General features: G+C 59.2%; 54 protein-coding genes and 3 tRNA genes (1 of these 57 only partly in view). 30 read left to right on the forward strand and 27 right to left on the reverse strand.

The window, feature by feature from the left end:
* Nucleotides 1-4 precede the first annotated feature (4 nt).
* A complete protein-coding gene (locus CU048_10470) occupies nt 5-3,079 on the forward strand; it encodes a hypothetical protein (protein QBR71631.1) in 3,075 nt (1,024 codons plus the stop codon).
* Between the two features lie 98 nt (nt 3,080-3,177).
* On the opposite strand, the gene CU048_10475 is transcribed toward CU048_10470, so the two are convergent.
* The 5 genes from CU048_10475 to CU048_10495 form a co-directional block, all read right to left on the reverse strand.
* Nucleotides 3,178-3,507, reverse strand: a complete 330-nt coding sequence (locus CU048_10475) for a hypothetical protein (protein QBR71632.1) — start codon at nt 3,505-3,507, stop codon at nt 3,178-3,180.
* Nucleotides 3,508-3,652: 145 nt separating this feature from the next.
* Nucleotides 3,653-4,432: a 3-hydroxybutyrate dehydrogenase gene (locus CU048_10480; GenBank protein QBR71633.1), complete on the reverse strand. Its 780-nt coding sequence runs from the start codon at nt 4,430-4,432 to the stop codon at nt 3,653-3,655.
* A 35-nt stretch (nt 4,433-4,467) separates the two neighbouring features.
* Nucleotides 4,468-5,220 (reverse strand): acetoacetate decarboxylase, encoded by a 753-nt coding sequence (locus CU048_10485; protein ID QBR71634.1) that lies wholly within the window; start codon nt 5,218-5,220, stop codon nt 4,468-4,470.
* Between the two features lie 43 nt (nt 5,221-5,263).
* Nucleotides 5,264-6,451 (reverse strand): hypothetical protein, encoded by a 1,188-nt coding sequence (locus CU048_10490; protein ID QBR71635.1) that lies wholly within the window; start codon nt 6,449-6,451, stop codon nt 5,264-5,266.
* A gap of 173 nt (nt 6,452-6,624) precedes the next feature.
* A complete protein-coding gene (locus CU048_10495; protein QBR72845.1) occupies nt 6,625-7,497 on the reverse strand; it encodes a polyphosphate kinase 2 in 873 nt (290 codons plus the stop codon).
* A gap of 403 nt (nt 7,498-7,900) precedes the next feature.
* Between CU048_10495 and CU048_10500 the strand changes: the two genes are divergently transcribed.
* On the forward strand, nt 7,901-8,512 hold the full coding sequence (locus CU048_10500; protein ID QBR71636.1) for a hypothetical protein: 612 nt from the start codon (nt 7,901-7,903) through the stop codon (nt 8,510-8,512).
* 34 nt (nt 8,513-8,546) lie between these two features.
* Here the strand turns inward: CU048_10500 and CU048_10505 are convergent.
* The 4 genes from CU048_10505 to CU048_10520 all read right to left on the reverse strand — a co-directional run bounded on the left by CU048_10505 (nt 8,547) and on the right by CU048_10520 (nt 10,852).
* Nucleotides 8,547-8,632 (reverse strand) — tRNA-Leu (locus CU048_10505).
* Nucleotides 8,633-8,735: 103 nt separating this feature from the next.
* Nucleotides 8,736-9,251, reverse strand: coding sequence for a xanthine phosphoribosyltransferase (locus tag CU048_10510; GenBank protein QBR71637.1), 516 nt, complete (start codon nt 9,249-9,251; stop codon nt 8,736-8,738).
* A 6-nt stretch (nt 9,252-9,257) separates the two neighbouring features.
* Complete coding sequence (locus CU048_10515; protein QBR71638.1) at nt 9,258-10,001, reverse strand: competence/damage-inducible protein A; 744 nt, start codon at nt 9,999-10,001, stop codon at nt 9,258-9,260.
* A gap of 191 nt (nt 10,002-10,192) precedes the next feature.
* Entirely contained in the window at nt 10,193-10,852 is a 660-nt protein-coding gene (locus CU048_10520; protein ID QBR71639.1) for an AsnC family transcriptional regulator, read from the reverse strand.
* 43 nt (nt 10,853-10,895) lie between these two features.
* Here CU048_10520 and rocD point away from each other — a divergent pair, with 43 nt between their 5' ends.
* The 4 genes from rocD to CU048_10540 all read left to right on the forward strand — a co-directional run bounded on the left by rocD (nt 10,896) and on the right by CU048_10540 (nt 13,396).
* Entirely contained in the window at nt 10,896-12,224 is a 1,329-nt protein-coding gene (gene rocD / locus CU048_10525; protein ID QBR71640.1) for an ornithine--oxo-acid transaminase, read from the forward strand.
* 99 nt (nt 12,225-12,323) lie between these two features.
* Nucleotides 12,324-12,413: transfer RNA gene (locus CU048_10530), tRNA-Ser, on the forward strand.
* Nucleotides 12,414-12,573: 160 nt separating this feature from the next.
* Nucleotides 12,574-12,756, forward strand: a complete 183-nt coding sequence (locus CU048_10535) for a hypothetical protein (GenBank protein ID QBR71641.1) — start codon at nt 12,574-12,576, stop codon at nt 12,754-12,756.
* Nucleotides 12,757-13,045: 289 nt separating this feature from the next.
* Entirely contained in the window at nt 13,046-13,396 is a 351-nt protein-coding gene (locus CU048_10540; GenBank protein QBR71642.1) for a hypothetical protein, read from the forward strand.
* Here the strand turns inward: CU048_10540 and CU048_10545 are convergent.
* The gene (locus CU048_10545; GenBank protein QBR71643.1) at nt 13,374-13,589 is read right to left on the reverse strand and encodes a hypothetical protein; all 216 of its coding nucleotides are present in this window, start codon (nt 13,587-13,589) and stop codon (nt 13,374-13,376) included. The two genes, CU048_10540 and CU048_10545, sit on opposite strands and share 23 nt — an antisense overlap.
* Before the next feature lie 30 nt (nt 13,590-13,619).
* On the opposite strand from CU048_10545, the gene CU048_10550 reads away from it, so the two are divergent.
* The 3 genes from CU048_10550 to CU048_10560 are packed head-to-tail and all read left to right on the forward strand — an operon-like array spanning nt 13,620 to nt 18,181.
* Complete coding sequence (locus tag CU048_10550; GenBank protein ID QBR71644.1) at nt 13,620-14,876, forward strand: efflux transporter periplasmic adaptor subunit; 1,257 nt, start codon at nt 13,620-13,622, stop codon at nt 14,874-14,876.
* Nucleotides 14,873-18,049 (forward strand): CusA/CzcA family heavy metal efflux RND transporter, encoded by a 3,177-nt coding sequence (locus CU048_10555; protein QBR71645.1) that lies wholly within the window; start codon nt 14,873-14,875, stop codon nt 18,047-18,049. Before CU048_10550 ends, CU048_10555 begins: the two co-directional genes overlap by 4 nt.
* A 12-nt stretch (nt 18,050-18,061) precedes the next feature.
* Nucleotides 18,062-18,181 carry a hypothetical protein gene (locus CU048_10560; GenBank protein ID QBR71646.1) on the forward strand — a complete coding sequence of 40 codons (120 nt, stop codon included), beginning with the start codon at nt 18,062-18,064 and terminating at the stop codon, nt 18,179-18,181.
* Nucleotides 18,182-18,780: 599 nt separating this feature from the next.
* On the opposite strand, the gene CU048_10565 is transcribed toward CU048_10560, so the two are convergent.
* The 8 genes from CU048_10565 to CU048_10600 all read right to left on the reverse strand — a co-directional run bounded on the left by CU048_10565 (nt 18,781) and on the right by CU048_10600 (nt 27,363).
* On the reverse strand, nt 18,781-19,308 hold the full coding sequence (locus tag CU048_10565; protein ID QBR71647.1) for a hydrogenase: 528 nt from the start codon (nt 19,306-19,308) through the stop codon (nt 18,781-18,783).
* A gap of 9 nt (nt 19,309-19,317) precedes the next feature.
* The gene (locus tag CU048_10570; GenBank protein ID QBR72846.1) at nt 19,318-20,841 is read right to left on the reverse strand and encodes a hydrogenase expression protein HypE; all 1,524 of its coding nucleotides are present in this window, start codon (nt 20,839-20,841) and stop codon (nt 19,318-19,320) included.
* Nucleotides 20,842-20,858: 17 nt separating this feature from the next.
* Nucleotides 20,859-22,307 (reverse strand): hydrogenase 4 subunit F, encoded by a 1,449-nt coding sequence (locus CU048_10575; GenBank protein ID QBR71648.1) that lies wholly within the window; start codon nt 22,305-22,307, stop codon nt 20,859-20,861.
* The gene (locus CU048_10580) at nt 22,304-22,966 is read right to left on the reverse strand and encodes a hydrogenase-4 component E (protein ID QBR71649.1); all 663 of its coding nucleotides are present in this window, start codon (nt 22,964-22,966) and stop codon (nt 22,304-22,306) included. The genes CU048_10575 and CU048_10580 overlap by 4 nt, the downstream gene beginning before the upstream one ends.
* A 1-nt stretch (nt 22,967) precedes the next feature.
* A complete protein-coding gene (locus CU048_10585; protein ID QBR71650.1) occupies nt 22,968-23,924 on the reverse strand; it encodes a formate hydrogenlyase in 957 nt (318 codons plus the stop codon).
* Nucleotides 23,915-25,930: a hydrogenase 4 subunit B gene (locus tag CU048_10590; protein ID QBR71651.1), complete on the reverse strand. Its 2,016-nt coding sequence runs from the start codon at nt 25,928-25,930 to the stop codon at nt 23,915-23,917. Before CU048_10590 ends, CU048_10585 begins: the two co-directional genes overlap by 10 nt.
* The gene (locus tag CU048_10595; GenBank protein ID QBR71652.1) at nt 25,930-26,271 is read right to left on the reverse strand and encodes an XRE family transcriptional regulator; all 342 of its coding nucleotides are present in this window, start codon (nt 26,269-26,271) and stop codon (nt 25,930-25,932) included. The genes CU048_10590 and CU048_10595 overlap by 1 nt, the downstream gene beginning before the upstream one ends.
* A 573-nt stretch (nt 26,272-26,844) precedes the next feature.
* The gene (locus tag CU048_10600; GenBank protein ID QBR72847.1) at nt 26,845-27,363 is read right to left on the reverse strand and encodes a hypothetical protein; all 519 of its coding nucleotides are present in this window, start codon (nt 27,361-27,363) and stop codon (nt 26,845-26,847) included.
* A 375-nt stretch (nt 27,364-27,738) separates the two neighbouring features.
* Between CU048_10600 and CU048_10605 the strand changes: the two genes are divergently transcribed.
* From CU048_10605 to CU048_10635, 7 genes are all read left to right on the forward strand, one after another.
* Complete coding sequence (locus CU048_10605; protein QBR71653.1) at nt 27,739-28,692, forward strand: patatin; 954 nt, start codon at nt 27,739-27,741, stop codon at nt 28,690-28,692.
* Nucleotides 28,693-29,159: 467 nt separating this feature from the next.
* Entirely contained in the window at nt 29,160-30,188 is a 1,029-nt protein-coding gene (locus CU048_10610) for an efflux transporter periplasmic adaptor subunit (GenBank protein ID QBR71654.1), read from the forward strand.
* On the forward strand, nt 30,185-32,917 hold the full coding sequence (locus CU048_10615; protein ID QBR71655.1) for a multidrug ABC transporter ATP-binding protein: 2,733 nt from the start codon (nt 30,185-30,187) through the stop codon (nt 32,915-32,917). Before CU048_10610 ends, CU048_10615 begins: the two co-directional genes overlap by 4 nt.
* 1 nt (nt 32,918) lies before the next feature.
* Entirely contained in the window at nt 32,919-34,103 is a 1,185-nt protein-coding gene (locus CU048_10620; protein ID QBR71656.1) for a hypothetical protein, read from the forward strand.
* A 523-nt stretch (nt 34,104-34,626) separates the two neighbouring features.
* Nucleotides 34,627-35,376 (forward strand): hypothetical protein, encoded by a 750-nt coding sequence (locus tag CU048_10625; protein QBR71657.1) that lies wholly within the window; start codon nt 34,627-34,629, stop codon nt 35,374-35,376.
* A gap of 190 nt (nt 35,377-35,566) precedes the next feature.
* On the forward strand, nt 35,567-35,803 hold the full coding sequence (locus CU048_10630; protein ID QBR71658.1) for an FmdB family transcriptional regulator: 237 nt from the start codon (nt 35,567-35,569) through the stop codon (nt 35,801-35,803).
* A 46-nt stretch (nt 35,804-35,849) separates the two neighbouring features.
* On the forward strand, nt 35,850-36,677 hold the full coding sequence (locus tag CU048_10635; protein QBR71659.1) for an indole-3-glycerol phosphate synthase: 828 nt from the start codon (nt 35,850-35,852) through the stop codon (nt 36,675-36,677).
* Between the two features lie 57 nt (nt 36,678-36,734).
* Here the strand turns inward: CU048_10635 and CU048_10640 are convergent, their stop codons facing one another.
* The 4 genes from CU048_10640 to CU048_10655 form a co-directional block, all read right to left on the reverse strand.
* Complete coding sequence (locus CU048_10640; GenBank protein ID QBR71660.1) at nt 36,735-36,950, reverse strand: DUF3309 domain-containing protein; 216 nt, start codon at nt 36,948-36,950, stop codon at nt 36,735-36,737.
* 290 nt (nt 36,951-37,240) lie between these two features.
* Nucleotides 37,241-37,717 (reverse strand): hypothetical protein, encoded by a 477-nt coding sequence (locus CU048_10645; protein QBR71661.1) that lies wholly within the window; start codon nt 37,715-37,717, stop codon nt 37,241-37,243.
* A 247-nt stretch (nt 37,718-37,964) separates the two neighbouring features.
* Complete coding sequence (locus CU048_10650; GenBank protein QBR71662.1) at nt 37,965-38,147, reverse strand: hypothetical protein; 183 nt, start codon at nt 38,145-38,147, stop codon at nt 37,965-37,967.
* A gap of 89 nt (nt 38,148-38,236) precedes the next feature.
* Nucleotides 38,237-38,506, reverse strand: coding sequence for a hypothetical protein (locus tag CU048_10655; protein QBR71663.1), 270 nt, complete (start codon nt 38,504-38,506; stop codon nt 38,237-38,239).
* 285 nt (nt 38,507-38,791) lie between these two features.
* Between CU048_10655 and CU048_10660 the strand changes: the two genes are divergently transcribed.
* From CU048_10660 to CU048_10680, 5 genes are all read left to right on the forward strand, one after another.
* The gene (locus CU048_10660) at nt 38,792-39,199 is read left to right on the forward strand and encodes a hypothetical protein (GenBank protein QBR71664.1); all 408 of its coding nucleotides are present in this window, start codon (nt 38,792-38,794) and stop codon (nt 39,197-39,199) included.
* Nucleotides 39,200-39,375: 176 nt separating this feature from the next.
* Entirely contained in the window at nt 39,376-39,840 is a 465-nt protein-coding gene (purE, locus tag CU048_10665) for a 5-(carboxyamino)imidazole ribonucleotide mutase (GenBank protein ID QBR72848.1), read from the forward strand.
* Between the two features lie 3 nt (nt 39,841-39,843).
* Nucleotides 39,844-40,962 (forward strand): 5-(carboxyamino)imidazole ribonucleotide synthase, encoded by a 1,119-nt coding sequence (locus tag CU048_10670; GenBank protein ID QBR71665.1) that lies wholly within the window; start codon nt 39,844-39,846, stop codon nt 40,960-40,962.
* Nucleotides 40,963-41,206: 244 nt separating this feature from the next.
* Complete coding sequence (gene rpsU, locus CU048_10675) at nt 41,207-41,452, forward strand: 30S ribosomal protein S21 (GenBank protein ID QBR71666.1); 246 nt, start codon at nt 41,207-41,209, stop codon at nt 41,450-41,452.
* A gap of 184 nt (nt 41,453-41,636) precedes the next feature.
* On the forward strand, nt 41,637-42,512 hold the full coding sequence (locus CU048_10680) for a hypothetical protein (GenBank protein QBR71667.1): 876 nt from the start codon (nt 41,637-41,639) through the stop codon (nt 42,510-42,512).
* A 141-nt stretch (nt 42,513-42,653) separates the two neighbouring features.
* On the opposite strand, the gene CU048_10685 is transcribed toward CU048_10680, so the two are convergent.
* Both CU048_10685 and CU048_10690 read right to left on the reverse strand, forming a co-directional pair.
* Nucleotides 42,654-43,010: a hypothetical protein gene (locus CU048_10685; protein QBR71668.1), complete on the reverse strand. Its 357-nt coding sequence runs from the start codon at nt 43,008-43,010 to the stop codon at nt 42,654-42,656.
* 99 nt (nt 43,011-43,109) lie between these two features.
* A complete protein-coding gene (locus CU048_10690; GenBank protein ID QBR71669.1) occupies nt 43,110-43,946 on the reverse strand; it encodes a hypothetical protein in 837 nt (278 codons plus the stop codon).
* Nucleotides 43,947-44,176: 230 nt separating this feature from the next.
* Here CU048_10690 and CU048_10695 point away from each other — a divergent pair, with 230 nt between their 5' ends.
* A complete protein-coding gene (locus tag CU048_10695) occupies nt 44,177-45,211 on the forward strand; it encodes an aspartate-semialdehyde dehydrogenase (protein ID QBR71670.1) in 1,035 nt (344 codons plus the stop codon).
* 88 nt (nt 45,212-45,299) lie between these two features.
* On the opposite strand, the gene CU048_10700 is transcribed toward CU048_10695, so the two are convergent.
* Both CU048_10700 and CU048_10705 read right to left on the reverse strand, forming a co-directional pair.
* Nucleotides 45,300-46,220, reverse strand: coding sequence for a hypothetical protein (locus CU048_10700; protein QBR71671.1), 921 nt, complete (start codon nt 46,218-46,220; stop codon nt 45,300-45,302).
* Nucleotides 46,221-46,368: 148 nt separating this feature from the next.
* Complete coding sequence (locus CU048_10705; GenBank protein QBR71672.1) at nt 46,369-47,148, reverse strand: short chain dehydrogenase; 780 nt, start codon at nt 47,146-47,148, stop codon at nt 46,369-46,371.
* Nucleotides 47,149-47,428: 280 nt separating this feature from the next.
* Between CU048_10705 and CU048_10710 the strand changes: the two genes are divergently transcribed.
* The 4 genes from CU048_10710 (at nt 47,429) to CU048_10725 (ending at nt 49,557) form a co-directional block, all read left to right on the forward strand.
* Complete coding sequence (locus CU048_10710) at nt 47,429-47,797, forward strand: hypothetical protein (protein ID QBR71673.1); 369 nt, start codon at nt 47,429-47,431, stop codon at nt 47,795-47,797.
* A 365-nt stretch (nt 47,798-48,162) separates the two neighbouring features.
* Nucleotides 48,163-48,239, forward strand: a tRNA-Pro gene (locus tag CU048_10715).
* Between the two features lie 51 nt (nt 48,240-48,290).
* On the forward strand, nt 48,291-48,659 hold the full coding sequence (locus CU048_10720; protein QBR71674.1) for a hypothetical protein: 369 nt from the start codon (nt 48,291-48,293) through the stop codon (nt 48,657-48,659).
* 385 nt (nt 48,660-49,044) lie between these two features.
* Nucleotides 49,045-49,557: an RNA polymerase subunit sigma-24 gene (locus CU048_10725; GenBank protein QBR71675.1), complete on the forward strand. Its 513-nt coding sequence runs from the start codon at nt 49,045-49,047 to the stop codon at nt 49,555-49,557.
* Between the two features lie 101 nt (nt 49,558-49,658).
* Here the strand turns inward: CU048_10725 and CU048_10730 are convergent, their stop codons facing one another.
* Nucleotides 49,659-51,809 (reverse strand): beta-glucosidase, encoded by a 2,151-nt coding sequence (locus tag CU048_10730; GenBank protein QBR71676.1) that lies wholly within the window; start codon nt 51,807-51,809, stop codon nt 49,659-49,661.
* Nucleotides 51,810-51,916: 107 nt separating this feature from the next.
* On the opposite strand from CU048_10730, the gene CU048_10735 reads away from it, so the two are divergent.
* The 4 genes in view from CU048_10735 to CU048_10750 are tightly spaced (at most 28 nt apart) and all read left to right on the forward strand, a layout consistent with a single transcriptional unit that may run on beyond the window.
* Nucleotides 51,917-53,722 (forward strand): glycosyl transferase family 1, encoded by a 1,806-nt coding sequence (locus CU048_10735; protein QBR71677.1) that lies wholly within the window; start codon nt 51,917-51,919, stop codon nt 53,720-53,722.
* Between the two features lie 28 nt (nt 53,723-53,750).
* On the forward strand, nt 53,751-55,025 hold the full coding sequence (locus CU048_10740) for a beta-glucosidase (GenBank protein QBR71678.1): 1,275 nt from the start codon (nt 53,751-53,753) through the stop codon (nt 55,023-55,025).
* 9 nt (nt 55,026-55,034) lie between these two features.
* Complete coding sequence (locus CU048_10745) at nt 55,035-56,543, forward strand: glucan 1,4-alpha-glucosidase (GenBank protein QBR71679.1); 1,509 nt, start codon at nt 55,035-55,037, stop codon at nt 56,541-56,543.
* On the forward strand, nt 56,540-56,900 hold the start of the coding sequence (locus CU048_10750) for a LysR family transcriptional regulator (protein ID QBR71680.1). 539 nt of this gene lie beyond the right edge of the window; the window shows 361 of its 900 coding nt (coding positions 1-361); its start codon is at nt 56,540-56,542; its stop codon lies beyond the right edge, outside the window. The genes CU048_10745 and CU048_10750 overlap by 4 nt, the downstream gene beginning before the upstream one ends.

The raw sequence follows: 56,900 nt of genomic DNA on the forward strand, positions 1-56,900 counted from the left end.
TTTTATGACTGTTTTGACGAGTGGGAACAGGCTCGAAGCTACGGATCCCGCGGCCGAGCAGGCCGCACTCCAATGGGCGGACGCGGATCTGCTCGCAAACGCGCTCGAATATTTCCGCGCCGGCCGCTATGCCGAGGCGGAGGCGAGCTATACGACCATCCTCAGCCATGAGCCCGATCATTTTATTTGCTTGCATCATTTGGGCCTGATTGCCCACCGGCAAGGCGACCATGCGGCCGCGGTAAAGCTTATAGAACAGGCAATCGTGATCAAACCGGATTATATTGAAGCTCTATCCAATCTTGGGGCGGTCCATCGCGCTCTCGGCAATACCGAGGCAGCCCTCGCCGTGACGCAGCAAGCGATCGCTTTGGCGCCGGAATTTGCGCAGGCCCATTCCAATCTCGGCAACGCCCTTGAAGACCAGGGCCTTCTCGATGCCGCGCTCGCGGCCTACCAAAAAGCCGCCAGCCTCAACCATGGTTTCGTCGAGGCCCACACCAATTGCGCCAATGTGCTGCGCAAACTCGGCAAGTGTGAGGAAGCGCTTGCGGTCTGCGAGGATATTATCGCCCATCGGCCCGATTCTGCCGAACCCTATTTCAGTCTCGGCAATATTTTGAGGGAGCTGAGCCAACCCGGAGAGGCCGTGCGCGCCTATCGACGGGCGCTCGAGCTTCGGCCGAATTTCGCCGAGGTCTATACCAATCTGGGGAATATTTTGCAGGGCCAGGAAGCGTTCGAGGAGGCGGTCGCCGCCTATCGCGAAGCCGTCGCGCTGCGTCCAGATCTTGCCGACGCGCATGCCAATATGGGCGCGGCGCTCGAAAGCCTCGGCCGTCTTCCAGAGGCCATCGACTCCTATCGCACCGCGATCGCACTCAATCCGAAATTTTTGGCGACTCGCGGTTGGCTGCATCACAAGCGGCGTCTGATCTGCGACTGGGATCAAATCGAGGCCGAAGAAACCGAGCTTCGCACCCTCATGGCCTCGGCGCCGCAACGGCAGCCCGTGCATCCGTTCCCGGTCCTCAGCATGGCGGTGAGCGGGGCCGAACAATTGCATGTCTCGGAAGCCTTTGCGGCACATTTCACGGCGGGTGTCGAGGTATTCGAGCATCGGCGGGAAGATTTCGCGGCTGGCCGGAAGCTCAAAATCGGCTATCTGTCGGCCGATTTTTGCCGTCACGCGACGGCGCATCTGATGGCGGAACTGTTCGAGCGTCACGACAAGTCGAATTTCGAAATTCTTGCCTATTCGCATGGGCCGGACGATCGGAGTGAACTCGGCGCGCGTTTGCACGATGCATTCGACGCTTTCATCGATCTTCGCGGGATGACCGACGACGAAGCCGCCCGCCGCATCCATTCCGACAGGATCGATGTTCTGATCGAGCTGAAAGGCTACACCAAAGGCGCGCGCACTGGGATTTCCGCCAGACGACCGGCTCCGGTTCAGGCAAGCTTCGTCGGTTTTCCCGGAACCTTGGGCGCCGACTTTATAGATTATGTCATCGCCGATCCCTTTGTGCTGCCGATGGATCAGCAGCACTTATATCGCGAGAAAATCGTCCATCTGCCGCATTGCTATCAGCCGAACGACAGCCGCCGGCTGATCGGAGAGATCACGCCCACCCGCGCCGAATGCGGTCTGCCCGAACAGGGATTTGTTTTCTGTTCGTTCAACAATAGCTATAAAATTACGCCCGCGTTTTTCGATATTTGGATGCGTCTTTTGACGGCGATACCGGGCAGCGTGCTTTGGCTGCTGGACGCCAACGCGCTCGTCAAGGACAATCTCCGCAAGGAGGCCGTCAAGCGCGGCGTCGCGCCGGAGCGCCTCGTTTTCGCACCAAAATGCTCGTCGCCTGAACATCTTGCCCGACATCGGCTCGCGGATCTGTTTCTCGACACCTTGCCTTACAATGCGCATACGACGGCGAGCGATGCCTTATGGGCGGGGCTACCGGTTCTGACCTGCGCCGGGGACCGATTTGCTGGCCGCGTCGCGGGCAGCCTGTTGCAGGCGATCGGTCTGCCCGAACTCGTAACTTTTTCGCCTGCCGACTATGAATCGCAGGCGTTGCGGCTTGCCCGCGAACCATCCATGCTGCAAGGCCTGCGGCACAGACTGGTCGGGAACCGGCTGAGCACGCCTTTGTTCGATATCGAGCGCTATACCCGCCATTACGAATCCGCGCTCACCCAAATGTGGGAAAATTGGGCGAATGGTCACGAGCCGCAAGGCTTTGCCATTGCATCTTCGCTCGAACGCGAGCGGCATGCCAACGCCGCGCCGACCGTCGAAAGGGTCGCCTATCGCGCTTGTCCGCTGTGCGGAAGCCATGAATTTCCGGCGGTGCTCGGGGCCGATTGCTCGAAACATCCGATCTATCACCCATCCCTTCCGCCGGTCATGAACTGGCACGAATGCCGCGCCTGTGGCCATGTTTTCACCGAAGGCTATTTTGACGCGGATGCCGCGTCGATCGTGTTCGCCAAAACCCACCCCAATCAGACCGTCGGTTACGACATGGAACGCCAGCGCCCGGTCTCGGCAAAAATTGTCGAGCGGGTCGCGCGCCGGGCGCCGGAGGGGCGCTGGCTCGATGTCGGTTTCGGCAATGGGTCCCTGCTGTTTACGGCGGAGGAATGGGGATTTTTGCCAGTCGGGCTTGATCTTCGTAAGGACAATGTCCGCTCGCTCAATGTTCTCGGCTACGAGGCGCATTGCCTGTCCATCGAGGACCTCGGCGACGATGGGCGATATAGCGTCATCAGCATGGCCGATGTTCTGGAACATTTACCGTTCCCAAAGGCCGGGCTTGCTGCCGCCCATCGGCTGCTTCGTCCGGGAGGTGTGCTTTTCCTCTCGATGCCGAATATGGAGAACATGGTCTGGAAGCTGCTGCACGCCAACAAAGTCAATCCCTATTGGGGCGAGATCGAGCATTATCACAATTTTTCCCGCAAGCGTCTTTATGCACTCTTGCAAGAACATGGATTTGTGCCGGTCGAGTATAATGTCAGCGAACGCTACCGGATCTGCATGGAGGTGATTGCGGTGAAGCAGGGGTAAAGGGAAAAGGCCGCCGGGGCCAACTCAAGCTTGTCCGCGGCCCGAGCGAATTGCCGGGATGATCCGGCTCCCGGATGGAAACGCGATATGCGCCTGGCTCATTCGAAATAGATGAGCTTTGCATCGGTCAGGGCTTCGGTGCATTCGGCCCGCTTGCCTTCGGCATCGAACTTCTTGGCTCGTGCCAAGATTGCCGCAAATCCCGCGCGGGCCCGCTGTTCGGCCTGCTTTACCGATTCTGCCGTCGGCTGATGGCTGAGTTGCGCTCCGATCGATTGGGGCGCGCTCGGTCCTGCGCCCGGCCCAGCCTCCTGGATGGACTTCTCGAACTTTTCAATCTCCGCGGTGCACGGCCCGGCATGGGCAGAAGCGATGGGAAAACCGAAAATCCCGGCAAGGATCAATGCGGCGGCCAATTTGCAGGTCATGGCGAACCCTCTTCGGTGGGACTTAAAATTCGCGGGCGTGGGCGAGCGTCGATACCCAGATGCCCCGAAGATGGGCCGCCACGCCCTCTCATTCAAGATCGCGAAACGACTGTCAACGGAGCAAACAAAGGCACTGGCCCATCGCTTATTCCATGAACCAACCATGGCTGACAATCAGGGATTGGCCGGTCAGCGCATTGGATTTGAACGAAGCGAAAAACAAGGCGACCTCGGCGACATCCTCGACCGTGGTGAACTCGCCGTCCACGGTTTCCTTCAGCATCACATTCTTGATGACCTCCTGCTCCGTAATTCCGAGCTCTTTGGCCTGCTCGGGGATCTGCTTGTCCACGAGCGGCGTGCGAACGAAACCGGGGCAGATCACATTGGCGCGAACGCCATGCGCCGCGCCTTCCTTGGCCACGACTTTTGCGAGGCCGATCAGGCCGTGCTTGGCCGTGACATAAGGCGCCTTCAATACGGAGGCTTCCTTCGAGTGTACCGAGCCCATGTAGATGATGCTGCCGCTGTTCTGCTTGTACATATGCCGCAGCGCTGCGCGAGTCGTTAAAAACGCTCCGTCAAGATGAATCGCAAGCAGCTTTTTCCATTTGGCGAAGTCGAAATCGACGAGGGGCGAAACGATTTGAATCCCGGCATTGCTGATGAGGATATCGAGCGCGCCAAATCGCTCGAAGGCTTTGTCGATCCCAAGGTTCACTTGCTCTTCGTCGGCGACATCCATGGCGACGCCCATCGCCCGCGCCCCGGACGGGTCGATTTCGGCGGCGGTGGCGTCGGCGGCCTTTTGGTCAAGATCGGCGATGACGACCTTGGCGCCCTCGCGGGCGAAAATGATCGCAATCTCCTTGCCTATCCCGCTGGCGGCGCCGGTAATGACGGCGACCTTATCCTTCAATTGCATCGGACGCTCCGCTCCAAATCCAACTCGTTTCGTACTCAGGCCAAATAGTCGAACACCACCTCGCCGAGCCCCAGCGTCAGGTCGGTGACGAAATGACTGGCGGAGACCACCTCGCGCACGGGCAGCCGGGCGACATCGCACATGGCATGTTCGAAAAGTTGAATGGCGGCGGGACCCGACCAAGCACCTTTCAGCGTCACATCCTCGCAATAATAGCGCACGAGTTCGCAGATCCGCGGCGTGCAATCCACATGCGGGATGATCTTGATCATGAAGTTGGGCTTTGCGAGGCTTTTCAGCAAAGGCCCCGGGTCAAGCTCATGATGCTTGTAGCCCATGGTGGCGGAAACGCAGAGCACCGAACCATAGTGCAGGGTGCAGACCAAAGTCTCGCTCTCGTGGCGGATTTCCGGGCTGGCAAGCTTTTTGGGAAAGCCCCAGATTTCCCGCCCGCCGGCGATCGGAGAATTATCGTCGAGATACATGGCGTGCACATAGCCGCCTTCTTGCACCGAGCCGTCGGCGGCGCGAAACCGTACCGGAATAACCTGCCCCGTCTCGGTATAGTCGCCAAAGCCGGTCGAGTCCGGCATGCGGATGAATTCATAGTTGACGATATCGCCGACGACCTCCAGAGGTTCGGGCACCACGGCGCGCAAGACCTCTGGATCCGTCCGGTAGCTGATCACGACAAATTCGCGGTTGTAAAATTTATACGGACCGCGTGGGTAGGCGGGGTCGGTCAAAGGCATAGCGAAGGCTTTTTTGGCGACATCCGCGAGCTTCATTTGGGTCTCCTGATCAGCTATTCTGGTGGGTCCTGCGCGCGGACTATTCCCGTCCGTCTCGCGCGAGGTCAAAAGTGAAAACGCCTTCATTATTGTCGGGGCGCTGCAAGACCTCCGGGTGACGCAGGGTGCGCACCGCATCATTGTAGCCCGCCAGCCAATGCTCCTCCATCGTCCGCCGCGAAAACTCGTAGTCTTTGGAGGTCCCTTCGTAGTTTTGGGCGTGATAGATGAGATTGATGATGTTGTAGGCCTTCTCGTCCGCTTCGCCGGCGAGAAGATTGGCCTGCGGCAGCTGGCGCAATTCGTCGGGAAGCCGTTCAAGCAAATGATGGACCGCCCGGCGCATGAGCTGCTCTCTCTTGAACTGGTCGGTCGCCGCCCGCGTGCGGCTCGAATATCGGATTTCCTTGAGGCGCAATTCGGCCTCGATCAGATTTCGAGGCAGTTGGCCGCGCGCGCTCCAGAGATCGACTTGAAAGGCGAGCGTGTGAAGGCGCGGCCTGTCGGCAAGGACCCATTGCAGCGGCGTGTTCGAAACAAGTCCGCCGTCCCAATATTGCTCACCTTGGATTTCCGTAGCCGGCAGGCCCGGCGGCAAGGAGCCGCTCGCCATGACATGCTCGGGGCCAATCACATGCGTGTTGTTGTCGAAATAGACGAAATTTCCGGTGCGCACATTCACCGCGCCGACACTGAAGCGGGTGACTCCCTTGTTGATCAGGTCGAAGTCCACAAGGCGCTCAAGCGTCGCTTTCAAAGGCGCGGTATCATAATAGCTGAGTTCGTCGGGACCGCCGGACGTGAGGGGCAGGGGCGGCGGCATGCGCGGTTCGAAGAATCCCGGCACGCCTCCGATCATTATATTGAACGAGCGCAGCTGATTGACGATTCGGCGCGTAAACTCGTCCTTGATCTGGACGTCCGAGAAATAAGGAATGCCAAAAGGAGACGTGCTGACGGTTTCCCAGAACTCGCGCAGGCGCTCGACCCGCCTTTCGGGAGGATTGCCGGCAACCAAAGCGGAATTGACTGCGCCGATCGAAATACCGGCGACCCAGTCGGGGTGCAGATTTGCCTCCGCCAGCGCTTGATAGACGCCGGCCTGATAGGCACCGAGGGCGCCGCCGCCTTGCAGGATCAGAGCGATCCGTTCGAAGGGAGGACGCTGCGCTAGCTTGTGAGTCTTACGGTTGATTGCATGCGGGCCCTCGGTGTCCGACTTGGTCATGCAAAAGCAACCCTCTCAAAAGCTCGGCCCACAAATCTGCGTCCGGAGCACGATCCATTCGGTGATGTCGGGCGGCGCTCAAATTTTCTCTGCCGCATGGGTCTTGTACTATCCGGCTTCTTTGTTGCCCCGCGCTGATCGCTGATCCATTTCCGATGGAAGGGCCTGCCAGACTAGCCGCCTTTTTTGACAGATTTATCTTGGCGGTCCGCTCTGCCGCGTTCGGTATTATTTTCCTCGATCACCGCCGCGTGATACTTGCGGCGAATCTCGGCAAGATCAACGGAGGGTTTTGGAAAGGACATGCGAAGCTCTTCCATCGTATCGGCAACGATTTGCGACACCGCCAAATTGCGAAACCATTTATGGTTGCCGGGAATTACATACCAAGGCGCTTCCGGCGTGCTGGTTGCCGGAAGGGCATCCTCGAACGCCTTCATATACTTATCCCATAGCGCCCGCTCGGAATAGTCCGATTCGCTGATTTTCCAATTCCGCGCCGGATCGTCGAGCCGCTGCTCGAAGCGCCCGAGCTGTTCCTCTTTGCCGATATGCAAGAAAAACTTCAAGATCGTCGTTCCGCTGTCCGCGAGGCCTCGTTCGAAGGCGCGGATCTGCTCGTAGCGCTCGCTGCAGGTCTGCTTGTCCACTAATTTGTGAACCCTCGCAGCCAGGACATCCTCGTAATGAGAGCGGTTGAAAATGGAGACCCATCCTTTTTCCGGCGCATGGGGATGGACGCGCCAAAGGAAGTCATGCGCTAGTTCGATCGGGGTCGGCTGCTTGAAATTTGTGACCGATGCACCGAGCGGATTGAAGGCCGCGAACACATGATCGATCGTGCCGTCCTTGCCTCCGGCGTCCATCGCCTGGATGACAATCAAGAGCGAGTATTTCTTCCCGGCATACAAGAGGCTTTGCATATGGCCGAGCTTCTTGCAGTAGTGGTCCAAATCCTGTGCCGCCGCTTCGGACGTTTCGTGGCGACCCTTGAAGCTCGGATCTTGGTCTTCAAGACGGAGCTTTTTGCCGGGCTTGACGAGCATTGTTTTGCGGTAGTCCACGGCATTTGTCTCTTCTGGGTGGACCTCGAACCCATGCCCGGGATGAGCGCGCTTCGGTCCAGGCCTGTTTGATTGAAGTCTTTGGCAGAGATTAAAACGGCAGGCGCGAGATCGCATCAATAAGGCGCCTCGCCGCCCAGCTTTGCCGTTGGCGTAGTAAAACTCCACATCTACGGCCGAGTTCCATCGCCCCGAAGGCCCTCCCGTTGGTGAGACCTTTTTGCAGCAGTGAGGCGCAATTCGTCAGCCATCGCGCGCAACGTGCCGCCGATTCATTGGCGCGCGATCAATCGCCGCTGCGCGGCCCAACTTTGGCCTCAAAACTTAAAAGGAATAGCGCCTCGTTTTATCCAGCTTTTATCACCGAAAGGACTCAGGGACACCAATGGTCCGGATAACTGCCCTTCCCAGGCTCTTCCTCGCGCTTTTCCTCATTCAATTGAGCGGAACGTCGGCCTTCGCTTTCAAAAATCCACTGGCGGGGGTGCAACTGGCTGGCTTCAATCCCCTTGAACGCGGTCCGCTGGCTGATTTTCTCAATATATTCAGTGAGCAGGCGATCCCGCGCCGGATCGTCGCCTGGGACCGCGGCTATAAGCCGGGGACGGTCGTGATCTCGACCAGCGAGCGCCGGCTCTATTATGTCCTCGGGCATGGGGAAGCGATCCAATATGGCGTTGGCGTCGGCCGGCAAGGCTTCACCTGGTCCGGCGTGAAGACCGTGACGATGAAACGCGAATGGCCGGATTGGACCCCGCCGTCGCAAATGATCAAGCGCCGCCCCGACCTGCCGCGCCATATGCCTGGCGGCATAAACAACCCCCTTGGCGCGCGCGCTCTCTACCTCGGCTCCAGCATGTATCGCATCCATGGGTCGAATGAGCCCGATACGATCGGGGCCGCCGTGTCGTCCGGCTGCATTCGGATGACCAACCGGGACGTCGTCGATCTTTCCGATCGGGTCAAGGTCGGCACCAAGGTCGTCGTGCTTCGATAAGGGCGTCGGGGCCTGAATGGGGCGATCAGGCTGTTGGTGCGGACGACGGGAGTCGAACCCGTATGACCAAAGGTCGAGGGATTTTAAGTCCCTTGCGTCTACCTGTTTCGCCACGTCCGCACGCGACTGAAAGGATCATGCTCTAGCGTTGTGCGGCCTCTTGCACAAGCGATCGGCCTGCCTCGTCCGCCGAACCGGGGAGGCGGTCGCAAACGCGGGTGGGTCAGCCGTCTCCCGACTCGGAGATGGGCGCCTGAAAGCTCAAACCGAGGTCCCAAGGGAAGTAGATCCAGGTATCCTGGGAAACCTCGGTAATGAAAGTGTCGACAAGCGGTCGGCCGAGAGGCTTTGCGTAGACCGTGGCGACATGCGCCTTTGGCAATAGGCTGCGGATGATCTTGACCGTCGCGCCGGTGTCCGCGAGGTCATCGACAATCAGCAGACCTTCGCCGCCGTCGCGCCCGATCTCCGGCGAAACCCCCTTCAGGATCTTGACCTCGCCTTGGACTTTTTCACGGGCGTAGCTGACGACGCAGAATGTGTCGATGATCCGCATGTCGAGTTCCCGCGCGACGATTGCGGCGGGCACCAGGCCGCCGCGGGTAACGGCCACTATCCCGGAAAAACGGCCGACCGCGCTTAACCGCCAGGCGAGCGCCCGCGCATCGCGGTGGAACTGATCCCAGGAAACATGAAAGGACTTTTCGCCCAGGAGGTTTTTGACGGGAGGGATCGCCATTCAGATTCAGGCCTGCTCTTTGAGACGCGCCATCGACACCCGGATGGTGGCGGCCGCGGCGGCAACTTTTGTTTCGTCCTTACCGCGTACCACGATTTCATTGTGGAAAGCGCCGTCATGAAACGAGGGATAGGAGCCGATCGAAACATCCGGGTTCGCGGCGGCGATTTCGCTGAGCGCCCCCGCATAAGTCCCCTCCGCCAGATTGCCGACGTGAATCGTCTCGGCGATCGTTTGGGCGCCGGTCGTGAGCCGCGGGCCGATTTCATCGAGCATGGCTTGCATGACCGCCGGGATGCCCGCCATCACAATGACATTGGCAATCCAGAAGCCGGGCGCCTTCGAGACTTTGTTCTTGACCAGTTCGGCGCCATGCGGAACCCGCGCCATCCGCCGCCGGGCTTCATTCAATTTCGCCGGCGTGAAGATCTCGAGCAATGATTTGATGGCCTCGGGGTCTTCCGAGATTCCGACGCCAAAAGCCGCGGCGACCGCATCGGCGGTGATGTCATCGTGGGTCGGGCCGATTCCGCCGGTTGTGAAAACATAATTGTAGCGCGGCCGAAGCGCGTTGATGGCCGCGATAATCTCGGATGCGACATCGGGAACGACCCTGACTTCGCGCAGATCGATGCCGATCTTGGTCAGGTAATTGGCAACATAGCCGATATTCTGGTCTCTCGTGCGCCCGGAAAGAATTTCGTCGCCGATGACGAGGAGCGCCGCGGTGACCGATGCAGCTTGCGTCATGTTCCTCTCCCCGCCTGGTTGCTAGCATGATTGCCGAAAATGCACGACTTTTTTGGAGCGCCGGGGGCGCCCCCGCTTGGTGACGCCCAGGCCACACGGCCGGTTTGCCTGCTCTGCGCAAGAGCCAAGGTCCGGGCCGGAACAACAACCCTTGGCGCAAAGGGTTTGAAGGCGAGCGTTAATGTCCCGCTTCACTCGCGCCCTTGACGCTCGGCCAGCAGATCCAGCGGATAGCCGCGAAACGTCTTGTCCAGGGCCAGAACCACATGGCCGTGGAATTTCTCGATGCCCAATTCGCCGCGGCTCATAAAGTCGCTGAGTTCGTTATAATGATCGATGTCGCGGCAGACCACCCGCATCAGATAGTCGATCCGGCCTCCGATTTTGTAGCATTCCAGCACTTCATCGCGTTTGCGGATGGCACCGAGAAAACGCTCGAAATCGGCTTCCCGATGGTTTTCGAGAACGACTTCGACCAGCAGCATCACGCTGCTGCAGATCTTTGCCAGATCGAAGTCGGCGATGTAGCGCCGGATCAAGGCATCCCGTTCGAGCGCCCTCACGCGCTCAAGGCAGGCGCTTGGCGACAGATGCACCGCGTCGGCCAGATGCACATTGCTGATCCGCGCGTCGAGCTGAAGCCGGTTCATGATTTTACGGTCCATTTCATCGACGATGTGTCGGGCCACGATGCGCCTCCGGCTTCGCCCAAGTCCCTGGCTGTTGGACCCGCGCCAGCTTGAGGCCGAGCGCGAATCGAGTCTGCGCATTTTCGCGCGTGGAAACAGGGTTGTCGCGGAGATTCTGCGCTGAAAACGGCTGATTTCCGGGACAAGCGCGTTGCTCTTCATGCGATAATTCGCATCGGCGAAGTTTTTTCAAAAAGGGTGCACCATGACCGTTCACGTTCCGGTGGCGCTGCCGGGCATTGTCGCTCGGGAAGCCCGCTTCGGCGCAAAAAATTATGCCCCGATGCCGGTCGTCCTCGCCCGGGGGCAGGGCGCCTATGTGTTCGACGCGGAGGGCCGACGTTATATCGATATGATGGGCGCCTATTCGGCGGCAAGTTTCGGCCATTTGCACCCACGGCTCGTCCAGGCCCTGAAGCGTCAGCTGGGGCGCCTCGATCTTTGTTCGCGCGCCTATTATTCCGACAATCTTGGTTTTTTCTGTCAGGAGCTCGCGGAACTCGCCGGCTTGGATGCTTGCCTGCCGATGAACACAGGTGCGGAGGCCGTCGAGACCGCGATCAAAGCCGCGCGGCGGTATGGCTACGACCAGCTTTCCATTCCGGACGGCCAAGCCGAAATCATCGTTGCCGAAGGCAATTTTCACGGCCGAACGACCACCATTATCGGCTTTTCCAGCGATCCGGCGACGCGGCGCGGTTTTGGGCCCTTCGCGCCGGGCTTCGTCAAAGTGCCGTTCGGGAAGGCGGATGCGCTGGAGGCGGCGATCGGGCCGTGCACGGCTGCCGTTTTGATTGAGCCCATTCAGGGCGAAGCCGGCATCATCGTACCCCCGGAGGGGTATTTGGCGGAGCTGAGGCGGATCTGCGACCGGCGTGGAATCCTTCTGATTTTTGATGAGGTCCAATCTGGCTTCGGGCGCGCCGGTTGGAATTTCTGCTTTCAACACGAAAATGCGCGGCCCGATGGCTTGGTCGTCGGCAAAGCCCTCGGCGGCGGATTGCTGCCGGTTTCCGCCTTTGTCGCGCGGCGCGGTCTGATGGACGTTTTCGATCCAGGCAGTCATGGCTCGACTTTCGGCGGCAACCCGCTGGCCGCGGCGGTGGCCCGCGAGGCGATCCGCGTCCTTCAGGAGGAAGACCTCGCGATGCGCAGCAGGGTGCTCGGCAAGACCTTGCGCGATGCGCTTGCGAGCTTCGACCATCCGGGAATTGTCGAGGTTCGGGGCAAAGGGCTTTGGGCCGGCGTCGAACTCGATCCGAACTGCGTCAAGGCAAAGGAAGTCTGTCTTGCCATGCTCCGGCGCGGGGTGCTCACGAAGGAAACCCACGAGACGGTGATCCGCTTTGCGCCGCCCCTCATCATCGAGGAAACCGATCTATTGCACGCGGTCGAGGTGTTCCAGGACGCCCTCGAGGATGTCGTCTCGGCACGCGGGTGGCCCGGAAAATTTTTAAAATCCCGCCCGCTCTCCGATGACGCGCGACGTCACAGGCCGGGCGCTCTAAACTTTTGGAATCGATCACGTTCATGATTTGGATTGAGTCGATCCAAAATCATCGTGATCTAGCCTTCCGCTTGCCGCCAAGCCCCGCTCAGGATATGCCGTTTCGATCCGGTTTCCGTCTTGTTCGGAAGGGTGGCCGAGTGGTTTAAGGCAGCGGTCTTGAAAACCGCCGTAGGTGCAAGCCTACCGTGGGTTCGAATCCCACCCCTTCCGCCACGCCTCAACAATAAGCACGTGAAGTATCAATAATTTTTAGGGACGCTTGATGAGCTTCCCTAGCACTATCCCTGGCAGCAAGCGCTGAACAGTAGCGGACAACGAAAAACATCGACGGTCGGTTCAGGAGGATATATGGGCCTGAGGTTCTTGTTAGGACTTGATCCAGACAAGCGGAGACCTTCTACAAAACATAAACTTTGCCTTGAAGGCTTCGATTATTGCATCTTTCCTCGATATCAACGGGATCAAATACACGCTCGGTTCGGCTACATCGGCCTTGAAGCCAGAAGAACTCGCCGATCAGGCGAAGTCCATGAGCGTGTTCATATTGTGCAAATAAAATCTTTACGCTTCGTACTCGGGAGTGTTTAGGATTCGGCCCGCGCGGAGCGACGCGGGACGTGCAGTAGGACTGGAACTGCGTCGACTATCTCAATTCCCGCGAAGCTCCACAATCATCCGCGAGAAGTCATCATTTTTCTTTAGATTGATAGGGTCCCACCATGTGTGGACGCTTCACTCAAAGCTACACGCGGCGCGAACGGGTCGAGCACCCTCGAAAGAGAACGTGACCTGGGCGTAAACGGATAAACCTTCCCAGGCGGTGGAAATTGTGAAATCATGAGCGCGTGAAGATCTGGTCTCTGCTCCATCGCCTGCTCCCGATTCTTGCGATCGTGGGCCTTGCTATTGGGCCGCTTGCTGCCACGTTCACGGCTGCCGGCACGCTGACGGCTGCCTCCATGACGGTGATGGGCGACGATCCGCCATGCTGTTCACACGAAAAATCCACATTGCCGGACTGTCAGAAGACATGCCCTCTGATGGCGACATGCATGACCAGCTGCGCTTTGAGTGCCCCCATCGTCTCCGTGTCGGCGTTCACTTTGGGAACATCGGCTGACCGGATGATTCCGCGCGACGATTGGGGACGCGACGGCTTGGGCGAAGTCCCCCCTATCCGACCTCCACGAACCTAAGTTCATCGCCGGCGTCCCGCGCCGGCTGCCACGCGGCGCTCTTCAGCTGCCCTGCGGCACCCTCATGGCTTCGGCCATGAATTGGCACGCGTGAAGCGTGGCCGAACGACGGTTCCAGGATCAAATAGACGATGAACCAATTCCGCAAAATGTGCCGCGCGGCCGCGGCGCTGATCGGTCTCAGTGTCTCCACAGCCCATGCCTCAAAGATACGAGCTTGGGTATGAGCAAGATCGGCTTGGCAAGCGTCACCCTCGCCGCCGTTCTGACGGCAGGCGGAGGAGGCTATTGGGTGGGATATCATCGCGTCGGGGAGCTCGGCTTTTCCCGCCTTGGCAAAGGCTTGAGCATCGCAGACCAGCCGCCAAAGGCTCAGAAACCCGAGGCTGGCAATGGCAAAGGGCGCATCCTCTATTATCGTAATCCGATGGGCCTGCCGGATACCTCGGCGGTGCCCAAGAAAGATTCGATGGAGATGGATTATATCCCGGTCCTTGAAGACGAAGACGAAGACGGCTCCATCATTAGGGTTTCACCCGGCAAGCTGCAACGCATAGGCGTGCGCTCAGAGACGGTCGCCAAACATGTGATTGTCCGACTATTGCGTGTGCCGGGTACGGTGAAACTCGACGAGCGGCGCATTTCGCTGGTTTCAACAAGGTCTGATGCCTTCATCGACCAAGTCGAAAATGTCACCACTGGCGATCGGGTCCGCAAGGGGCAGGTGCTCATGCATCTGCATTCTCCGGAAATTCTGTCGGCATCGGCTCAGTTTGTCGCCAACAGCGGGTACGAAGGCGCCCGGCGCCGTCTTGAAAATCTGAATGTTTCGGAGGAAGCGATCGCGGACATGGAGCGGACGCATAAGGTTGCTCATTCGATCGCCTGGACCGCGCCGCGCGATGGCGTCGTACTCGAGCGCAACGCCATCGAGGGCATGAAGGCTGCTCCAGGGGACGTGCTTTTCCGCCTCGCTGATATTTCGACGGTCTGGGTCCTGGCGGATGTGCCCGAATATGATTTGGGGATGGTTCTCCCTGGCGCCTCGGTGGCTATCCGGGTGCGGAGCCTACCGGGCCGGACATTCAGCGGCCGCGTTGGCCTGGTCTATCCCCAGGTCAGCAGCGCAACGCGCACGACACGCGTGCGTGTCGAAATCGCCAACCCGGACGGCCTCTTGCTGCCGGACATGTATGCCGACGTCGAGATCGCGACCGGGGATGCCAAGCCCGTTGTGACCGTGCCCGACAGTGCCGTAATCGACACGGGTACGCGGCAGGTCGCCCTCCTCGACAAGGGCGAGGGCCGTTTCGAGCCGCGAGAGGTGAAGATCGGGCGGCGCGGCGCGGGGCTCACCGAGATCACGGACGGCCTCGCCGAGGGCGACAAGGTTGTCGTCGCAGCGAACTTCCTGATCGATGCGGAAAGCAACCTGAAGGCGGCGCTCCGCGGACTAACGACCGGGGAGGCCGGGCCATGATCGCCCGTCTCATCGCATGGTCCGCCCGCAACCTCGTCCTGATCCTTGTGGGGACCGCTTTCGCGGTCGCGGCCGGCCTCTATGCACTCCGCACGCTCCCGCTCGACGCCATTCCAGATCTCTCGGATGTTCAGGTCATCGTCTACACTGAATTTCCAGGCCAGGCCCCGCAGGTCGTCGAGGATCAGGTCACCTACCCGCTGACCACATCCATGCTGACTGTACCCCGCTCCAAGGTGGTGCGAGGCTTCTCGTTCTTCGGCGTCTCGTTCGTCTACGTGATCTTTGAAGATGGCACCGACCCCTATTGGGCGCGGAGCCGAGTGCTGGAATATCTCAATGCCGTGGCACAGCGCCTGCCGGTAGGAGTCACACCGGGCCTCGGACCCGATGCGACCGGCGTCGGCTGGGTCTATCAATATGCCGTCGTTGCCAAGGACATGACCTTGGCCGAATTGCGTTCGCTGCAAGACTGGGTGGTCCGCTATGCCGTCTCTAAAGCCGAGGGCGTGGCGGAGGTCGCAAGCGTCGGCGGCTTCGTCAAGCAATATAACGTCGTGGTCGACCCGGTCCGCCTACGTGCGCAGGGCATTCCTTTGTCGAAGATCCGGGATGCGGTGCGCACCAGCAATATGGATGTCGGCGGGCGTACCGTCGAACTGTCCGAGTTCGAGTTCATGGTCCGTGGCCGCGGCTACTTCAAGAACGCGGCCGATATCGAAGACATTGTGCTGAAGACCGATCAAGGCACCCCATTGCGTCTCAAGGATGTCGCGTGGGTCGAGATCGGCCCCGGCGAACGCCGCGGCATCACCGAGCTCAATGGCGAGGGTGAAGTCGCAAGCGGCATCGCGCTGCAACGGTTCGGCGCTAACGCGCTTACGGTTATCGAGAACGTCAAGGCGCGCCTATCGGAAATAGCCGCCAGCCTGCCGAAAGGCGTCGAGATCATCCCGGTCTATGACCGTTCGCAACTCATCCAAGCCGCGATTGAAACGCTCCGCGGCACATTGACCGAGGAGAGCATCATCGTCGCGCTGGTCTGCATCGTCTTCTTGCTCCACCTGCGCAGCGCACTGGTAGCCATCCTCATGCTCCCGGTCGGCATCCTGATGGCCTTCGCCGCCATGCGGCTGATCGGGCTTGGTGCCAACATCATGAGCCTCGGCGGCATCGCCATCGCGGTCGGTGCCATGATCGATGCCGCCATCGTCATGATCGAGAACGCCCACAAGCATCTCGAACGCGCACCGAAGGACAAGCCCCGCGTCGAGGTTCTGGTGGAAGCGGCGGCCGCAGTCGGCCCGGCCTTGTTCTTCAGCCTCCTCGTCATCACGGTGTCCTTTCTGCCGATCTTTACGCTCGAGTCACAGGAGGGACGGTTGTTCGGCCCGCTCGCCTTCACGAAGACCTTCGCGATGGCCGCGGCGGCGCTGCTCTCGGTGACGCTGGTTCCAGCTTTGATGGTCGTTTTCGTGCGCGGGAAGATCATTCCGGAGCATAAGAACCCCATCAACCGGTTTCTGATCTGGATCTATCGGCCCGTCATCCGAGGTGTTCTGAAAGCGAAGGCCGCCACAATCATCTTTGCACTCATCATCGTTGGCGTGAGCATTTGGCCGGCTCGTCAGCTCGGCTCCGAGTTCATGCCGCCCTTGAACGAGGGGACGCTCATGTATATGCCGACAACCCTGCCGGGACTGTCGGTAACTAAGGCGGCGGAACTCCTGCAGATGCAGGATCGGATCATCAAATCCTTCCCGGAAGTCGCCTCGGTCTACGGCAAGGCTGGGCGAGCGTTGACGGCGACCGATCCGGCCCCGACCGAAATGTCCGAGACGATCATCAACCTGAAGCCCAAGTCCGCGTGGCGACCTGGCGTCAGCGTCGACAGCCTTAGGGCGCAGATGGACAAAGCCTTGCAGTTCCCCGGTGTCTCGAACGCATGGACCATGCCGATCCGGGCACGTATCGACATGCTCTCGACCGGCATCCGCACGCCGGTCGGTGTCAAGGTCTATGGAACCGACCTTGCCGAGATGGAGAAAGTCGCGCGCCGCATCGAGGGGATCTTGAAGGCGGTGCCGGGCACCTCCAGCGTCTATGCCGAGCGGGTGATCGGGGGCTATTACCTCGATATCACGCCAGACCGCGAGGCGTTGGGACGCTATGGTCTCGCCGTTGGCGACGTGCAAGACGTGATCGCGACGGCGCTTGGTGGCGAGACCGTGACGACAACCGTCGAGGGACGCGAGCGCTATGCCGTCAATGTGCGCTATCCGCGCGAGTTGCGCAGCAATCCCCAGGCGATCGCCACCGAGGTCCAGGTGCCGCTCCCCGGCGGCGGAACCGTGCCGCTCGGCGAGGTGGCGAAGGTTCAACTCACGCGCGGCGCGACTTCGATCCGCACCGAGAACGGCCAGCTCGCCGTATACATCTTCGTCGATATCAATGGCCGAGATCTTGGAGGCTATGTCAACGAGGCACGGCACGCGGTCGCGAACGAAGTTAAGTTGCCGCCGGGCTATTCCGTCAGTTGGAGTGGGCAGTTCGAATATTTAGAGCGGGCGAAAGCACGTTTGAAGCTCGTCGTTCCGCTCACATTGCTCATCATTTTCCTGCTGCTCTATCTCAACTTCCGCGCTCTCACCGAAACACTGATCGTCATGCTGTCACTGCCGTTCGCGTTGGTAGGTGGGATCTGGTTGATGTGGTGGCTCGGCTTCAACGTGTCGGTCGCGGTCGCGGTCGGTTTCATCGCGCTCGCCGGCGTCGCCGCCGAGACTGGCGTGGTAATGCTGATCTACCTCGATCAGGCCATGAGGGAGCTGAAGGAAGAACGGTCAGCACAGGGTCGTCCCTTTACGCGCGCAGATCTTTACGAAGCGATCATGCGCGGCGCTGTCGAGCGGGTACGGCCGAAGATGATGACGGTCGTGGCCATCATGGCTGGCCTGGTCCCCATTCTTTGGAGCACTGGCGCGGGCTCTGAAATCATGCAGCGCATCGCCGTTCCAATGATCGGAGGAATGCTGTCGTCCACGGTGCTGACCCTTGTCGTGATCCCAGCCATCTATGGTCTTATCAAAGGATGGAATCTATCGGACAGGGGCACCATGGTAGAGATAGCACCCGAAGCGAGTTGGACCAGGCCCAAGGCTGCTGCCGAATAAAAGGAGAAAGCTATGATGCAGGATATGATGGGCGGCTGGATGGGGTGGAGCATGGGCCTTTCTGGCCTAGCCATTATTGTTGTGCTGGTGCTCGTTGTGGCCGCCCTCGTCAAATACGTATTCTTCCGGTGAGGGGATCAAGCAGTCCTTCTATCACCAGCTCCCGGTAGGTGGTGCCAATTCAATGCTATCGGCAAGCGCGGGCAATGGGCTTGCTACTTTGTGTCTCTGCGGAGAATCTGCTCGTCTGAGCTCTCTCTTGCGAAGGCCTAAGCGAACAGAATTGTGATAGTCTCCAGGCTCAAAGCTACGCACGAGGCAACTATTGCTTAACCCCCACCTATTATTATGCTTTGACTTTCCCAAACTGGTGGGCAAGCAACCTTCCAAAATCGGAATGGATTGGAGAATCTTCGTGTCTATAGCGACGCGTATATCCGGGACATTGCCGTACGTTGTGCAACGGTTATTTGACGTCGTACGCGGACCTCAAGCGCCTCGCCCTGATAGTTCTGATCCGCGCGAGATAGACAAATTTTACCGTGAGCATTATTCCCCACGGAGAAAAATTGGCGCGTCAAATTCGGCGATGCCGATACCCCGCCTACGTGATCCTGTTTGATCTTACAGTAACAAGTTGGTTGTACGGGCCGAAGGCGAAGGTGCGGGGCGGGGCATGAATCCACCGCGGCTAGTCCAGCTTGAAAAAGGCGTAATGTCGACAAATGCACTCACCGGGCACGATTGTCAGTGTTCAGATTCCGAAGCAGCGCAAGTAACCCTTGTAGAATTTCAGTCGGCGATGGCGGGCAGCCTGGGATGTGGAGATCGACTGGGACGACCTCGGAGACCCCTCCTATGACGGCATAGCTGCCGGCAAAGCAGCCACCATCAAAAGCGCAGCTGCCGAGACTGACGACCCATTTGGGATTGGGAGTCGCATCGTAGGTCCGCCGTAATGCTTCGCGCATGTTTTTTGTGACTGGACCGGTGACGAGCAAGACATCGGCATGCCGCGGCGAGGCGACAAATCGCATGCCAAAACGCTCGATGTCATAGAAGGCATTGCCGAGGGCGTGAATTTCCAGCTCACAGCCGTTGCACGAACCAGCGTCGACTTGGCGGATCGACAGACTGCGTCCGAGTTTTGCGCGGGCGGCATGGTCCAGCTTTGTCGCGAGTGCGGCAAATTCGGTGTCCGCCGGGGCCCGTTCCGTGAGGGGAGCTTTCAGCAAACCTTTGAGCAGAGTTTTTCGCATAGCACCGGCTTAAAGATCATGGCCAGAGTAGGAGCAGTTAAACGACTTGTTGCAGAGGGGGAAGTCAGCGACGATGTTCCCCTCGATCGCGGCCTCAATCAAGGGCCACTGGAACCAGGAGGGATCGCGCAAGTGGCACCGCTCGATGCGCGCATCAGAGCCAAGGCGGACCCAGGCTAAAACGTCGCCGCGAAATCCTTCGACCACGGCCAAGCCCTCACCAGAACCGCCCGTCCCGCTTACCGGGACACGGGTCGCCTCTTGCGCAGGAATGCGGGCGAGGATCAGTTCGACGAGCGCAAGGCTCTGGGCCACTTCACGGATGCGAATCCAGATTCGTGCATTGACATCGCCCTCCGTGAGCAACGGCACGTCGTAATTAAAAAGCAATGCATCATATGGCGGGTAGGCGAGCTGAAGGCGGGCATCGAACGCGCGCCCCGACGCTCGGCCGACAATGCCTCCGCTGCCATACTGCTGGGCGAGGGCTGGATGCACGATTCCGGTGCCGACGGTCCGATCCTGGAGCGAGGCGGTATTGTCGTAAAGCTCGACCAGCGGAGGGAAGGCTCTGCTGACCGTTCCAACCAATTCCCGGATCTGCTCGAAGCCCCGCGATGTGAGGTCGATGCCAACCCCACCCGGCACGATGCAGTCCATCATTAAGCGATGCCCGAAGCATGCCGCCGAAGTGCGCAGGACGCGTTCACGCAGGACCCCGCAATAGGCGTGCATCATCGCGAAAGCCGCGTCGTTGCAAATCGCGCCGATATCACCGAAGTGATTGGCGAGGCGTTCGAGTTCTGCCATCAGAGCGCGCAACCAAACGGCGCGCGGAGGAACCTCGATATCAAGCGCCGCCTCGACTGCGCGGGCGAAAGCAAAGGCGTAGGCGACTGTGCTATCGCCCGACGCACGTCCGGCAAGACGTGCGGCCCCATCAATGGACGCGCCACGCATCAGGGACTCTATGCCCTTGTGGACGTAACCGAGCCGTTCTTCGAGCCGCACCACCGTCTCGCCGCTGGCGGTGAAACGGAAATGACCAGGTTCGATGATGCCCGCATGGACTGGGCCGACTGGGATTTGGTGCAAGCCCTCGCCGTCGGACGCAAGAAATTCGTAAGGGGACGCGGATTGACGTACCTCTGCCTGCCTTCCGAGCGGATGGCGCAGGCCCCAATGGCCATGGTCGAGCCACGGACGCGGATCGGGCAGTCCCATGGGCTCAAGGCCGAAAAGGTCACGAATCGCGCGCTCCGGACGAATGGCGGGAGGATGGAGTCGCCCGACGGAGGGAAAGCTCCCCTTAGGACATTCATGGGTAACGACCGCGACCTGGGCCGCCGCATCGTCGAGAATGGCCATGTGAACCGCGCCCGTGTCTCCCCACAGGCCAAACAATGTCCATCGCCCCTCGGCAATTTGTTGCGCGAGCGATTGCCAGAGATCGCCGTCCACGACGCGACGCGGCCATGGGCGATGGTCTGGCATGGCCCGTCCGGATTCGATGGTGTCGATCAGCAGTGGCATGTCTTGCCTCTCCGCATTCATCCGAGCAGACGAGCAACATGCTGGAACCAGGCGACCAGCGGCGGCGGCAAATAAATACCCGCCATCAGCACCAGGCTCAGGTGGGCGCCGATCGGCAGAAAGGATGCTCGCACCGGTCCGGTGCCGCCTTTCGGTGCACCGAATGCAAGTTGGTGAACCCGCAGGAAAAGCGCGCCGAAGGCGATGAGCAGACCGGCGACCAACGGCAGCGCTAGCAACGGTTCCCGCGCAAAGGTCGAGCTCACGACCAGAAACTCGCTCATGAAGATGCCGAGCGGCGGCATTCCGGCGATTGCAACGACTCCCAGGACGAGCCCCCAGCCGAGAAGCGGATGAGTGACCGTCAGGCCGCGAATGTCACTAATTTTCTGGGTTCCCTTGACCTGAGCGATGTGGCCAACAGTGAAGAAGATCGCCGATTTGGTCAGGCTGTGCATGGTCATGTGCAAAAGGCCGGCGAAATTGGCAAGCGGTCCGCCCATGCCGAAGGCGAAAACGATAATACCCATGTGCTCGATCGACGAGTAACCGAACAAGCGCTTGATGTCGTCGCTGCGGTACAGCATGAAACCCGCAAAAATCAGCGAGCCTAGCCCCATTGTTGCCATCAGCGGCCCCGGCGCTATCGCAGCGGAATTGGCCGCGAGCAGCAGCTTGAAGCGCAACACGGCGTAGAGGGCGACGTTAAGCAGCAGGCCGGAAAGCACGGCCGAGATCGGCGTCGGACCCTCGGCATGTGCGTCCGGCAACCAGGCGTGGAGCGGGGCGAGGCCAACCTTGGTGCCGTAGCCAAGCAGCAGGAAGACAAAAGCGACATTGAGCAGCGCCGGATCGAAAGCCGATACCCGCTTGATCAGCACCGTCCAAAGCATGCCATCGAGCCCTTCGCCAACGACCGGAGTGGCGGCCATGTAGACGAGGATCGTCCCAAACAGGGCCAACGCGATGCCGACGCTGCCCAGGATGAAATATTTCCAGGCCGCCTCGATCGCCTCGCGCGTGCGGTAGATGCCGACCATAAGCACCGTGGTTAGAGTCGCCAGTTCGATTGCCACCCACATCAGGCCGATGTTGTTGGCGACCAGTGCGAGGTTCATCGCGAACAACAGCACCTGGTACATGGCGTGGTAGAAGCGGAGGTGAGCCGGAGTGAGGCGACCAGCCTCCAGCTCATGGGCGATGTAGCTGGCGCTGAAGACACTGGTGGTGAAGCCGACAAAATTGTTGAGAACGACGAAGACGACGTTGAGATCGTCGACCAGGAAGTAGGGGCCGGGTTCTGGCTTCCAGATGAACAGCGATAGTGAGGCAAGGAGCGTCAGAAAAGCCGAGAGCACATTGAGTTGGGCAGACAGGCGGTAGCCGGGAAGCAGCGCGAGCAGGGCGGCGGTCACTGCCGGAATCGCCAGGATTAGCGTAACCCCATTCAAGGAAAACGTGTTCATCGGCGCTCTCCCTGGAATCGGTCGAGCGCTTCGACGTCGACGGTGTCGAAGCGCTCGCGAATGCGAAACAGGAGAGTACCAATGACGATGAAGGCAATGAGGACTGAAAAGGCGACGCTGATCTCGACCACAAGCGGCATGCCCTTGGCCCCGGTGGCGGCTAATATCAGCCCGTTTTCAAGAGACATGAAGCCGACGATCTGACTCACCGCATTGCTTCGCGTCACCATCATGAGAAGGCCGAGTAAAATCACGGAGAGGGCAAAGGCTAGGTCCTCGCGCGCCAGCGGGTAAGCGTCAGCGGTCACCCTGAGCATCACCACCATGGAAAGCGCGACAAGCCCCATGCCCGCCAGCATTGTGGGACCGATGCTGACGACGTTCTCGACTTCCCGATGGATGCCGAGGCGAGCGATAATGCGATGCAGCGCCACAGGGATGATGATAGCCTTGAAGAAGAGGGCTATCGCGGCCGTGACATAGAGGTGCGGCGCGCCTTGCACATAAGCTTGCCACGCGACCGATAGCGCGAGAACCACGGCTTGCAACGCAAAGACGTTAAGGAGTGCGTAAAGGCGATCCTGATAGAGGAGCATAAAGCTCACGAGCACGAGGCAACCGGCGAAAAGATGAGCGACGTCGAATGCAAGATGGCCCATCTCAAAGACTCCGTGACACAAACAGGAGCAGCATTCCGAGCAAGCCGAGCATCAATGCAGCGCCAAGGAATTCGGAAATTCGAAAAATGCGCATTTTGGCGACCGTCACTTCGAATAACCCCAGCAGAAAACCGCCGATCGCAAGCTTGATGATATAGGTCACGAAACCTTGCAGCGCGGCGCCAGCGCGCGCGTCGGGCGGCGCCAGGCCCCATGGGAAGAACACGCAGGCAATGAGCGACATATAGAGCAAAAGCTTCAGTGCAGCCGCGAGTTCTATTAATGCGAGATGACGCCCTGAATACTCCAAAACCATGGCTTCATGCACCATGGTGAGTTCTAAGTGGGTCGCCGGATTGTCTACCGGAATACGAGCGTTTTCCGCGATGCCGACCATCACGAGTGCGACGAGCGCCAATCCTGCCGAAACTCGCAGACCGACTCCCGACGACAACATAAATCCGGCAAGGCTCGAAAGTTGGGTCGATCCCGCGAGCAGCGCGATGGTGAAAACGATCATTATCATCGCGGGTTCGGCAAGAGTCGCGATCATCGCCTCTCGACTCGAGCCGATGCCACCAAAGCTGGTCCCCACGTCCATTCCGGCAAGCACAAGAAAAAAGCGCGCGCTGCCGAGGAGCGCGATGATCGCGATGAGGTCGGCGGACCAGCTGAAAAGAAGGCCGGTCCCGAAAGTCGGAACGAGCGCCGCAGCCACCCAGGTCGTGGCGAAGATCAGATAAGGAGCCACGCGGAACAGCCAAGAGGCATTTTCGGCGAGAACGACTTCCTTGCGCAGGAGCCGCAGAAGGTCGCGATAGGGTTGCAGGAGCGGTGGCCCCCGGCGTCGTAAAAGGCGCGCCTTGACCTTACGCACCAAGCCGGTGAGCAGAGGCGCCAGCAGAAGCACCAGGAGCATCTGCGCATTTTGAATTGCGAGGTCAAATATCAGGGCCACAGGGCGAGCACTACCAATAGAAATACAAGGGCACCGAAGACAATGCTAAGATAGCGGCGAATCGTCAGGAACTGGAGGTATTCGAGCTTTCCTCCTACGAACGAGACAGCAGCCGTGACTGGTGTGTAGACGAGCTCCCAGGCGGGGTCGTGCATTTCTACGTCGATCCGCGCGGGGCGCAGCTCGCCGGGCGCCGGCATTTCAACATGCTCACGAGCGCGGAAAACGAAGGTGCCGAAGACCTGTCGAATCGGCTGCGCGAAGCTGGTCGCCGTATACTGCGTCGCCGGACTAGGATCTGGAAAACCGCAGTCCCAGGCTGGGGCACGGCGGATAGCATGTGATGCCAGACGGTGAATGACGTAGGCCGCTAAAGAAGCCGAGGCGGCGATAAACAGGAAAACGAGAAGGCCATTATACGAACTGCGACTTTCTGCAATCGGTACGATCGAAAGCCATTTTATGCTCTCTTGCGTCGGCATCCGGGCGCTGGTGACCGCTTGAACAACGGATCCGATGCCGTCGATCACGAAACCGGGTACGATACCGGCAATGACACAGAGAGCGGCGAGTCCGGCCATCGCGCCGAGCGACCAACGATCGATCTCGACAGCGCGTTCTGCGGCTAATGTGCGGGGCCGCCCGAGGAAGACGACACCGAATGCTCGAGCGAAGCACGCCGCTGCGAGCGCCGCCGATAAGGCTATCAGCGCGCCGACGGCGGGAACCAGGAGCTTCAACCCCCAGTGTGGAAGCTGGGGGCTTAATAGGATTGCCTGGAATAGCAGCCATTCGGAGACGAACCCATTCAGCGGAGGTAACGCCGAAATGGCGGCACAGGCCACCAGAAAGATAAAGCTCGTGACCGGCATGTGGTGGATGAGACCGCCGAGGCGGTCCATCTGCCGCTCACCAGTCGCCGTGAGTACGGCCCCCGCTCCGAAAAACAGGACGCTCTTAAAGAGCATGTGATTGAGGACGTGGAACAGTGCTGCCGTCAGCGCGAGGGCGCCTGCGGCACGCAAGCCGGCCGCGTCGAAGGCGAGAGCAAGACCGAGGCCGACGAAGATGAGGCCGATGTTCTCGATCGTGCTGTATGCGAGGACGCGCTTGAGATCCGTCTGCATCAGCGCGTAGAGAATGCCCATCACCGCAGTTCCACCCCCGGCGGCCAGGACAGGGACTCCCCACCACCAGGCCGGCGGACCAAGGAGGTCGAAGACGATGCGAATGAAGCCGTAGATTGCGACCTTGGTCATCACACCGCTCATCAGCGCCGAGACATGGCTCGGTGCGGCAGGATGAGCGAGCGGCAGCCAAACGTGGAGCGGCACGAGACCCGCCTTCGATCCCGTGCCAAGAAGAACGAGACCGAGCAAAACTCCCGCCCACAGCGGGGATCGACTTTGGATTCGCATCGCATCGAAGGCATAATTGCCATCGGGGCCAGCCAGAAGTCCGAACGCGAGTAGAAGTGCCAGGGTACCGAGGCTTGCCATGACGATATACACATAGCCCGCGCGGACGTTGTCCTCTTCGCGATGGTGCGCCATCACCAGCGCCCAAGAGGCGAGCGACATGAATTCCCACGACCACAGGAAGGTGAAAGCGTCATCTGCCAGAACTACCAAATTCATCCCCGCAAGGAATGCCGGGAAAAACGGCAGCACACGCTGCGGCTCGGCCTCGTGCCGACCGTAGCCAATGCCGTAGAGACTTGCTGCCGCGCCCCCCAGATTAATAACGAGGAGAAAGAACGCAGCAAGCGCATCCAATCGGAAATGGGCGCCGAGCCAAGGCAATCCGAGCGGCAGCGTCAAATTCAAAGTTACAAAAGTGCCGCCAACAAAGTGGACCAGGACAGCGGTGAAAAGCAGGGCCGAGCTTGCCGACGCCGCACTGTAAATGATGGGCGTCGCCCTGTTCGTTCGGACAATGGCGACAGCCAGCACGGCTGTTGCCAACTGTGCGGCGATCAACCACATGAGGAACGCCATGACCGACATCACGCGCGCGCCCGAATACCACGCGCGGCTTCCGCAGCCAGCTTATTTCCATGGTAAGGCTTGCGGCTATCGAACTCGCTTTTCAGCCGTACTCCCCGCCCACCAGATGGGCTGACCGTGCCCTCGTTGATGAGCTCGATGCCAGCGGCATCCAGGGCTGCAACAAGTTTCATCAGCGAGTCTACATTGCCGCGAATCACCGCTTCGCTGGCCTCCATGCGCTGGATCGTTGGCACCGACAAGCCGGACATCTCCGCGAGTGCCCGTTGGTCTATGCAAAGAAGGGCTCTCGCGGCCCGTAGCTGTGTAGCGGTGATCACCGTCTGGCCATCCACTATCATTGAAACAATATGATATTTTAGCTTCACAGAATAATAATTGAGCTGTCAATGTCAACTTGTGATGTATAAATTATCAATATTGATGGCTAGAAAAGCGCGATAAAAAAGGATAGGCGTAATTATCGTTTTCTGCTGCGGGGCGTCGGGCGTGACAAATGGCTGCCGCGGCCCAAACTTCCTCACCTTCGGCGTGCGGCGTTTTGAAGATTGAGGAAAAAGTAGCCCCTGGTTTGACGTCCAGGGAAACCAGGGGCTTCAGTTGGTTGACCGGGGAACAGGGTACGACTCGACCCGGCCGGCTTAGATATCGCTTTGGCGGCAAAAAAGTTCCCGCGCCAAGTTTTCGACGGCAGTCATGAGAAAATTCGCCAATTGGCGAAGACGGGTTAGCCGGGAAATCCTCCCGAGCGGCCGGCGGGAACTTCAGTTTTGCCGCTACTGGTTATATGGCCGTGAGGGTAAATTGGTGCGTAAATCGTGTCCCGGCTGGGGTTCTTGCGGTCGCAGGGCCGGGGTCCGGTCATCTGATGCACGAGCCGGATCAACCGAAGCGCTTTGACAGCATCTGTCGGTTTAATGATCCTTGGGCGCGCCCCCACTGCTCACGCGGTCAGCGATTGCCAGCAAGAGCGTGGCAACTGCAAAGGCGATCAGGATGCCGACTACCCAGGCGAGTTTGGCGGTGTCGGCCTGTTTGTCGATGTGCATGAACCATTCCAGCACGTTGACCGACGTTATCGCCACGATTGAGCCGAGCAGCTTCTGCTTCAAGCCGGAAAATCCTATCTTGATCAATCCATCCGGCCAGTTAGGATGGTCCGTCGCGTTGATCGGTCTCACAAAATTCTCATAACTCGAGCAGATCACAATTAAGATGAGGTTGGCGGTAAGGGAGAGATCGATGAGGCTGAGGATGCCGACGATCACCTCTGAATCGTGGGCCGCGCTCACTTGCGATACGAATTCGGCGAGCTTGACGACAAACTTATAAAGCAGCCCAGCCAATCCAACGACGAGCCCGAAAAGAAACGGCGCCACCAACCAGCGGCTGTTGAAGATGATCGCCTCGATGCCACGTTCTATTCGGTTCATGTCCGCCATTTCCTCATTTCCGCTTTCCCTTCGACTTTCTGAGCCTCACTCCGGTTTATCGTGCCTGCCATTCTCGTCGACGCGGCGCGATTTGTCCCGCGTCCAACGAACACTCACGATATTATAGGTTTCCCGAGACGCGGAAGAGCAATAATCGGAATCGGACGACGGTGCTAAAGCAGGAGCTGCTATTATCCTAGAAGGCAGACCTCTTCCTCAAGCCGGTTAGCATTTAGTGGTTACGCTTCCAATGCAGAGCGAAAATTGTTCTAAAATACCTCAACGAAGGCCCGCGCCGTCTGCGGGATGGAGCTTGCTTTTGCCTAACGCAAAGAGTTTGCCGGCGGTATCCCTCGTATTGCGCCAGCTCAGTTCATGAAAACAGAAACTGTGTCAACCAGGGCTGGTCGTCGCCCCAAGATCGGTTTAGCACTTGGCAGCGGTTCGGCGCGCGGGTGGGCTCATATTGGTATTCTTGAAGCCCTAGATGAAGAGGGCATCCGGCCGGACGTTGTTAGTGGCTGTTCGATAGGTGCCCTGGTTGGCGCGTCCTACGTTGTCGGTCGGCTGCGCGATTTGAAGCAGTGGGCGGAGGCCCTCACATGGTATGAGATCATCGGCCTGGTAGACGTCAGCTTCAATTCGGGCGGCCTTATCAGCGGCAGTCACATCCGCTCTGCTTTGACAAAACTGGGAATTGGCGGACCTATAGAGAGCTATGCGACCCGTTTCGTTGCGATCGCAACCGATCTTTCGACCGGCCGAGAGGTCTGGCTCGAGAGAGGAGCGATTGATGAGGCGGTCCGCGCGTCGATCGCACTACCCGGCCTCCTGAATCCGTATCCATCAGAAGGCGGATGGCTCGTTGACGGTGGCCTCGTCAATCCGGTTCCGGTGTCCCCTTGTAGGGCATTCGGTGCCGAAATCACGATCGCGGTCAATCTCAATGGCGATTTGGTCGGCCGTCGTGGTGCCGGCTGGAGCGTAGCGAACGACGTCGCCACTCCGACCAAAGAGAAGTTGGAAGCCTTGAACCGTTTCGCCGGCGAGCTGCCGGACGCACTGCGCGAGCCGATTATACGATTCGTGACACGACTTTTGCGCCCGGGTCCTCACGCCCCCGGCTATTTCGACGTTCTGACGAATTCAGTCAACATCATGCAGGACCGAATAACCCGCAGCCGTCTGGCCGCCGAGCCGCCCGATCTATTGCTGTTGCCAAGGTTAGCAGGCTTCAATCTGATGGATTTTACTCGGGCGGGAGAAGCGGCTGCTGAGGGGCGACGTTGCGTGCGTGAGTCTTTGTCAGCAATCCGCAATTTGCTTTGACCACGTCCGTCCTACTAGAACGCGAGGCTAAACCGATAAGGTCTTCAAGCAAGAGTTGGCTAGAGCATGTTCCGAAAAAGTTGACCGACTTTTTCGATCAGAACATGCTCCAACTCGTTGAACTTGAGCGTTTCCTTTTCGATCAGATGATTCCATCTGAGCGGGAAAAGCTCTAGAGCGAGGTCAGTATGAACGAGGTGCACCGTTGGTCATCTGACGCTGTTGGCCTGTTCCTCGAAAATAGTGCAAATCGACTTCATGCGCGCGGATCAAGCTGCCCGGAGCGCCTCTCGCTTGACCCAATTGCATACCTTACGCCGTCCGCATTCTACGCGGGCGAAATGGAAGCAGTGATGTCATGCTCTATGCTTAAGTTTGGGATACATCACGCCTCGAGGACACCTTAAATGTCTCTTCGTCTGCCCGCCTTTCTGCTGGCGTCTGCTCTTAGTGTGGGCGCGTCGCCCATGATGGGATCGGTCGGTCGATCGTCTTACGAAAATATGATTATTTCAATTGCGCGGGCCGAATCACCGGCGCAAAGCCCCGCCGCGCGGGCTAAATCAGCGGTGCAATCCCTCATCACCCGCCTGCGCGGCCGCAGGATGCCGGAGGGGATCGTGAAATCGAACGGCCGCATCGAAGCCACGCAGGTCGACGTTGCGGCAAAATACGCGGGCCGGATTGCGACGATGACGGTGGAGGAGGGCGACGAGGTCACGGCTGGACAGGTCGTCGCCACCATCTCATCGCCGGAATATGAAGCCCAGCTCAGAGGTGCGCAGGCCCAGGTGCTGCGCGCCAAACAGGCATTGGCGGAATCTGTTGCGCTCATCGCCCAGCGCAACAGCGATTTGACCTTCGCCAGAACCGACTTGGAACGCGGCAAGAGCCTGTTGGAGCGGGGGAATATTACCCAGCAGGTTGTCGATCAGCGACGTAACAAGTTCGAAGCGGCCGATGCCGCATATCTTGCGGCCACCGCCCAGCGCGATCAGGCCCAATTCGCAATCAAGGCGGCCGAGGCCGATGTCGAACGACTCGAGTCGATTCTGGTTGATCTGGTGCTCGTTTCCCCGAGGAGCGGACGCGTGCAATACAGGCTCGCCCGCGCCGGCGAGGTGGTCGCCGCGGGCCAGCGCGTTCTGACAATCCTTGACCTGAACGATGTCTATATGACGATCTACCTTCCAGCCGATGATGCAGGAAAGCTCGCTCTCGGCGACGAGGCTCGCATCATTGCCGACCCCATTCCAGAATATGTCATCCCCGCGACAGTCAGCTTCGTCGCGACCGATGCGCAGTTCACGCCAAAGAGCGTCGAAACTGCCGAGGAGCGTCAGAAACTGATGTTTCGTGTCAAGCTCCAGGTGGATCCCAAGGTTCTGGGAAAATACCACCGGCAGGTGAAGACGGGCGTCCGCGGCATCGGCTTCGCTCGCACCGATCCCTCGATCGCATGGCCGGATGATCTCGTGGTGAAGCTTCCAGAATGACGGATCCCATCGCCCGGCTCAAGCGCGTAACGCACCGATACGGGGCAACATACGCGCTCGATCACGTAACCATCGACATTCCCGCGCGCTGCATGGTGGGAATGATCGGGCCGGACGGTGTCGGTAAATCCACGCTGCTCGCGCTGGTGTCCGGGGTGCGCAAGATCCAGGCCGGGCAAGTAACCGTCTTCGATGGAGACATGGCGAATGCCGCTTACCGCAGGATGAATTGCGCTCGCATCGCCTACATGCCGCAAGGGCTTGGCCGCAATCTCTATCCGACGCTCAGCGTTTTTGAGAATATCGACTTCTTCGGCCGTTTGTTTGGCCAGTCAGAGGCGGAGCGCCGCGCGCGCATCGATGAACTATTGAAGGCAACCGCACTCGATCCCTTCGGGGATCGCCCGGCCGGCAAGCTGTCTGGCGGCATGAAGCAGAAACTCAGCCTGTGCTGCGCGCTGATGCATGACCCGGACTTGCTCATTCTCGACGAGCCGACGACCGGCGTCGATCCGCTCTCGCGCGGCCAGTTCTGGGACCTCATCGATTCGATCCGGGCCCGGCGTCCGCAGATGAGCGTGATCGTGGCGACCGCCTATATGGAGGAGGCCGAGCGGTTCGACTGGCTTGCCGCCATGGACGATGGCAAGGTGATCGCGCGCGGAGCACCAAAGGACATCCTAAAGCAGGCGAACGAGACCTCCTTGGAAGGCGCCTTTATCGCGCTCCTGCCGCAAGACAAGCGTGCCCAGCATCAAAAGGTCGTCGTGCGCCCGCGCGTGGCTAGCGCCGACGAAATCCCCGCGATCGAGGCGGTGGGGCTGACCCGCCGCTTTGGCGATTTCGTCGCCGTGGACAATGTGAGTTTCCGCATCGGGCGCGGCGAGATTTTTGGCTTCCTCGGCTCTAATGGCTGCGGCAAGACGACCACTATGAAAATGCTGACGGGGCTACTGCAGGCGAGCGAAGGCTGGGCAAAGCTATTCGGAAAGCCGATAGGCTCGGACAATATGCAGATGCGCCGCAACGTCGGCTATATGTCCCAGGCATTTTCCCTCTACACCGAACTCACTGTCCGGCAGAATCTCGATCTGCACGCGCATCTTTACCATCTACCGCCCCGGCAGATCGAAGGCCGCATTGAGGAATTGCTACAGCGCTACGATCTGAAAGAGGTGGCCGCCGCCCGGCCGGAAGGCTTGCCGCTCGGTATCAAGCAAAGGCTGCAGCTCGCCGTGGCAGTGCTGCATAAGCCGGCCATCCTCATTCTTGACGAGCCGACGTCGGGCGTCGATCCGATCGCCCGCGACGCTTTCTGGCGTACACTGATCGACCTGTCGCGGGACGACGGCGTCACCATTTTCCTTTCAACTCACTTCATGAATGAAGCCGAGCGTTGCGACCGTATCTCGCTGATGCATGCAGGCAAGGTGCTTGCGGTTGGAACGCCGCAGGATCTTGTCAAGGAACGAGGCAGCGATTCGCTCGAAGATGCCTTCATCAGCTATCTCGTCGATGCGGCCGGTATCGACAGGCCGCAGAAGTCCGGACCGCCAGCGCCGGACGTCGCCGCCGCGGGCGATCATGCGATCGTGTCGAAACGGTTCGATCCGGAGCGACTCTGGGCCTATGCCCGGCGCGAAGCCATGGAGCTGCTGCGCGATCCCATCCGTCTGAGTTTCGCCTTCCTTGGTCCTCTCATTTTGATGATCGCCTTCGGCTACGGCATTTCCTTCGATGTCGAGAATCTGAAATACGCGGCCTTCGATCAGGACCAGACGCCGGAAAGCCGCGCGCTGCTCGAAAGCTTCGCGGGTTCGCGGTATTTTTCCGAACAGCCACCAGTCGGCACAACGGCGGAGATGGACGCTCGGTTCAGAAGCGGCGAACTGAGCCTTGTCATCGAAATCCCATCCGGTTTCGGCCGCGATCTCGAAAATTTACATTCGCCGGAAGTTGCTGTCTGGATCGACGGTGCCATGCCGTTTCGGGGTGAAACCGCGCGGAGCTATGTTTCCGGGATCGCCCTGCAATATGCGAAGGATCGCGCCGTGGAGCGTCTCGGCCCTAATGCGGCCCTGAGCTCGGTCAATGTGGAAACACGCTTCCGCTACAACCAATCCTTCAAGAGCGTCAACGCCATGGTTCCAGGCGTCATTGTGTTGATGCTTATCCTTATTCCAGCCATCATGTCGGCCATCGCTGTGGTGCGCGAGAAGGAAACCGGCTCCATCGCCAATTTCCGTTCGACGCCTATCAGCAAATTCGAGTTCCTCTTCGGCAAGCAGCTTCCCTATATAGCGGTCGCGATGGCGAGCTTTATCCTTCTGCTGCTTCTCGCCATCGTTGTGTTCGGCGTGCCGGTCAAGGGGTCTTTCGCCACGCTCGCGCTTGGGACGTTGCTTTACGTGTTCGCGACGACAGGCTTCGGTCAGCTCATCTCGACCTTCACCCGCACGCAGGTCGCAGCCGTGTTTGCGACCGCCATCCTCTCAGTGGTCCCGGCCGTGAACTTTTCCGGTCTGCTCGTGCCGGTGTCGTCCCTATCCGGTGGGGCGAGGTTTCTCGGCCTGACATTCCCGTCGGCCTGGTATCAGCCGATTAGCGTCGGCACCTTCACCAAGGCGCTCGGCTTGTCCGATTTGTGGTTCAATATATTTATCCTTGCCGGCTTCGCCGTAGCCTACCTTATCGCCGCGCAATTGTTGCTACGGAAACAGGAAGCATAAGATGTCCCCGGCTGGCCCGGTTTCAGGACGGCAGAAAGCGCAAGCGGATGGGCTTGGCCTTAGCGCTCATCTCGCCAATATCTATCGGCTCGTAATCAAAGAGCTGAGGAGTATTCGGGCGGACCCCATTATGCTGGTCCTCGTCGTATTTGCGTTCAGCGTCTTCGTCTACACCGTGGCGACCGGAGCCTCGCTGGAAGCAACCAATCTTGCCATCGGCATCGTGGATGAAGACCACTCCGACCTATCACGCCAAATTGCGGATGGCTTGACCCCGCCGCTCTTCAGACCTGCCGTAGACATCGCAGCGACGGACATCGATTCGGCGATGGATGCGGGGCATCTCGTCTTCGTCGTCGAAATCCCGCCGAAATTCCAGGCCGATGTCCTCTCCGGGCGGCAAACATCGGTCCAGGTGAACGTGGACGCCACGGCCATCACGCAGGCCGGGAACGGTACCATCTATGTCCAGAGCATCATCGCCAACGCCGTCGCTGCCTTCAAGGCGGGGCGCGAAGGAGCCTCCGAGATCCCCGTCAATGTGGTGGTCCGCGCAAAATTCAATCCGAACTTGAAGTCGAGCTGGTTTACCTCGGTGATGCAGGTCATCAACAACATCACTCTGTTGACTGTGATCCTGACCGGCGCGGCGCTCATTCGCGAGCGCGAGCAGGGCACGGTCGAGCATCTCCTGGTGATGCCCGTGGTCCCTTCCGAGATCATGCTGGCGAAGATCCTGGCCAATGGCCTCGTCACCCTTGCGGCAGCCGGGCTTTCATTAGTTCTCGTGGTGGAATGGTGGCTCCAGGTCCCGATCGCCGGGTCGATCCTGCTGTTTCTTGGCGGTTCATGCTTTTATGTGTTTACCGTCGCGGCGCTCGGCATTCTTCTCGGCACGATCGCAAACAATATGGGGCAGTTCGGACTGCTTGCGATCCCCGTATTGTTGGTCATGGAGCTGCTTTCTGGAAGCGCCACCCCCATGGAAAGCATGCCGGTCTGGCTGCAATATCTGATGCAGACGGTCAGCCCGACGCCGCATTTCGTCCTTTTCGCTCAGGCGGTGCTCTATCGCGGCGCGGATCTTCTCGTCGTGTGGCCGCAGCTTGTGGCGATGGCTGCCATCGGCGCGGTTTATTTCATGTTCGCTCTCTATCGCTTCCGCCGAGTCATTTTCGGCGCCTGAACGTCCCTGTTGGGACGGAACAGGAAATCGTCATCCCCGGCGCTCGTGGTCGGTAATACAGCCGAGGATGTCAGCTAGGCTGCGGCCCCTCGGGAACCTCGTCCGGTCTCTGGCTGAGCGTCGGCGCACCCACGTCGCCACCTGAACTCGGGCAGTTTGGGCTGATCGTTTTCCGTCGACAAATTTTGAAGGCTGATCCCCTAAAAACAACAGCTTGGTGAACTTATCACCATAGTTATGGGATGTGCAAAACCGCGGGCTCCGGTGCATTTTCCAACCGCGGCGTCTTCATCCGCGTCTTCGGCCTGTTTCTTGCCTGTTCCTGTCAACTTTGAAGATTTGTCCTAATGGCGACGAGGCCGTTCGGGCGAAAAGTGCGGCTTGAGCGGCGCGGCATGGCATAGCTGCTGCTTCTCTCCGGCCACACCGGGTTGGGGCGTCCGCGGGCAAGTTTTGAAGTTCGGGCCCGCCGTGCGGATCGTTCGGCGTTGGAGCGATCGACGGGCACATCGAGGGATATTTTATGGTGGACATGGCGGAATTGAAAAAACGCAAGGAGCCGCTCAATCTGGCGATTGTGCATGTCGATCCCGATGCGTTCATCGCAAATTTGATGGGCTGGCTGGAAATTACCGCATTTATTTCGGCGCAAAGGGCAGGCGAAGCGGAAATTCCCGCTGATGGGATAACCCCGAAACTGCCGCCGGAGAAGCTGAGAAACGGCGCGGTGCACAATGTTGGCAATGATGCGATCTTCGCATTCTGCATGACCGCGGCGATGAAAGGGGACAAGGCGGCCGTGGATAAGGTGGAGGCCGCACTCGCGGAGAGTATGGGGAAAGATTTCCCAGGCTCGTTCGGCTTATGGCATTTTCGCGGAACGATCGACGCTCCGACGACGCTGGAAGATTTTGTCGGCCAGGCCGGCAAGAAACTCCTGCTGGGCGACATCCCCCCGCCGCCGCTGCGCGCCAAGGAAAATTGGAACACGGGTCTGCGCTTCTTCGAGAAGGCCCGCAAATCCAATTTTATCCACGAGATTATGTATCCTTTGGCAAAATGGACCCGCGAGCGCGGGACGGAGACCTTGGAGAAAGGAGTGGCCTTCCTCCAGCATATCGAAGACAATGTCCCGGTCTTGCGCGAGGCCTTGGATGATCCCCGCAATGATCAGCCCTTCATCGCGAATTTCCTTATGAAGTTGGCCCCGGCCGTGGACATGGAGCTGAACGAAGAATATCAGGGATTTTTGCGATCCTTGGCACGCCGGTAGACGGCTTGGACATAGCTCTCCCGCAGCCTAGAGCGCTTTCCGATCAGATGGAATCATCTGATCGAAAAGGAAACGCTCAAGTTCAACGAGTGGGAGCATGTTCTGATCGAAAAAGTCGGTCAACTTTTTCGGAACATGCTCTAGGAAAGCCAATATGCACGATCACTGTGATGAGTAACGCGAGGATCTAATGCCGCTTTACGCCTACACTTGCCAAAACTGCAATGCAGACTTCGAGCTCTTGGTTCGCTCTTCCGACGTCCCAGCCTGTCCCTCCTGTGGCAGCGAGAAATTGCAACAGCAGGTGGCCAAGATCTGCGTCGATATAAAATATCCAGCCATAGCAAAATCATGGCGCCAGGCCGCGGCCAGGAGTGGAGATCTCTCCAATTTCAGCAAGCAAGAGCTGCAAACGAAGAAGAGCTAAAGATGATGTGGACGTCGCACCTCACGCCAACAGCGCGTGCCGCTTGATGAAGCTACCCGAAGGGAGTCTTCTCAGGCCTTTCCTTGCACAGCGTCTCGGCGAGGTGACGAAAGCGAAGGCAAAGCGTTCGCTCGGCCAGCTTCAGGGGAAGATTGGCGAATTGCCGATGGCGCGTGGTTTTCAAGGCGCGTTGGCGGCGCAATTCAAGGCGTCTGGCAAGCCGGGAGTGATCGCCGAATTGAAAGGCGGCTCTCCCTTCGATACATCGTTCCGAAGAATCGTTCCCTATAAGGCGCTTGCCGAGGATTTCGAAGCGGTCGGTGCGACTTGCCTGTCCGTTGCCGTCGATCGGCGCTCGTTTCAGGGATCCTTTTCCGATCTCGCGACGGTGCATCGCGCAGTCCAAATCCCCGTCATCGCGCAGGACATTGTGGCCGATGTCTATCAGCTGCTCGAGGCCCGTTTGGCCGGCGCGGATGCGGTGATCTTGTCGGTTGGCCTACTTGGCGAACAGCTTGGCGAATTTATCGAGCGTGCGACAGCTATTGCGCTTGACGCATTGGTCCAAGTCCACACCGAAGCCGAACTCGATCATGCGCTTGCGGCTGGCGCCGAATTCATCTGCGTCACCAATCGCAATATTCATAGCTTTGCGCTCAAGCCCGGGACCTGCGAGGCGCTGCTGCCGGCGATCGCTGGAGACAAGATTCTGTCCGTGGCCGAGGGCGGATTTGGCACCGCCGAGGATCTGGAGCGCATGGGGGAAGCCGGCGCAAAGGCGGTCCTGATGGGCACCGCCCTCATGAAAGACCGGGATCCCGCCGGCGTTCTCGAACGCGTCCTCGGCGTCGAAACCTCGGAGGAGCTGGAATAGCAACCCAAGGTGTGGCGCTGCGGCGCCACACCGGGTTGCCAGATCCGCCGAACAAACCTAGCCGAAGTGCAAGCCGCCAAGTGCCACGAGCCCGACGAGCACCACGACAAAGCCGCCGATGACCGCAATCATCCCGCTTCGGCCATAGAGTCGGCCGGTAAAATAGGCCGCTCCGCCAAAACACAGGATCAAGGCGATCAGGATCACAAGGCTCGCCCCGCTGCCTTCGGCGGTATTAATTGCACCAGTTGCCGCAGATGTCACAACAGCCATTGTCTACCTCCCTCGAAACAGCGTTATGAGATGTCCGGCCGGTTTACCCGGGCGCAAAATCGGCGTCGGAGAAAACCGAAGCCGAACTTTTATAAACTTAGATCTGGCCCCCAAAGTTTCACGCGCGGGAAGGAAAGCAGCGTTTTCCGCGCCACGGTCACGCTTAAACATCCGCGCGGGAAGGTGCGGTTGGCCGGCTCTCTAATAATTATGCAAGGTTCACCGATCGCGTGAGTAACCACGATACATGACCGCGGGCTTTTGCCGCGTGGTGCGGGATCCAATGGCCTCTATTTGTCGGAGGGCGCGACTTCGCAGAAGGCTGCATCTTCGGCACAGCTTGGGGTCGGTATCGGCTCCTGCGGCTGGGTTGGATTTGAGGCGCGCTTCCGGCGTTTCGGCCTAGCGGGCTCTTGCCCATTTGGCTCCGGCGTACCCTGCTCTTCCACGTAAGGGGACGGAGTGAGGTAATACTCAGGCGCGGGCGGGTAGGCATATGGATAGGGATAAACCGGCGCTAGGCCACCGCTAAAAAGACCGCCGAAAAGCGTGTCGAACAGGCCTAGGGGCGGACCATAGTAAGCCCCGGTCGGCGGTCCGTCGATCTCAGGGATATAAGGCCGCAGCGATCCGTCCGGCATGACGCGACTGTTCGTAAAGGGCACGAACCCGCCGCGTCCGTCCGGGATCACCTGAGAATGCGCTGGAAATGCGAGAAGGCATGCCAGGGCCGCGATCGCGATGAGTGGGCGATTCCGGCAATTCATTTGTGCGGGTTCTCCAATTCAGCTTCACGTTCTAACTTCAATCGCTCACACAAGTCCTTCCCTGCCGCGACAGATTTGCGCAATTCTGTTCACGCTTTTTCCAGGCAGCTTGAATGCAATTAGTTGCCTTTCTTGGGATTGGTAGGGGCGCCCTACTCCAGGACCGCCCTTCCGGCGATGAGCTCCCAATCGACGGCAAGGAGCCTCGACGAACGGGGCGTTCGCGCTTGGGATCCTGGCGCGATCCTTATTTTTGGAGATAGGGAAGCAGAAGCGGTCGGGGGCCAAGATCGGCCAGCCTCTGTCCCGCCATGGTTACAAGAGGAAGATGCGGCTCGCCGAGTCCACAGATCGCGGCAAAAAAACCTTTCGCCGTGATTCGAGCCATCCTGAGCAGAATTCTTGCCGGTGCGCGTTCACGGCCGGCCACACGCTGTTGCTGTTGATTTCATACAGCGCGGCAAACATCAAAGCGTGGCGCGTTCCGCCGCGCCACGCCCATTACGGACCGATTGATCGTTAGCCGAAGCTTATGCCCCCGAGCGCGAAGAGCCCGATGAGAACCACGAAAAACCCAGCGATCACGGCGATCATTCCGGTCCGGCCATACAAGCGGCCGGTGAAATAGGCAGCCGTACCGAAAAGAATAATCATCGCAATCAGAATGACCAAGCTCGCACCGCTGCCTTCGGTTGCACCAATCGAGCTCGTCGCCGCGGAATTCACAACGGCCATTTTCAACCTCCCCTTTTTTAGTCCTACCTTTAGGATCCGGTCGGCGCGCACCATGCCAAGGCGTTCTGCGCGACGACCCGGCGAACAAAATCTACGCCAAGACGATGACTGCCTCATGAAATGAGTGCGACAGGTCATCGCGCTTGACGCAATTACGCAGCGCGATAAGCCGTAGCGAAAGCTCAAGCCTGTGCATCCGGCAGGGTCGGATGGAAGGGGGCCGAAGTTGGAGGAGTTCAAGGGGTCGGCGCGACTCGACAAGGGGCTCGGGCGACCGTCAATTGCGTGATTCGGGTTCAGCGGGAAATGCTGCGCAAACTGTCAGAGTAAGGAAAAAAAATGTACACAAAGAAAGCTCTAAGCCTCGCCGATGCCAGGCAGATCGCAGCGGCTGCCGAAGCTGAAGCGGTCAGCAACAAGTGGACTGTGACGATTGCCGTGCTCGATGACGGCGGCAATCTTCTTTATCTGCAGCGCATGGATGAGGCGCCCTTGGGTTCGGTCCTCGTCGCGCAGAAAAAGGCGCGGACCGCGGTTTTGTTCAAGCGGCCGACGAAAAGCCTCGAGGAGATCGTCGCGGGCGGCCGCGCGGTCATGCTGACCCTCCCCGGAGCGACGCCGATCGAAGGCGGCTTGCCGCTCATGAACGATGGCCGTGTCGTCGGCGCCATCGGCGTCTCCGGCGTGCAATCCTCGCAGGATGGACAAATCGCGCAGGCGGGGGTCGAAGTTGCGGCGAAACTGTGAAGGGGCCGGTGCCGGTTGATGTCCGGGGGGTGTCGCCGCTTCATTAATCGGACTAACCCACAGCCACTCCGCTCCGCTGCCTTGCGCCAGGGGTTCCCTTCGTTTATGCCGCTGCCTTCGCCGCGAAACCTGTAGGCCGTCATTTGTCCGTTGCAAAAAAGCCCGTCGCCATCATCATGGGCAGCGACTCGGATTGGGAGACGATGCGCCACGCCGCCTCCCTTCTCGACGACCTCAAGGTCGGCTTTGCGCCGCTGATCGTGTCGGCTCATCGCACGCCCGACAGGCTCGTGGCATTTGCCAAAGGCGCCAAGGCGGCGGGATATAAGGTCATCATCGCGGGGGCCGGCGGGGCCGCGCATCTTCCGGGCATGACCGCGGCCATGACGCTGCTGCCGGTTTTGGGCGTGCCGGTCGATAATACCGCATTGGGTGGACAGGATTCCCTTTTCTCGATCGTGCAGATGCCGGCGGGTATTCCGGTCGGCACCCTGGCGATCGGCAAGGCGGGCGCGGTCAATGCGGCGCTTCTGGCGGCGTCGATCCTTGCTTTGAGCGACCCCGAACTTGAGACGCGGCTCGCCGCCTGGCGGGCGGCGCAAACCAAAGCGGTCGCCGAACGGCCTTCGGGGAAGAGCTGATCCATGGCGTTTGAAATTTCTCCCGGAACGACGATCGGAATCTTGGGTGGCGGCCAATTGGGGCGCATGCTCGCGGTCGCGGCCGCCAAACTCGGGTTGAGAGCGCATATTTATGCGCCCGATCCGGAAAGTCCGGCGTTCGACGTCTGCAGCGCGCGGACGCTGGCGTCCTACCAGGACGAGCAGGCCCTGACGGAGTTTGCCTCAAGGGTCGGGTTGATCACCTATGAATTCGAGAATGTTCCGGCCCGGACCGCTTCGATCCTAGCCGATTCCTGCGCCGTGCGGCCGGGTCCCGAGGCGTTGGCCGTTTGCCAGGACCGCCTGGCCGAAAAGGAGTTTTTAACGGCGGCCGGGATCAAGGCGGCGCCTTATATGCGGGTCGACGATGCCGGAGCGCTCGCCCGCGCCGTTGCTCAGATCGGCCGCCCCTCGATCCTGAAAACGCGGCGTTTTGGCTATGACGGAAAGGGCCAGGTGCTGGTCCGGGAAGGGGCCGATCTGGCGGTGACGTTCCGAACGCTCGGCGGCAAGCCGGCGATCCTGGAAGGCATTGTGCCCTTCGCCAAGGAAATCTCGGTCGTGGCCGCGCGGGGCTTGGGCGGCGAATTCGCGGCCTATGATGTTTGCGAGAACGTCCACGAAAACCACATTCTGAAAACCACCCGCGCGCCCGCGCGACTCGAACCGGGGACAGCCGCCGAGGCCATTCGGATCACCAAGGTCATTGCCGACGCGCTCGACTATTGCGGGGTCCTCGCGGTGGAGATGTTCGCGGTCGACTCCAGTGGAGGAGATGGCACCGGGCCGCTTGAGCTTTGCGTCAATGAAATTGCGCCGCGGGTCCATAATTCCGGTCATTGGACCCTCGACGGCGCGATCACGTCGCAATTCGAACAGCACATCAGGGCCATTGCCGGCTGGCCGCTGGGGATGACGACCCGCCACGGCGAGCAAATCGGCGGCTATGCCGAGATGCAGAATCTGATCGGCGAGGAAGTTCGGGCGTGGGACCAGATTTTGCACGAGCCGGGCGCCAATCTGCATCTTTATGGCAAGGCGGAAGCGCGGGCGGGGCGTAAAATGGGGCATGTCACCCGCATTCTGTCCGCCCCGAAATAATCCCCGTGTCCAATGGGACCGGATTTTAGGATCGGCGTTTGTGGGGAGTGGGCGGCGAGTACCCCCTGATCGTCTCGGGAAATCGTGAGGCCGGGGCCGCGATGTCTCTGGACAGGGAAGGCTGATTCTGGTATCGCCACTTCTTCGTCGTCCGGGTGCTTCTGCACCGGGCCCATTATATTTGTCTTTTAGTCAGATTCGTCGCGTCACGCGATGGAGTGGCGCCATATCCAAGGACTCCTGCGTGCAAGTTCTCGTTCGCGACAATAATGTTGACCAGGCGCTTAAGGCGCTGAAGAAAAAGATGCAGCGTGAGGGCATTTTCCGCGAAATGAAGCTTCGCGGACATTATGAAAAGCCTTCGGAAAAGCGAGCTCGGGAAAAGGCCGAAGCGGTGCGCCGGGCTCGCAAGCTTGCCCGCAAGAAGTTGCAGCGCGAAGGTCTTTTGCCGATGCGGCCCAAGCCCGTCGTGGGCGCGGCGGGCCGCTGAGACGGCGAAATAAGGGCATGATCGCAAGTCATGCTCTGCAATGGAAAGATTGGCCGGAGGGTCGCGGCCGGGTGGAAAGCGTCCGTTTTGAACCGATGTCTTTTCATTTTATTGCACATAATCAAGAAGCGCCAACTCGCCTGAGGGCGGAGGCGCCCCGTGGAAGCCGGACAAGGATGACCGGATGATGGTTTTCACGTCTTTGGCCCAAAACACAAAAACGGGGCGGGCTGGTTCTTTTGCCCTGCTGCTTGTCGCCCCCTTGGCGCTCGCCGGCTGCGAGACGGCCACGAACATGATGGGGCGGCAGGGGACCGGTGTCGCCGAAGTCGCCAATCAGTCGCCGCAGGAAGCCACCGCCAATATTGCTTCGCTGACCGAGGTGGTCCAGCGCAATCCGTCCAGCGCCGAGGCCTATAATACGCGGGGTGTCGCTTACGCGAAGATCGGCAAGTTTCAGGAAGCCATCGCGGACTTCAGCCAGTCGCTCAAGCTCGATCCGAACAATGCCGCCTCTCTGACCAACCGGGCCCTGGCTTTCCGGCAGATCAATCGCAACGATGCCGCGCTCGCCGATTTCAATCGGGCGGTTGAGGCAAATCCAAACCACGCCCCAGCCTATCTCGGCCGCGCCAATCTCTTGCGGGTGCAAGGCAAGCTCGACGACGCGCGCGCCGACCTCGACCAGGCGATCAAGCTAAATCCCGAAAACGCCCAGGCGTTTCACGCAAGAGGGCTGATCTATCAACGGGAAGGCCTGCACGACCAGGCGATTACCGATTTCGATAATGCGATCGATCGAGATCCTTTCGCCGGCGCTCCCTATCAGGCGCGCGGTCAAAGCCTGATTGCCATCGGCAAGAACGACAAGGCGATCGAGGATTTCAACGCCGCGCTCAATGTCGACAACAAGAACGCCGATGCCTGGGCGGGTCTCGGTCTCGCCTATGAAAAATCGGGCAATCGCGCCAAGGCCATCGAATCCTACCAGCGCGCGCTGGTCTTCGATCCGAACAGCCAAATCGCCAAGGAAGGCGTCGCGCGCATCGGACGGGCTTAGACGCTCCGCCCAGTCTGCCCACGCCTGTTGCGGGCTCACGCACTTTGAGCGTGCGCTCTAGGCGCGCAATTGCATTTTATCGCTTAGAAGATTCGGAGCGGGCGCGTGATCCAGAGTCGATCCGGATCACGCGAAGGGTGCTCAATCGATATAGGTGGGCGTTGCGAATTCGAAGATCGGCTGCGGGCGGCCTGGAACTTCGAGCGGCGCGGGCAGGGTCTCGTTGCCGAATTGAGACTTCAGGAACACCTGATCGGGCGTCCGATTGAAGATCGTGTTGGCGGTCACGTAATTCGACATGCTTCCGACCGGAACGACCGGGCCGGGATCGAGGAAGCTGCGCTGATTGACGGTGAGCGGCGGCCGTTCATCATAATAGCGCTGAGCGACTTGCTGCGGATAGCGGTGGTGCCGCGCCTTGGCTTGCGCCGGGGCGGAGGCTGTCAGAGCGGCCACAGCGGCGGCGGCTATCATGATCGTTGCCGTATTGCGAAACATTGTAAACTCCTGGGCTTCTAACGCTAGAACGCAACGGCAGCGTTTTGGTTCACGCCGAAACCATAATATTTGCAGGGCTTTTGCCCAGATGTGAGGTCGCTAGCTCTTGCTGAGACGTCGCATCGGCGGAAGCGTGGCTTCCCGGCAGGTTAAAGCGCTGTTTGCCTGCGGTGCGCCGAAGAACGCGATGAGATCGCCGTCCGCGACGAGCGTGGCAAGGCCGATCCGGTCAATGAGGCAGGCCAAGCCTGATCGAGAGGTGACGCCGCCGCAGGCGAAGCCTGAAATCCGGAGATTGGGGGCCGAGCTGGCAAATCGAAATCCGAAACAGTCCCTCCCGGAGCCGCCGTCTCGAGCTAAGGTCAGATCAGCAGCCTCGAAGGCCCCGAACCTAGTGACGAGCGCTGCCGGCTGGGTCGCCCGCGTGATCGCGCGCCCGGTTTCAGCTGCCCGCCGCGCGAGTTCGACGAAAAACGAAGAGCTTGGCGCGGCTTCCTGTCCCGGTTGGTAGACGATCAGGCGTAACAGGGCGGTATCGTCCGATCCTCCATACCCGAACACATCTTGCCGGCCGCCGCCGGCGCGGTGGTGCCGGGCCTCGTAATAGCCTGTCGCCCCAACGAATTCGGGAGCTTCGAGTCGAAAAATCTGGCGCGGATTTTGAACTTCAATCCAGGCCGGGGCGGGCGCCTGCTGCGCACTCTTACGGCCGGGGGCGTGGTCGGCTCCATGCAAGATCATGAATCCATAGCCAAGCAGCAGAAGCAGGGCCGTCAGCAGGCCAAGGCGCCACTGGCCAAGCCAAACCCACCGCGCTCTCTGCGGACCTTTCCCAAACCGGGCGTGCACGGTGCGGGGCGGGCTTGAAATCGTCAGACTTTTCCCACCCATGCCTTTGCCCTTGATCCCCGCGCCCTCTAAAGCCCTTTGGGCCAAGGCAAAATACGCCGGGAAGGTTGGGCGAGCGTTACCGGCCGCAACCGGTTGCAAACAGCGTCAACGCCGCGTTTATGAAGCGGAGGCCCCGTTAATCATGTTGGGCGCGGGGTCTCGTTCGGCATCCTACCCGCCAGCGAACCCTTCGTTGCGATGCGGCACGACATGGCTTATGCAAGGGCCTCTGCCGGAAATCCCAAAACTCAACTTGTCCATGGAGAATAAAAGCGATGGGTTTTAAGGTCGCCGTTGTCGGCGCGACGGGCAATGTTGGGCGGGAAATGCTCGATATTCTCGCTGAACGCCGTTTCCCAGTCGATGAAATCGTGGCGCTCGCCTCGTCGCGTTCGATCGGCACGGAGGTTTCCTTCGGCGACAAGATCCTCAAATGCAAATCGCTTGAAAATTTTGATTTTGGCGGAATCGACATTTGCCTGATGTCGGCCGGCGGAACAATTTCCAAAGAATGGTCGCCGAAGATCGCAGCGCAAGGCTGCGTGGTCATCGATAATTCGTCGGCCTGGCGCTATGATTCTGAAGTTCCGTTGATCGTCCCGGAGGTAAATGCCGACGCGATCGCGGGTTTTTCCAAGAAGAACATCATCGCCAACCCGAATTGCTCGACCGCGCAGCTTGTCGTCGCCCTGAAGCCGCTCCACGACAAGGCCAAGATTCTGCGGGTCGTGGTTTCGACCTATCAATCCGTCTCGGGCGCCGGCAAGCAGGCGATGGACGAGCTGTTTGCACAGACGCGCGCCATCTTCGTGTCCGATAGCGTTGAAACCAAGAACTTCCCCAAGCGGATCGCCTTCAACGTCATTCCCGAAATCGACGTCTTCATGGAGGATGGCTACACCAAGGAAGAATGGAAGATGATGGCGGAGACCAAAAAGATTCTTGATCCCAAAATCAAGCTGACCGCGACCTGCGTGCGCGTGCCGGTTTTCATCGGCCATTCCGAGGCCGTCCATATCGAGTTCGAAAATCCGATCAGCGCGGACGAGGCGCGGGATATTTTGCGCGAAGCCCCGGGGTGTTTGGTCATCGATAAGCGCGAGCGCGGGGGCTACATTACGCCGCATGAAGCGGCGGGCGAGGATGCGACCTATATTTCCCGCATCCGCGAGGATGCCACGGTCGAAAACGGTCTCGTTCTTTGGTGCGTGGCCGATAATTTGCGCAAGGGTGCGGCGCTCAATGCGATTCAAATCGCCGAAACGCTGATCAATCGCAAATTGATCACGCCGAAGAAAAAAGCCGCGTAAAAGCGCTCTGCGTTCTGGAGTCGTACTCGCCGAAGTCGTCGCGGCCCACCTCACTTGCGTGGGGCTCCGCCAGCAATGCCGGCGCCGCTTAGTCGTGAAGCAGACTCGCCAGATAGTCCAAATAATCAGCGATATTTGCAACCGGACTTGCCCCCGCTAAACTATCGAACTGAAATTGTTTGTAACCAATGGAAATTGTCCGATGGGTAAAATCATTCGGCCATTCCACTTTGGATACTCCAGACAATTGCAGCCGCCATAATATTTCGCCTTCGATGGCGCGGGCTCGCGGTGCTAAATTAGTATCAAATTCATGTTTTTTTTCGATTATTAGTTTTCCGTATTCCGAAATAGTTGCGTCGGAATCCTGTTTAATTTGCTCAGCGCTTCTAGTGTCGGATGGTTTCGAACGCGAAAAAAGGTCAGAACGTTTTTTATCATGGATCGTTTCAAATTGCCTCATACGGCCAGTAAATTCTGCGATAGCTTTTTTTAATTCTGTATTTGAAACACCAATAAATTCTATATTTTGCTGTGCTTTTGGCTCTGGTACTTTATCAATAACCTCGTTTCCTCGAACTATTGTCGTTTCCTTACCTTGAATATTAAATGCTTTTCTATTTCCAACGTCGCCAACTATTCTATTGTTCTCAACTGTGGTATGTTTTGCGCCGCCAATCTCAAATATTGCATCGGAGGCGTCACGCTGCGGCGCGTCTTGCGTGGGTGACCAAAAATACCAAGCAGCGCCCCCACAAAATATCATAAGGCCGATTGCCATCGTGATAATAGGCCACATCACTTTTGGTCGTTTCCTTTCATCGTGGATAGAAAGGCTAGCTACTACAACAATTGTCACGAGGAAGACAGCGATGCCGCCCCAAAACAAAACACCGGATAACGGCGGTTGTAATCTAAGATAATTTGGGGCGGCCATCATTATGATGCCGATAGCTGGCGCGGCAATCCAGCCAGCCCAAATTGAAATTTGGCGATCAATGTGCTGCATTGGACGAATACTGACTTCCCTTTGTGAAAGTCGCAACTGTTAATGAATAATGCACACCCCGCGGCCCACTTTGCTTTACGCCTCCTTTCGGAGATGTGAGTAAGAGCCCGCTAAACGGCTTTTGGTGTTTGCGCCATAAGTACCTGCTTCAAGGCACGACGTCCGGCGTTTGCCAGGCGAGATGCTGTCCGGCGTCGACGGCGATCATCTGGCCGGTGACATTGCGGGCGGTGGCAAGATAAAGCACCGCGTCGGCAATGTCGTCGGGGGCAATTGCGCGCCCGAGCGGTACTCCCGCGACTTCCTGCGCAAATCCAGCTTCGCCTTGGTTGAAATTCGGCGAGACCGGTCCCGGTCCAACCCCATTCACGCGGATGCCGAGCGGGGCAAAAGCTTGCGCCATCGTTCGGGTCGCCGCCCAGAGCGCCGCCTTGCTCAGGCTATAGGTGAAGAATTGGGGCGTCGGCCGAAACACTCTCTGATCGATGATGTTGACGATTGCGCCCTCGGTTCCTGCTGGCAATTGGCAGGCAAAGTCGCGGGAGAGAACAGCTGGCGCTTTGAGATTGATCGAAAAATGCCGGTCCCATCGCTCCAGATCGAACGAGATCGCGTCGTCGGCCTCGAAGAGCGCGGCATTGTTGACGAGCAGAGTCAGCGGCCCAAAAAGCGCGCTCGCTTCGCGGGTCATTCGGGTAAGCGCTGCGGGATCGCTTAGATCGAGCGCCAACACCGAAACCTTGCATCCTTGCAGCGTCATCGCCGCCGCCGCCGTTTCGGCCTGCGCGCGCGAGGCCTCGCTGCAGTGCAAAACAACAGGATAGCCGGCTAGGGCGAGACGTTCAGCAATCCGCAGTCCGATTCGCTTTGCCGCCCCGGTTACAAGCGCCGCGCCCGGTCTCACCCCCAAACCTGATCCGCTGATCATACCCTCGTTCCCCAAGCGTGCACGGGAACGCCCGCCCGTCGCGCCCCACGCAGCGAATCTGACGCCCCCCAATCATATGATTTTGCATCATCTTATCGCAAAGATGAGGACAACTTTCGCGGCTCATGGCGTAGCAAATCAATTTGATGGTGTTTCTTCACCGTTTTGTTAAGGTTCTTCAAACGGATCGCGCGGCGAACAACGACCGTGCAGCGTTGCATAACAAGAACGGGACTTTGCGAAGAACAATAATGCAAAAAACCTGAGGGAGGAGTAGGCGATGGGCCTTTTGAGTTTCGTCAAAAAGATTTTTGGTACGCCTCAAAGCGACGCGGCCCCGCCTGATCGGCTGGAACAGGAAATCGAAGAGCACGGGATCGATGTCTCCCAAAACGACGATTGGGTCGAGGAAAAAGAAATAGTCGTCGCGGCACAGGACGAAGTTTTGACCGTCGTGACGCTCCGGGATGAACTCGCGTCCTCGGATAGCGCGCCCGAGGGCGAGACCGCCGGCGAAGCCGAACTTAACGAACCGGGCCCCGCTTCCGAAGAAGCCGAGAGAACGGCCCCTGAGTCCCTCGACAATTTTCCCATCGTTGACGACGCAAAGGCGGACCCGGCTTCGACCGGTCAGGAGCCTGAGTCATAAGCCTAAGATACCGAACTGAGATTTGCTTTAAGAACGGGGAGCCGCGCTATCGGACTGGTTTCAGGCTCTCGAAGCCTTGAAGACGGTTGCTTTCACTTGTGGCGGTGAATGTGCCCCCGGCATATTGAGGCATCTTAGAGCGGGATGAGGAAAAGTGGAAACCGGTTTTCCGTCGGCATCCCGCTCTAAGCTTTTGGAATCGATCACGATGATTTTGGATTGAGTCAATCCAAAATCATCGTGATCTAGTGATACTAAAGACACAGCTCGAGATGCATCAAGCTGACGGCTCTTGCGGGCACGAGCAGCCACCGCTATAAGATCGTGTCGGCAAGGTGCGGCGAGCAAAAGGTTCGGCGTCACATCGGAGTGTAGCGCAGCCTGGTAGCGCACCTCGTTCGGGACGAGGGGGTCGGAGGTTCGAATCCTCTCACTCCGACCATTGTTATTAATAGAGATTGCGTAAGCAGCATCCCATTGGGGGGCTCAGGGGATGGGGAGGTTTCGGCAGGGATCGCTCGCAAGACGCGTCGCCATTAGTGCGATCGCGCTCTACGCGCTTTTGCTGCAGGGCTTTCTCGCTGCCTCGGCGCCGGCCGCAGCGCTCGACTTCCCCGGCGGCATCAGTTGCGCCATCGATGGAGCCGGAACGCCCGGCGGAGATCCTGCGCGTCATCACGGTCTTTGCTGCATCCTCGCCTGCGCCGCCGTTGGCGGCGCCTATGTTGCCTCGGTTTCGACGCTCACGTTTTTCGTGCCCCGCGTCGCTTCCGCCTTCGAATTTGCGCCGGCACCAGGGCTGTCTGCCCGGCCGCCGCTCAAATATTATTTTACCGCGCGCGGCCCTCCGATCAGCCTCTGATCGCGCCCACGCTGCCCGGTTTATTCCGGCTCCCCTCAGCGGTCCAATCGCTATTGGCGTGATTTCCCTGTCCTTGTCGCGCAACCCCGCAGCGCTTGCCGCCAACTCGTGCGGCAAAGCTCTCCGGTCCAGGCGCAGGAACGGGTAAATCGGGCCGGGACCCAGAGCCTCGATCTCAAAACGGCACGTGCGGCGTCGGCGCCCCCATGAGGGAGCGTCCGTGTACGAGCGCTTTTTCGTTTGCTTGGCCGGCGTGAGCCTTTGCGGCCCCCGGTCCTCGTTTGAGGTCAACTCATGTTCCATTTCGACATCGGCATCGCCGCCTCGGCGTTTGCCCTGATTTGCACCTGGTTTTCGCATCGTCCTCAACCCCCGGAGGCAGTTCATGTCCGCCTCTGACGGTGTACTCGCGGGCCTCTATCAGGCCCATGCTCATGAATTGCAGGGGTTTGCCCGGCGTCGGGTCGGGCGCCAGGAAGCGGAGGATGTCGTGCAAGACACCTACCTCCATTTGCTGCAACGCGGCGCCGCGGCCACCCTTGAACATCCGCGTGCCTATCTGTTTCGCATTGCCGCCAATCTCGCTGTGGATTTGACGCGCAAGACCAAGATCAGATCGCGCTATGCGGGCGACAATATCGATCTCGAACAACTGTCCGGAAATTCCGGAAGTCCTGAAGCGGCGAGCGAAGGCGCGATGGAACTGCGGCGGCTGCAAGCCGCGCTTGCGGAACTTCCGCCACTCTGCCGCGCGGCCTTTTTGCTGAACCGGATCGATGGTCTGACCTATGCCGAGATCGGGGAACGGCTGGGCCTGTCGGTTCGCACGATCGACCGCTACATGGTCCGGGCGTGGAGCCATGTGCGCGGCCAGGTTGGTCGCGGATTGGACGCTTGAACCGGTCCTGAGGTCGAGTCGCCTCGCATAAGACAGAGGGGGAGGGCGCCGTGAGGTGCCCTCCCCTTCTGTTTTGGTGCTGCATTTTGGGTGGAACGCGTTCAGCCGGGCAAAGCCCAGACGCTGATCGAAAGCAGGCCGCCAGGATCGGCGCTGGGTCCGACGAGAATTTGAAACTCCCCCGGTTCCAGAACAGGCTTTAGGTCTGCCCCCAAAAAACAAAGTTCAGCGCCGGAAAGGAGAAAGCGGACGGTTCCGGCTTCTCCCGGCCCCAGCGCGATTTTGGCGACACCCTTGAGTTCAAGGAGCGGCGGTGCCACGCTTGCCACCATATCTCGCGAAAACATGAACACCGTCTGCTCGCCCGCAACCGCGCTTTCGTTGGTGACGTCGGCTTCGACGGTGAATTGATCGCCCCGCCGGAATTCTTTCGTGCTCGCCCGCGGATTGGCGATCGTAAAACGGCTGTAACCGAGGCCATGTCCGAACCAAAATTGCGGCTCGACCGGCATGTCGAGATATTTGCTGGTGTAGGGATCGTCCGGATTGGCCGGCCGCCCGGACGGACGCACGGCGAAATAAATCGGCACTTGGCCGACACTGCGCGGCCAGGTGACGGGAAGCCGGCCGGTCGGATTGAATTTGCCGGTCAGCACGTCGGCGATGGCATGGCCCGCTTGTGCCCCGAGAAACCAGGTTGCGACGACGGCCCCCGCTCGTTCAACAATGTCCGGGATCATCAGCGGACGGCCTGAAGAAATCAGAGCGACAACCGGTTTGCCCAAGTCGAACATGGCTTGCGCCAGAGCGCTCTGGGCTCCCGGCAAATCGGGGTTCGCCCGGCTCGCGGCTTCGCCGCTCATCGCCGCAGCTTCGCCAAGACTTAACAGGATCAGATCGGCGCCACGGCAAAGCTCGCAGGCGGCGGCAATGCTGGTCGTATCCGGCTCGGCGATCGAAACGCCCGGCGCATAGACGATTTCGATGCCGGGCAGCGCGCCGGCAAGCCCTTCGCGGATCGAAACGGAATTGGAAACGGCGCCGGCGGCGGTCCAGGGGCCGCACATTTGCGCCGATGCGTCCGCGAGAGGCCCGACAAGGGCGATGCGCCGCACCTGTGGAGAAATCGGCAAAATGTCGCGATTGGAAAGAAGAACAATGCAGCGTCGGGCGATATCGCGGGCAAACTCAAGCCGGGCTTTTAGGACACTTGGATCGACGGTCTTTGCGGAGCCGCGCCGATAGGGGTCAGCGAAAAGACCGAGGCGCTCCTTCAACTCCAGTACACGGCGTACCGCCGTATCGATTTGGTCGATCGAGACGAGACCGCGCGCGATGGCCGGGGGCAAACCCCGGCTGTAGGCACCGCCCATCATGTCGATGTCGACTTCGGCCGTAAGCGCCGCGGCGGCGGCCTCGGCGATATCGGCCACAACCCCGTGGCGCAGCAGTTCGCTGATCGCATTATAATCGCTGACGACGATGCCTTGGAAGCCCAGCTCTTGGCGCAGCCAGTCGCGGAGCAGCGGGATATGCGCGGTCATCGGAATGCCGTTCACGTCGTTGAAAGCCGGCATGATCGCGGCACAGCCGGCTTCGACCGCGGCGGCAAAAGGTGGCATATAAATTTCGCGCAACATCCGTTCGGAGACATCCGCCGAAGCATAATCGCGCCCGGCGAGGGCGGCGCCATAGGCGCAAACATGCTTGGCCGTGGCGGCCACGGCGTCGGCGCGGGCCAAACCGTCGGGTAAGTCCGTTGCCTGGAAGCCGCGGACCTTGGCCGCGGCAAACAGCGAGGCAATGAGGGGATCTTCGCCCGGTCCCTCGGCGATGCGGCCCCAGCGCGGATCCCGCGCAATATCGATCATGGGTGCGAAGATCAGGTTTAGGCCGTCTTCTGCTGCCTCAATCGCTGCTTCACGGGCGCTGCGTTCCCATAATGATGGCTCAAACGAAGCCGCTTCGGCAAGTGGAATGGGAAAGATCGTTTTATGACCATGCAGCACATCGAAGCCAAACAGCAGCGGAATCCCAAGCCGGCTCTTTTCCACCGCGATTTTTTGGATCGCGAAAACGTCTTGCGCACCCCAAAGGTTTAGTATGCTCCCAATCGTCCCGGCCGCAACGCCCTTGGTCACGTCGCCCGCCAGCACCGGTCCAGTAATGGCATATCCGGCCGCGACCATATTGAGTTGACCGATTTTTTCGTCGATGGTCATCGCCGCGAGGAGTTTATCGATCCTTTTCATCGGCGCGACCTGGTCCTATGAGGGTGCGCCCGGTGCCTTATGGCGCTATCTTCGCTAAACTAACCCTTATGCTATGGACGTTGGTAGGGAAATGGAACCAAAGGCAAATGGCAGATCCCGTTAAAAAATCCGAACCAAAGCCGGCAGCCGAAAAGCTCGTGCTGCAGCTGCAGATGATGGCTCGGACCTTTCTCGATTCGCCCGCCCGTAACGCAATCATCGCCCTCGGCATTGCAATTGTTGTTGTCGTCTCATTGACCGCGTTTGGCCAAATCAAACTCAACGCCTGGAACAAGCCGTTTTATAATGCGCTCTCGCGCAAGGATTTTGCCGAATTCTCCTATCAGCTCGTGGTGTTTGCAATTATTGCCGGCGTTCTCCTGGTTTTAAACGTCGCGCAGGCCTGGCTCCGCGAAATGAGCAAATTGAAGCTGCGCGAAGGGCTTTCGCGGGATCTCTTCGATCAATGGCTGACGCCCAAGCGCGCGTTCCGGCTTTCCGGCGCCGGCGAAATCGGCGTGAATCCGGACCAACGCATTCACGAGGATGCCCGTCACCTGGTGGATCTCTCGACGGATCTCGGAGTTGGCTTGCTCCAGGCGACGATTCTTCTCGGGAGTTTTGTCACCGTTTTATGGAGCATTTCGGAAACCATAAGCTTTTCCATCGATGGAATGGGCTTTACCATTCCCGGATACATGGTGTGGTGCGCGCTGATCTATGCCGGAATTGCCTCCGTTGTAAGCTGGCGGGTCGGTCGTCCGCTCATCGACTTGAATGCCGAACGTTATGCGCGCGAAGCCGATCTGCGTTTCGCGCTGGTGCGAGTCAATGAACGCACCGAGTCCATTGCGCTCTATGGGGGAGAGAAGGACGAAAAGGACCATTTGCAGCGCGAGCTCGATCAGGTCCTTTTGATGATGCGGCGGCTAGTCAGCGGCGTCACGCAATTGACCTGGGTGACTGCGGGCTACGGATGGTTTGCCATCGTGGCCCCCTTCATCGTTGCGGCGCCCGGCTATTTCTTCAACCACATGTCGCTCGGCGGTTTGATGGTGGCGGTCGGGGCTTTCAATCAGGTCCAGCAGGCGCTGCGTTGGTTCGTCGACAATTTCAGTCAAATTGCCGATTGGCGGGCGACGCTCTTGCGCGTCTCAAGTTTCCGGCTGGCCTTGGTTGAGATGGACAGGCTCGGCCGGGAGTCGAACCAGATCGAGCTTGTGCCCACGGCCGACGACAGGCTCGCCTTCGACGATGTGGGGATTGCCTCGCCGGCCGGCTGCACAATGCTCAGCGAGAAGCGGGTTCTGGTCAATCCGGGCGAGCGCATTTTGATCATTGGCAAACCGCGGGGCGGAAAGACCAGTTTCTTTAGCGCGATTGCGGGACTATGGCCTTGGGGAAGCGGACGCATTTTGCTGCCGCCCGTGCAAACCATGATGTTTATTTCGCAGCGCCATTATATCCCGCCCGGCACTTTGCGCGGCGCACTCGCCTATCCGGCACCTGCAACCCAATTCGCGGAGCAGGATTTTAAGGCCGCGCTGGAACGGTTGGGGCTTGAGAATTTGTCACCGCAGCTTGACCGTATCGCCCGCTGGGACCGCGAACTGACCGGCGATGAGCAACAAAGGCTCGCCTTCGCGCGGCTCTTGCTGCACAAACCGCGCTGGGTGATTCTGGACGAAGCCATTGATCATCTGGATGACGATACGCGTTCCCTGGTCTTTGATATTTTTGGCCAGGAATTGGCGGATGCGGCGATTGTCAATATCGGCCGGGCGGATACGCATGGTGGCTTTTATACGCGTATTCTCCACCTCATAGCGGATCCGGAAGGTCAGCGCTTGGCACCTTGCGCCAGCAATTCGACGTCCGGGGAGCCAGCCAAACAAAAAGCTACAGTGGTCTGACGCTTTATAACCAGGAATTATCCTTCCAATGCCGGCCTCCCTTTCAGAAAAAACCAAGCCGCATGCGAACTTGTCGGATGAGGCGCTCATTAACCTCGTCCAGCGTCAAACCTTCCGTTATTTTTGGGAGGGCGCGCATCCGGTCTGTGGCCTCGCGCGTGACCGCACCGGGCTTGTGGCCGACGCCGATGACGATCTCGTCAGCATCGGCGGCTCCGGCTTTGCGGTGATGGCGATCATCGTCGCGGCCGAGCGCGGCTGGGTTTCGCGGGAGGAAGCTGGCGCCCGACTTGCCCTCATGCTCGGCTTCCTGGAGCGGGCGCCCTGCTACCACGGTGTTTTTCCCCATTACATGAACGGCCGCACGGGGATGCCGATTCGGTTTGGCCGCAAGGACGATGGCGGCGATATCGTCGAGACCGGGTTTTTGTTTCAAGGGCTTTTATGTGCGCGGCAATATTTCAATGCCGATACCCAATCCGAAAAAAGCTTGCGCGACCAGATCACCTGGTTGTGGCTTGACGTGGAATGGAGCTGGCACGCGCGGCAAGATCGCGAGGTGCTGACCTGGCACTGGAGTCCCAACAATGGCTGGGCCAATGGCCACGACATTCGCGGGTGGAACGAATGCCTCATCACTTATGTGCTCTCCGCGGCGTCGCCGCGCTACCCGATCGCCCCAAGTGTTTATCACAATGGCTTTGCGCAGAGCCGCACCTTCATCAACCGCCGGCGTTATTACGACATCGAACTTCCGCTTGGGCCGGATTTTGGTGGCCCCTTGTTCTTCTGCCATTTCTCCTTTTGCGGACTCGATCCGCGTGGATTGATCGATGATTACGCGAATTATTTCGAACAAAATGTCCAGCATACTTTGATCAACTACGAACATTGCGTTCGCAACCCCAACCACTACAAAGGCTATGGCCCCTCGTGCTGGGGCTTGACGGCGAGCGACGATCCATCGGGCTATAGCGCGCACGCGCCGGACAATGACGATGGTGTCATTTCGCCAACTGCCGCGCTGTCGAGTTTTCCCTATGCCCCCAAACAGGCAATGCGTGCGATGCGCCATTTTTACGAAGTTCTAGGCGACCGGATTTGGGGCCGCTTCGGCTTCACCGATGCTTTCAGCGAGAGCGACAACTGGTATGCAAAGTCCTATCTTGCGATCGACCAGGGGCCTATTGTGAGCATGATCGAAAACTACCGATCCGGGCTGTTGTGGAAATTGTTCATGTCCGATCCCGATATAAAAAGCGGTTTGAAGCGCCTCGGATTCTTAAGCCCACATCTAGTTTAGGAGCAGAGCATGGGGGCCGGGTCAGTGAGCACGTGCCGGCCTGCCGGCGGCGATGACCATCGCCTCTCCGATTGGATGGACCGCCAATTTCAGCTTTCCGCGGCTGCGATGCTGCGCTGCATTTCGGCAACCCATCTGGTCAAGGAGCGAGCGGGGTTCGGCCAAACGATCCGGCCGATCAAAGGCTCGATCCTCGCTTCGCCCGAACGCGCGTCCTGGGATCCAGATCCAGATTATTTCTTTCATTGGCTGCGCGATTCGGCGGTCGTCATCGATGCCTTGCGGCATTTGATCGAGGAGGAGTACCGTCCAGACGAGGGTCTCGTCCATTGCCAGGATTTTGTCGCGTTCAGCTACCAGCTCAATCAGCTCGATGGCAAAAGGTTTCTCCGCCTGCATGGGGATTTTCGTCAACATGTAGAGCCGGCCTTTCTCCAATTCGTGCGCGACGATGCTGACCTACGCGGTATCACCGGCGATCATGTCCTGGGCGAACCGCGCTTCAATCCGGACGCGTCCCTTGACATCAGTAAATGGTCGCGTCCGCAACATGATGGTCCGGCGGTACGGGCGCTGGCGCTTCTGCGTTTTCGGCCGTTCGATGCATTCGACTCCACGACGCGCGATTCGATTCAGGCGCTGATCGAGACCGATCTCAGTTTCGTTTACCGGCACTGGCGCGAGCCCTGTTTCGATATTTGGGAAGAAGAGTTCGGCCAGCATTATTATACCCATCTCGTGAATTTCGCGGCCCTTTCGGAGGGGACCAGATGGATGGAGGCGCGCGGCAACGCCGAAGAGGCGCAGGTCTTCCGGGCGGCAACAGAAGAGATCGCCCGATTTCTCGACGCGTGTTGGGATCCTGTCAGAGGGTTTTATGTCAGCCGCCGCGACGTGGTGAACGGGGTGCCGGGTAAGGATCTGGATTTTGCAACCATCCTCGCCGTGATTCATGCAGGGCTGAAGGAAGGGGCGAACAGCTTCCTCGATCCCAAGGTCATGGCGACCTTGGCCAAGCTCGAAGCCTTGTTTGAAACGATTTACCCGATCAACCGGGGGCGTCCGGCAGACCAAGCCCCGGCGTTGGGGCGCTATGAAGGGGACAATTATTTCAGCGGCGGCGCTTATTATTTTTCCACGCTTGCCGCGGCCGAATTCTATTTTTCTTTGGCGGAAGCCGTGGCGGCCGGAACTCCACTTTCGGTGACGCCGGACAATCGGGAAGTTCTATCCCGGCTCGGTGGACTGGAGGCCGCTTTGAGGTCCGCAAATCCAGCAGATCGGAAAAATCTTGCCGATGCGCTGCTTCGGCGCGGCGATCAATTCATGGCAATGGTCGCGGCCTATACGCCGGAGTCGGGCCAGCTCTCGGAGCAATTCGATCAGGCAACCGGGGTGCAGACCTCGGCGAAGACACTGGCCTGGAGCCATGCCGCCTTTATCACTGCCTTCGCGCGCCGGAAGGCCGCCCTGCGCGCGCGGGAAAAAGGGCTTCAACAAATTGGCGCGGAGCTGTGATCGACAAACTTGAATTTCTGATCGCCTTGGCGCGCGAGCGCAACTTCAGCCGCGCCGCCGAAAGCTGCGGCGTGACTCAGCCAACCTTGTCGGCCGGGATCAAGCAGCTTGAAGACACTTTGGGGGTGTTGCTCGTCAATCGAAGCTCGCGCTTTTACGGTCTAACCGCGGAAGGCGAACGGGTTCTGGAATGGGCACGGCGCATCGTTAGCGATGCCCGCGCGATGCGCCAGGATCTCCATGCCTCCAAGACCGCTCTCGTCGGACATTTGAAGCTCGCCGCGGTGCCGACGGCCTTGCCGATGGTAGCGGATCTTACGACGCCATTCCGGGCGAAACATCCGGACGTGCGGTTCA

The organism is Beijerinckiaceae bacterium (genome assembly GCA_004564215.1).
Classification (GTDB): domain Bacteria; phylum Pseudomonadota; class Alphaproteobacteria; order Rhizobiales; family Beijerinckiaceae; genus Methylocapsa.

Excerpts from the sequence above, each read along its gene's own strand:
- CU048_10575 (QBR71648.1), bottom strand. The coding sequence starts at position 22,307 with ATGAACACGTTTTCCTTGAATGGGGTTACGCTAATCCTGGCGATTCCG.
- purE (QBR72848.1), top strand. The coding sequence starts at position 39,376 with ATGGGCAGCGACTCGGATTGGGAGACGATGCGCCACGCCGCCTCCCTT.
- CU048_10510 (QBR71637.1), bottom strand. The coding sequence starts at position 9,251 with ATGGCGATCCCTCCCGTCAAAAACCTCCTGGGCGAAAAGTCCTTTCAT.
- CU048_10695 (QBR71670.1), top strand. The coding sequence starts at position 44,177 with ATGGGTTTTAAGGTCGCCGTTGTCGGCGCGACGGGCAATGTTGGGCGG.
- CU048_10645 (QBR71661.1), bottom strand. The coding sequence starts at position 37,717 with ATGAATTGCCGGAATCGCCCACTCATCGCGATCGCGGCCCTGGCATGC.
- CU048_10495 (QBR72845.1), bottom strand. The coding sequence starts at position 7,497 with ATGCTCGTCAAGCCCGGCAAAAAGCTCCGTCTTGAAGACCAAGATCCG.
- CU048_10610 (QBR71654.1), top strand. The coding sequence starts at position 29,160 with ATGATGGGATCGGTCGGTCGATCGTCTTACGAAAATATGATTATTTCA.
- CU048_10560 (QBR71646.1), top strand. The coding sequence starts at position 18,062 with ATGATGCAGGATATGATGGGCGGCTGGATGGGGTGGAGCATGGGCCTT.
- CU048_10480 (QBR71633.1), bottom strand. The coding sequence starts at position 4,432 with ATGCAATTGAAGGATAAGGTCGCCGTCATTACCGGCGCCGCCAGCGGG.
- CU048_10590 (QBR71651.1), bottom strand. The coding sequence starts at position 25,930 with ATGTCGGTCATGGCGTTCCTCATGTGGTTGATCGCCGCACAGTTGGCA.
- CU048_10595 (QBR71652.1), bottom strand. The coding sequence starts at position 26,271 with ATGATAGTGGATGGCCAGACGGTGATCACCGCTACACAGCTACGGGCC.
- rocD (QBR71640.1), top strand. The coding sequence starts at position 10,896 with ATGACCGTTCACGTTCCGGTGGCGCTGCCGGGCATTGTCGCTCGGGAA.
- CU048_10710 (QBR71673.1), top strand. The coding sequence starts at position 47,429 with ATGGGCCTTTTGAGTTTCGTCAAAAAGATTTTTGGTACGCCTCAAAGC.
- CU048_10745 (QBR71679.1), top strand. The coding sequence starts at position 55,035 with ATGGGGGCCGGGTCAGTGAGCACGTGCCGGCCTGCCGGCGGCGATGAC.
- CU048_10635 (QBR71659.1), top strand. The coding sequence starts at position 35,850 with ATGAAGCTACCCGAAGGGAGTCTTCTCAGGCCTTTCCTTGCACAGCGT.
- CU048_10485 (QBR71634.1), bottom strand. The coding sequence starts at position 5,220 with ATGAAGCTCGCGGATGTCGCCAAAAAAGCCTTCGCTATGCCTTTGACC.
- CU048_10625 (QBR71657.1), top strand. The coding sequence starts at position 34,627 with ATGGTGGACATGGCGGAATTGAAAAAACGCAAGGAGCCGCTCAATCTG.
- CU048_10725 (QBR71675.1), top strand. The coding sequence starts at position 49,045 with ATGTCCGCCTCTGACGGTGTACTCGCGGGCCTCTATCAGGCCCATGCT.
- CU048_10565 (QBR71647.1), bottom strand. The coding sequence starts at position 19,308 with ATGCGAAAAACTCTGCTCAAAGGTTTGCTGAAAGCTCCCCTCACGGAA.
- CU048_10730 (QBR71676.1), bottom strand. The coding sequence starts at position 51,809 with ATGAAAAGGATCGATAAACTCCTCGCGGCGATGACCATCGACGAAAAA.
- CU048_10470 (QBR71631.1), top strand. The coding sequence starts at position 5 with ATGACTGTTTTGACGAGTGGGAACAGGCTCGAAGCTACGGATCCCGCG.
- CU048_10640 (QBR71660.1), bottom strand. The coding sequence starts at position 36,950 with ATGGCTGTTGTGACATCTGCGGCAACTGGTGCAATTAATACCGCCGAA.
- CU048_10620 (QBR71656.1), top strand. The coding sequence starts at position 32,919 with ATGTCCCCGGCTGGCCCGGTTTCAGGACGGCAGAAAGCGCAAGCGGAT.
- CU048_10720 (QBR71674.1), top strand. The coding sequence starts at position 48,291 with ATGGGGAGGTTTCGGCAGGGATCGCTCGCAAGACGCGTCGCCATTAGT.
- CU048_10660 (QBR71664.1), top strand. The coding sequence starts at position 38,792 with ATGTACACAAAGAAAGCTCTAAGCCTCGCCGATGCCAGGCAGATCGCA.
- CU048_10735 (QBR71677.1), top strand. The coding sequence starts at position 51,917 with ATGGCAGATCCCGTTAAAAAATCCGAACCAAAGCCGGCAGCCGAAAAG.
- CU048_10500 (QBR71636.1), top strand. The coding sequence starts at position 7,901 with ATGGTCCGGATAACTGCCCTTCCCAGGCTCTTCCTCGCGCTTTTCCTC.
- CU048_10740 (QBR71678.1), top strand. The coding sequence starts at position 53,751 with ATGCCGGCCTCCCTTTCAGAAAAAACCAAGCCGCATGCGAACTTGTCG.
- CU048_10520 (QBR71639.1), bottom strand. The coding sequence starts at position 10,852 with ATGAAGAGCAACGCGCTTGTCCCGGAAATCAGCCGTTTTCAGCGCAGA.
- CU048_10555 (QBR71645.1), top strand. The coding sequence starts at position 14,873 with ATGATCGCCCGTCTCATCGCATGGTCCGCCCGCAACCTCGTCCTGATC.
- CU048_10600 (QBR72847.1), bottom strand. The coding sequence starts at position 27,363 with ATGAACCGAATAGAACGTGGCATCGAGGCGATCATCTTCAACAGCCGC.
- CU048_10670 (QBR71665.1), top strand. The coding sequence starts at position 39,844 with ATGGCGTTTGAAATTTCTCCCGGAACGACGATCGGAATCTTGGGTGGC.
- CU048_10570 (QBR72846.1), bottom strand. The coding sequence starts at position 20,841 with ATGCCACTGCTGATCGACACCATCGAATCCGGACGGGCCATGCCAGAC.
- CU048_10700 (QBR71671.1), bottom strand. The coding sequence starts at position 46,220 with ATGCAGCACATTGATCGCCAAATTTCAATTTGGGCTGGCTGGATTGCC.
- CU048_10655 (QBR71663.1), bottom strand. The coding sequence starts at position 38,506 with ATGGTGCGCGCCGACCGGATCCTAAAGGTAGGACTAAAAAAGGGGAGG.
- CU048_10680 (QBR71667.1), top strand. The coding sequence starts at position 41,637 with ATGATGGTTTTCACGTCTTTGGCCCAAAACACAAAAACGGGGCGGGCT.
- CU048_10515 (QBR71638.1), bottom strand. The coding sequence starts at position 10,001 with ATGACGCAAGCTGCATCGGTCACCGCGGCGCTCCTCGTCATCGGCGAC.
- CU048_10685 (QBR71668.1), bottom strand. The coding sequence starts at position 43,010 with ATGTTTCGCAATACGGCAACGATCATGATAGCCGCCGCCGCTGTGGCC.
- CU048_10490 (QBR71635.1), bottom strand. The coding sequence starts at position 6,451 with ATGACCAAGTCGGACACCGAGGGCCCGCATGCAATCAACCGTAAGACT.
- CU048_10630 (QBR71658.1), top strand. The coding sequence starts at position 35,567 with ATGCCGCTTTACGCCTACACTTGCCAAAACTGCAATGCAGACTTCGAG.
- CU048_10605 (QBR71653.1), top strand. The coding sequence starts at position 27,739 with ATGAAAACAGAAACTGTGTCAACCAGGGCTGGTCGTCGCCCCAAGATC.
- CU048_10550 (QBR71644.1), top strand. The coding sequence starts at position 13,620 with ATGAGCAAGATCGGCTTGGCAAGCGTCACCCTCGCCGCCGTTCTGACG.
- CU048_10475 (QBR71632.1), bottom strand. The coding sequence starts at position 3,507 with ATGACCTGCAAATTGGCCGCCGCATTGATCCTTGCCGGGATTTTCGGT.
- CU048_10615 (QBR71655.1), top strand. The coding sequence starts at position 30,185 with ATGACGGATCCCATCGCCCGGCTCAAGCGCGTAACGCACCGATACGGG.
- CU048_10580 (QBR71649.1), bottom strand. The coding sequence starts at position 22,966 with ATGGGCCATCTTGCATTCGACGTCGCTCATCTTTTCGCCGGTTGCCTC.
- CU048_10705 (QBR71672.1), bottom strand. The coding sequence starts at position 47,148 with ATGATCAGCGGATCAGGTTTGGGGGTGAGACCGGGCGCGGCGCTTGTA.